Raw genomic sequence first — 55,093 nt, 5'->3', positions numbered from 1 at the left:
ACGTGGGGGGACTTAGAACTCGTCATCCGACGCCCGCCACCGGGTGAAACTGCAGAGTCAGCACACGACGTGCTCCGGGAGTACAAGGTGATGAACGCCCTGCAGGACACGCCCGTCCGCGTGCCACGCACCATCCTCGGCACGGACGACCACTCGATTCTCGGCTGTGACTTCTACGTGATGGAAAAAGAGGCGGGAGACGTACTGCGCCGAGACGAACCCGAGCGATTTGCCACCCCCGAAATGCGCGAGCAAATCGGTATCCAGCTCGTCGATGCGCTCGCAGAGATTCACGAGACGGACTACGAGGCCGTCGGTCTCGGTGAGTTCGGCTATCCGGAGGGCTACACCGAGCGGCAGGTCAGCCGCTGGAAAAAGCAGTTCGACTGGGCGAGCGAAGTCACGGAAGAAGAGCGCACTGTCGAAGGCGTCGAAGCAGTGTACGACTGGCTGGTCGAGAACACGCCCGAGAGCCACGAACACACGCTCGTCCACGGCGACTACAAACTCGACAACGTCATGTTTGGGCCGGGGACGCCTCCCGAAATCGTCGGTGTGTTCGACTGGGAACTCTCGACGCTCGGTGACCCGCTCTGTGACCTCGGCTGGATGCTCGCCTACTGGCGCGACGTAGACGACGAACCGCCTGCCGTCCCCGACCTGATGGCGCGGTTCATGGAGCGCGAGGGCTACCCGAGTCGCCAAGACCTCGTTGACCGCTACGAGGAACAGACAGGCCGTGAGTTCGTCCACGAGCGCTTCTACCGGACGCTCGCGGTGTTCAAACTCATCGGGCTTGGTGAGATGTTCTATCGGCGCTATCTCGAAGGCAACAGCGACGACGACCTCTACCCACAGATGGAGACGCAGGTGCAACAGTTAACCGACCGCGCCCAGCGCATCATCGACGGCAAAGAGTCGCTCTGAACACACCGCTTTTCCGGTGAAAACCGGCCACCGTCGGCGGTGGAGTTAACTAGTTTGCTGACAGCGGATTAGCCATGACCGTAGATGGGATACAGCGAGTGACAGTGCTTGGCGCAGGAAACATGGGCCACGGCATCGCGGAGGTGACGGCCATCGCGGGTTACGACGTGACGCTCCGCGACATCGAGCGCGAGTACGTAGAGAAGGGCCACGGCCAGATTCAGTGGAGCCTCGAAAAGCTCGAATCGAAGGGGAAACTCGACGAATCAGCCGCAGACATTCTCGACCGCATCGACCTCGCCGTCGATATCGAGAAAGCCGTCGCAGAGGCAGACCTCGTCATCGAAGCCGCACCGGAGCGGCTGTCGATAAAGGAAGATATCTTTACAGACCTCACCGAGTACGCGCCAGCCGACGCGATTCTGGCAACGAACACCTCGTCGCTGTCGATTACGCAGATTGCGAAGGTGGTCGACAATCCCTCACGAGTGGTCGGTTTACACTTTTTCAACCCACCGGTGAAAATGCCGCTCGTGGAGGTTATCTACGGCGAGGAGACGAGCGAGGACACCGCGACCGCGGCCGCCGACTTTGTCGAATCTATCGACAAGACGCCCATCTACGTTCGTAAGGACGTGAACGGCTTCGTCGTGAACTCCGTACTCGGGCCGTTTCTCGACGAACCTGCGTGGATGGTCTCAGAGGATGCGGGAACCGTCCGCGACATCGACGCGACGATGGTGTACGAGCGGGGCTACCCGATGGGACCGTTCGAACTCTCTGATATGACCGGCATCGACATTTCCCATAGCGTGCGAGAGGAAGCGGGGAAGCCAATCGCTCCGGCCATGCAAGAACGCGTGGACGCAGAGGAGTACGGCAGAAAATCAGGGAAGGGCTGGTACGACTACGAGAACGGCGGCGCAGACTACACCGAAGACGACGTGTCTGGCGACGTGGACACTCTGCGCATCGAAGCGCGGATGATAAACGAGGCGGCGAAACTCGTAGACCAAGCCGTCTCCATCCCAAACGAGATTGATACGGGGATGAAACTCGGTGCGGGCTTCCCCGAAGGACCGTGTGCCAGAGCCGACGAAATCGGCCTCGACGTGGTGCTCGATTCGCTTCGCGACCACTACGAGCGCACGGACGCAGATCGCTTTGAGCCAAGCCCGTATCTCGTCTCGCTCGTCGAAGACGGAAAGACCGGCAAAGCCGCCGGCGAAGGCTTCTACACCTACGACTGACTCGACCGGCTCAGAGCAGTCGGTCTGCGATGATGTTTTTCTGAATCTCCGAGGTGCCTTCGTAGATTTTCGTAATCCGTGCGTCGCGGTAGAAGCGCTCTGCAGGGTGGTCGGTGACGAAGCCAGCCCCGCCGTGGACCTGCAAGCCCTCGTCTGCGACGCGAACCGCCTGCTCGCTTGCGAACAGTTTCGCCATCGATGCGAACTTCGCGGCGAGGTCGTCGTCGCCCGATTCGACCGCAGTCGCCGCGCGATAGTTGAGCGACCGCGCGGCTTCGACGTTCGTCGCCATGTCTGCAATCTTGTGGCGAATCGCTTGGAACTCCGCGATTGGCTTGCCGAACTGTTCGCGCTCTCCGGCGTAGGAGATGGCTTCATCGACCGCGGCTTGTGCGACGCCAAGCGCCTGCGAAGCGACGCTGACGCGCCCGTGGGCGAAGAAGTTCATGAGCTGGTAGAAGCCCTTGTCCACCTCACCGACGACGTTCGCTTCCGGAATCCGCAGGTCGTCGAAGGTGAGTTCGGCGAGGTCTGAGGCGTGGATACCGAGTTTGTTGTCGATTTTGTGCGCCGTTAAACCCGGCGAATCGGTGGGGACGAGGAAGGCGGTGATGCCGCGATGGCCCGCGTCGGGGTCGGTTTTCGCCATCACGATTGCCACGTCCGCGACGTTCCCGTTCGTAATCCACATCTTGGTGCCATTGATAACCCACTCGTCGCCTTCTTGGACGGCTTGTGTCTCCATCCCGGCGACGTTCGAGCCGTGGGCTGGCTCGGAGATGGCGCTCGCAGAGACCGCCTCTCCGGCGGCGATTTTCGGGAGCCACTCCTCTTTCATCCACTCGTCGCCGTATTTGATGAGCATGGACGTGCCGAATCCGGCACTGGAGATGGCGCTCCCGATTCCGGCGTCGGCTCGCCAGAGTTCTTCGGTGATGACGGCGACAGCGAGTAAATCGAGGCCTGCACCGCCGTACGTTTCGGGGATGTTCGGCGCGACGAAATCGTACGCCGCGGCTTTCTTACGGATGGCCGCGGGATACTCGCGCGACTCGTCGTATTCGCGGGCGACGGGGCGGATTTCTGCCTCGCCAAACTCGCGTACCGCCTGTCGGATTGCCTCTTGCTCTGCGGTGAGACTGAAGGACATAGTAGACTCATGCTAGCACGAGTCAAATAGCTTCGTCCGACAGCCTTGCAGTTTAGTCGAGTGCGGTCAACGTCTCAACGTCCGGAATCTCGTGGTCGCCATCGACGATTTGAGTCATGCGCTCTGTGTGTTTGCGCGCGGCATATGCGGTGAGGTCTGCGCTGTCCGGTCCGGGAAGGCCTTCTCGACTCCGAAGCCCGTCGGTCGTGATGGCGTTTACGAGCGGCAAGAGGTCGCCGACCGTCTCGTGGAGGAACGATGGGGCGACCCCCTCTGTGACGAGGGCTTTCAGCTTCGCCATCCCGAACCCGACGTGGCGGCCTTCGTCGCCGCGGATTTTGGCAAGGCCAGTGGTGAGTCCCGGGAGAGTCGGCAGGGCAGCGTAGGTGTCCGGCCCGTAGGCTTGCTGGAGACCGTAGTAGGCGGTCTGTGCGAGGATACCCTCCACGACGAGATGGTAGTGACAGTAGGCGTTCGCCCGCGTCTCAAGCGTATCTTCTGAGAGGAGGCGTGTCATCGCCGCTTCGGTGCGGTCGAACAGTTCGATGTATTCGGGGACGTACCAGCGGTCTGCCTGTGGCGAGGTTTGCGGTTCACCGCGTTCTGCCTCTGCCTCGTTCACCACTTCGCGCCAGTAGCGGTCGAAAAAGTCGGTGTGCTTTGCTTCTTCGTAGAGCTGGGTCGTGATGAACGCCTGGTCTTCCGGTCGTTTGAGGACGACCGCGAGTGGGGCGAGGTCGGTCGTGACTGCCTGCTCGCCCGCGCCGAACTTGGCGAGCGCGCCACGAAGACTGTCGAACACCGGTGGCTCCATCTCACAGAGCGCTTCGCGGTCGGCAATCAGGTCGATGTCCGACGGGTCCCAATGACGCGACACTGCGTTGCGATAGTAGCGAAACGACCGCGCTTCACGGTCGAGAAGGGCGGGTTGGGTCGAATCAAGATGCATACTGCACTGTCTGTTGGGACGCAGAGAAAAGGTTGTGCAACGCTACCGAACGCCAATCGAGTTCATTCGCCGGTGAATTCGGGGGCGCGCTTTTCCATGAACGCGGTCGCGCCTTCGACGTGGTCGTCGGTGGCGAAACACATCACCTGTGCCGACGCTTCGTTCGTGACGGCTTGGTCGAGCGACTGCTCCATTCCTTGGCGGATGAGCCGTTTGGAGGCGCGCAGGGCGACCGTCGGCCCAGTGGCGATTTTCTCAACGAACTGCTCGACTGCCGCCTCGAATTCGTCTTCGCTGTAGACCTGGTTGAACAGGCCAAGTGACTCCGCGCGGGCTGCGTCGACGAGTTCGCCGGTGAACACGAGTTCTTTCGCCGTGTTTTCCCCGACGATGCGCGGCAGGAAATACGAGGTGCCAGAGTCCACGGTGAGGCCGACCTGCCGGAAGCCGAAGCTAATCTTCGAGTCCTCGGTGGCGAGTAAGATATCGCAGGCGATGGCGAGGTTCGCGCCCGCGCCGAACGCCACGCCATCGATTTTGGCGATTGTTGGCAAGTGGAACTCGGCCACGCGCACGACGGCGCGCGAGGTGCGCTGGACGATGAGTTGCTCGCGTTCGGGGAGCGAGTACTCGCCTTCGAGCCCCTTCATCATCGCGTTGATGTCGCCGCCCGCGGAGAACGCACCCTCCGCGCCTTCGATGATGACACAGCGCGCGTCGCTGTCTTCGATTTCAGAGAGCGCGTCGAGAAGCCCCGCAGAAACTTCGTGCGTGAGGGCGTTTCGCACGTTGGGGCGATTCAGCGTGATGGTCGCGATTCCCGCGTCGATGTCGAGCAAGACTGCATCCGCCATAATACCCGCACCGAGACGGGGTGCGCACTTGATTCTACCGCCGACTCCCGTCTATCGCGCCGTCCAACCCCCATCGACGGCGAGGCACTCGCCGGTCACGTAGGACGCGGCGCGACTGGCGAGGAACACGGCCGGCCCTGCCAGTTCTTCTGGGTCGGCAAATCGGTCAAGCGGTGTTCGGTCGCGGATGGATTGGGCGAGTTTGTCGTTGCCTGTGACGCCCTCTGTGAGGTCGGTATCGACGTAGCCGGGTGCGATGGCGTTCACCCGCACCGTCGGTGCCCAGTCTAAAGCCATGCTCTTCGTGATTCCCACGAGGCCGTGTTTGGAGGCGACGTAGGGGTGTTGGCGCGGGAGGCCCACTAAGCCGCCAACGCTCGCGACGTTGATGACGGACCCGCCGTCGCTCTCGTGGAGGTACTCGGCTGCGGCTTTCGTACAGAGAAACGCGCCGCGGAGGTTCACGTCAATGACGAAATCGAGGCCGTCCGCTTCGATGTGCTCGGGTTCACCGAGGGCGCTCCCCGGATTCACGCCCGCGTTGTTCACGACGCAGTCGATGCCGCCGAACTCGGCTGCGGCCGTCTCCATCAGCGCGCGGATGTCGGCTTCGTCGGTCACGTCGACCGTCGCCGCGAGCGCCTCGCCACCCCGGTCTCTGATTTCCTGGGCCACGTTTGCCACGTCGTCTTCGGTGCGCGCTGCGGGCACGACGGCCGCGCCCGCGTCTGCGAGGCCGAGGGCGATTGCGCGGCCAATTCCGCGGCTCCCGCCCGTTACGACTGCGACACGCCCGGTCAAATCGAATTGCTCCATAACGGCGTCCATGGGTGGTTCTGTCTGTCGCTCCCCTTAACTGCCCCGAACGCGGTATACTTTGGCCGCGGCGTCCGTTGGCTCTGCCATGCAGGTGTGCTGGCATCGACGTGACCTCAGAATCGCTGACAACCGCGCCCTCGCCGCCGCTGGTGAGGCCGGTCGCGTGCTCCCCGTGTTCGTCTTCGACCCGAACGTCCTCCAGCACGCCTCCGCGAATCGCGTGTCCTTCATGCTCGATGCGCTCTCGAAACTGCGTGAGGAGTACCGCGAATTGGGCGGTGACCTGTACGTTGCCCACGGCGACCCAGTCGAGATTCTTCCCGAACTCGCCGAGGAACACGGCGTCGAAAAGGTGTGGTGGAACATCGATTACTCGGGGCTTGCCCGCGAACGCGACGCGGCGGTGCGCATGGCACTCGCAGACGCAGACGTAGCCCGCGAATCGCTGCACGATGCCATCTGCCACGAACCGGGGAGCATTCTCACGAACGACGGCGACCCCTACTCCGTCTACACCTACTTCGGGCGCAAGTGGCACGACCGCGAGAAAGACGCGCCATTCGAGCCGCCTGAATCAGGCAGTATCGCGGCGGTCGAAGGTGCGGCGTTGCCATCGCTTTCTTCGCTTGGGTTCGAGGAATCGACCGCCGACATCGCTTCTGCGGGAACCGACGCGGCGCGCGAACGGCTGGCTGCGTTCTGTGACGACGCCATCTTTCGGTACGACGAGAGACGCGACTACCCCGCAGAATCGAGCACGTCTCGACTGTCAGAGCACCTGAAGTGGGGAACCATCGGTATCAGGGAGGTGTACGCGGCGACCGAGCGGGCGAAAGCGCGCGCAGAGAACGACGAAGCCGCAGAATCGGTCCACGAGTTCCAATCGCAACTCGCGTGGCGCGAGTTCTACGCGCACGTCCTCTGGTACAATCCGAACGTGACGTGGGCGAACTACAAGACCTACGAGAACCCGATTGCGTGGCGAAACGATCAATCGGAACTCGCCGCGTGGAAAGCCGGGGAAACGGGCTACCCCATTGTGGACGCGGGAATGCGCCAACTCCGGGCGGATGGGTTTATACACAATCGCGTGCGGATGATTGTCGCCTCGTTTCTGACCAAAGACCTGCTCATTGACTGGCGCGAGGGCTACGACTGGTTCCGCAAACACCTCGTTGACCACGACACCGCGAACGACACGGGTGGGTGGCAATGGGCGGCGTCGACGGGCACCGACGCCCAGCCGTACTTTCGCATCTTCAACCCGATGACTCAAGGCGAGCGTTACGACCCGAGCGCGGCGTACATCAAACGCTACGTCCCCGAACTGCGCGACGTAGACGCGGACACCATCCACGGGTGGCACGGGCTGACAGACCGCCTCCGCAAAAAAGTCGCGCCCGACTACCCACACCCCATTGTCAACCACAGCGAGCGCCGCGAGCAAGCCCTCTCGATGTTCGAAGCCGCCCGCGAAGAATAGTCGAAGAACGTGATATTTTTTATTTCAAACATAATATGTATGCTAAGATACAAATGAGCCGATGGAGTTTCTTAGGATGGAATGTCGATTCGAAACGACGCGGCGACCAAAGTTGGCACCGGATTGCACAACGTTGGCACCGCAATCAAGGCACCAGAATCGTACGGAGAAACCAAAACACAGCTCTACAATGTCGTGGTCCACGGGACCCTCTTTCTCGGCCTCGTCGGGGCGACGAAAATTTACGTGGTTGCAACCCTCCTTTCGCTCTCCTTGAACCCCGCCGTGCTCATCGCGTTTCTCGTTTCTTTTACCGTTTACTCACACAATAAATTGACAGATTTAAATGAAGATGCGATCAACAATCCCGACCGAGTCGCGTTCATCAAACCAAAAAAACGGCTGTTCATCGCGTTGTCTGCCGGGGCGTACCTCCTCGCACTTTTCCTCTCGTTTTTCGGTGGGATTGAGGCAGTCTTACTTACACTCTTTCCCGGTGTGAGTGGGATTCTGTACAGCGAGTCGTGGCTTCCCGTCTTCGAGGCTGATCGCCTCAAAGATATTTTCTTGGTGAATACGTCGTTCGTGGCCGCTTCGTGGGCCGTGCCCGTTGCCTATCTCCCCCTCGCATTCGCCGGGAAAGCAATGACGACCGCGAGCCTGCTCGTGTTCGGCTTTTTCTTCATCCGTACGTTCATCGCCGGAGAGGTGTTGAACGTGCGAGACGCAGAGGGCGACCGCCGTGAAGGCATCACGACGCTTCCGGTGCTCGTTGGCGTCAAACGCACGCAGCTGGTGCTCTACGGACTCGACACCCTTTCGCTGTGTCTCATCGCCGGTGCGAGCATGCTCGGCGTGTTTTCCCCGCTCCACTGCCTCGCGCTCATTCCAGCAATCGTCTACTCGCTTTGCATCACCACGTCGCTTGGCACAGACGTGACTCTCTCTCACTTAGAGATGGTGCGTGATTTCGAATATTTCATCATGGCGCTGTCACTCTCTGTTGTGGTTTTCTTCTTCTAAAACATGAATAGGTTTGCTAATTTCGCGCACATAATGTAATTACGTTTCGGCACGAAGGGGTGAATCAAGCACCGTGTCACTCCCACTCGATTTACTCGTCGTTATGCTCACTGCCACGATAATTGGTGGCATCGTCGCCATCCTGGCGTGGCGACAACGCCCAGAGCCGGGAGCGACGGCGCTCGCCATCTTGATGGCGGCGGCGTCGTGGTGGTCGTTGTTCTATATGCTCGAACTCAATGCGGCGACGCTCGCAGCCAAACTGCTCTTCGCGCGTCTCCAGTGGTTCGGGTCGGTGACCCTGTCGGTCGCGTGGGTCGTCTTCGCGCTTGAATACACCGGCAACGACGACTACGTTCGACCCCGAAATATCGCGCTGCTCGCGGTCATTCCCGCCATCACGCTCGTACTCGTCTGGACGAACGACTGGCATCACCTCATCCGCCACTCGGTCGGCATCGAACAAGTGGGCGACATGGTCGTCCTCACGCAGAGTTTCGGCCCGTGGTTCTGGGTCATGATTGGATACACCTACATCCTGGCGTTAGTGGGTGATTTGTTGTTCATCGACTTACTCGAAAACTCGCCGGTTATCCACCGCAAACAGTCGGTTGCCATCCTGCTCGCCGCGCTCGCCCCGTGGGTGGGGAACCTCATCTTTGTGGGTGAGTTACTTCCGTGGGTCGCCATCGACCCGACACCGGTTGCGTTCACTGTCTCCGGCGTCGCTAGCTTCGGCGCGATTTCGCAGTACAAACTGTTCAAGGCGAGTCCCGCCCCGGGTCAACTCGCCCGCACATTCGTCTTAGACGAGATGGCAGACGGCGTCATCGTCATCGACTCAATGGGCACTATTGTGGACATAAATTGGAGTGGGGCGACTATCGTCGGTGAACCCGCGCTCTCGCTCCTCGGCAGGCAGGTTCAAACCGTGTTTCCAGAATACGAAAAGCTGTCCAACGTCGTTGACGACGAGTCGGAACTCATCACGCTCGGGTCGAAAAACGACACGCGCCACTACGAGGTGAGCCGGTCGAATCTGTGCGACCACCACGAGCGTACCATCGGACAAGTGCTTGTATTCCGCGACGTAACCGAACGCTTCCGCTACCAACAGCGCCTCGACGTCCTCAACCGCGTCCTTCGTCACAACCTCAGAAACGAGATGAACGTCGTCTACGGCTTTGCAGACCGCCTCGAAGAGGCGGGCGCAGACGCAGAGCTCACGGGACGGCTCAAACAGAAGTCGCTGCAACTCGTCGATATGGGGAACAAAGCGCGCGCCGTCCAAGAGATAATCGAGACAGACAGCGACGACCTGCCACAGATTTCGGTGGCGAGCGTCATCGAAAGTACGGTCCGCGCGCTCGAAGGGCGATTTCCAGCGGTCGACGTGACCATAGAGACACTCCCTCCCGAAGGGGTGACCTGTGGCTGGGTCATCGAGCCGACCCTCGAAAATCTGCTCGAAAACGCCGCAGAGCACAACCCAGAAGACCATCCAACCGTCACCGTCTCCGCTACGGTTGACGCCGATTGGCTCACGATTTCCGTCGCCGATAACGGCCCTGGCATCCCCGAAAACGAGATCGCCGTGTTAAACGCGGGCCAAGAAACGTCGCTCATGCACAGTCGCGGGCTTGGCCTCTGGCTCGTGAATTGGGCGGTCAAAGCCCTCAATGGCGACCTCTCGTTTTGCGAGAACGACCCGCACGGGACGGTCGTGACGATTCGGATTCCGCGCTCAGAAGTCGAGTGACCGCCCCGAAATTGCTTTGCGCCATCCCGCCGAGGGAACTGTATGCCAATGCGAATCGATATTCTGTGCTACGACGGGTTCGACGAACTCGACGCCATCGGTCCATACGAGGTGTTCCAGTCAGCCGCCGCGTTCGACGCGCCCTTCGACGTGCGGTTGGTGACGCTCGATGCCCGCGAGACGGTGACAGCGAGCCACGGGCTCAGCGTCGGTATCGATGGTGTGCTCGACACCGAACAGCCAGCAGATATCGTGGTCGTGCCCGGTGGTGGCTGGAACACGCGCAGCGAGAAAGGCGCGTGGGCAGAGGCGGAAAAAGGAGCGGTACCAGCCGCGCTCGTCGCCGTCCACGACGCAGGCGCGACCGTCGCTGCAGTGTGTACCGGCGGGATGTTACTCGCGCGCGCCGGACTCACCGACGGGCGACCGGCGGTGACCCACGCCTCTGCGCTCGATGAGTTGCGAGAGACGGCCGCAACGGTTGTGGACGCGCGCATCGTCGACGATGGCGATATTCTCACCGCCGGTGGGGTCACATCGGGCCTCGACCTCGCGCTCCATCTGGTCGAGCGCGAGGCGAATGAAGAGATTGCAACGCGGGTGGCAACCGAACTGGAGTACGAGCGACGCGACGCTGTGCGTGAGTATTGAGACCGCTAGCAAGCAGCTGGGCAGTGTGGAATGCTAGCAATCGACTCCTTAAGGTTTAACAGGATTCCGACGCATGGATTACGTGGAGGACTATCTCATGAGCTACGAACTTTCACCACTTCCGTACGACTACGACGCACTCGAACCACACATCTCAGAACAGGTGCTCACGTGGCACCACGACACCCACCACCAGGGCTACGTAAACGGGTGGAACTCTGCAGAAGAAACCTTAGAGAGCAACCGTGAGTCAGGTGACTTCGGTTCCTCGGGCGGCGCACTGCGCTCTGTGACCCACAACGGCTGTGGCCACATCCTGCACGACCTCTTCTGGCAGAACATGTCCCCGGAAGGCGGCGACGCACCCGAGGGCGACCTCGCAGACCGCATCGAACAGGACTTCGGTTCCTACGAAGCCTGGAAGGGCGAGTTCGAAGCCGCTGCCTCCGCCGCCGGTGGCTGGGCGCTTCTGGTCTACGACTCGTTCAGCAACCAGCTGCGCAACGTCGTCGTTGACAAGCACGACCAGGGCGCACTCTGGGGCAGCCACCCAATCCTCGCCCTCGACGTCTGGGAGCACTCGTACTACTACGACTACGGCCCAGCCCGTGGCGACTTCGTCGAAGCGTTCTTCAACGTCGTCGACTGGGAAGAGCCAGCCGCACGCTACGACCAGGCCGTCGAACTGTTCGAGTAAGTCCACACCTTCACCATTTTATTGCTGCCCGTCTCGTGAGCGACGGCGCTCGCAAAACTGTGGGCGACGACAGCATTTATCTCAGTCTCGTCTGTAGGCCACGCTAATGGCCACGAAAAATCCTGAGGGTTCGGTGTCGTCTCCCGCCGACCACGACGCGCTGGCCGCGGCGCTCTCCGAGGCAGTCCGGGGCGACGTGCGTTTCGACGAATATTCGCAAGTGCTCTACGCCACCGACGGCAGCATCTACAAAGCCCGCCCTGCCGGGGTGGTGTTCCCCAAGGACACCGCGGACGTACAGGCCGCCGTGCGGACGGCCACAGCCCACGACACGCCCATCCTCCCGCGGGGAACCGGCTCCTCGCTCGCCGGACAGGCCGTCGGCCCCGGCTGTGTCGTCCTCGACCTCTCTCGGCACATGGCTGAAATTCTCGATGTAGACCCCGAGGCCAAACTTGCGACCGTCCAGCCGGGTGTCGTCCAAGACCACCTCGACACGCACCTGTCGCAGTGGGGACTCAAGTTCGCGCCTGACCCGGCCTCCTCGAATCGTGCGACAGTGGGCGGGTCCATTGGAAATAACTCGACGGGCGCACACTCGGTTCGCTACGGCATCACCGACGCCTACACCGAGGAGTGCAACGTTGTCCTCGCCGACGGCTCGCTCATCCACACCCGCGACGTCGTCGTCGATAGCCCCGAGTGGGACGCGATTGTCGAGCAAGATACGCTCGAAGCGCGCATCTACGAAACCGTCCGTGCGCTCGTCGCGGATAACGAAGCAGAAATCGAGGAACGATATCCGACGCTCAAGCGCTCGGTGAGCGGCTACAATCTACACAAGGTCATCCGCGAGGAAGACGGGGAACACGTCATCAACCTCTCGAAACTCCTCGTCGGCTCAGAGGGAACGCTCGGTGTCGTCGTTGAAGCCACGCTCTCGCTCGTGACGAAACCTGAGGAGACGGCGCTCGTGCTCTACAGCTTCGACTCGCTCGGTGACGCCATGCGCGCGGTGCCCGTGGCGCTCGAATACGACGCTGGCGCAGTCGAGTTGATGGACGCAGAGGTGTTTCGCCTCGCCCGTGAATCGGAAGAGTACGCTCAGTACGCAGAAGCAATTCCAGAACGCGCGCAGGCGGCGCTCATGCTGGAGTTCGACTCCGAATGTCACGACGACTTCGAGGCCGCAATCGGGGCAACCAACGAGCGATTTCTCAAAAACGGCACCGCGTTCGACGCGCTCGAAGCCTACACGAACGACGCACAAGCCGACATCTGGAAGCTTCGGAAGGCGGCGATTCCGCTCCTGATGAGTCTACAGGGCGACGCCAAACCCTACCCGTTTATCGAGGACGCGACGGTGCCGCCAGAAGAACTTGCAGCGTACGTCGAAGAGTTCGAGCAGGTACTCGACGACCACGGGACCTCTGCAGCGTACTTCGCCCACGCAGGCAGTGGGACGCTCCACATCCGCCCGATTCTCTCGCTCAAGGAGGAAGACGGCATCGAGACGATGCACTCGATAGCTGAAGCCGTGACCGACCTCGTGCTCGCGCGAAACGGGTCGTTCTCGGGCGAACACGGCGACGGCCTCGCGCGCACGGAGTTCAACCCGAAGATGTACGGCCCCCAGTTGTGGGACGCGTTCCAGGACCTGAAGACGGCGTTCGACCCCGAGTGGCTCATGAATCCGGGGAAGGTCGTCTTCCGCGACGAGGTGACCGACATGCGTCACAACCTGCGCTACGGGGCGTCGTACAGCTCGATAGAGCCACAAACCGCCCAAGACTTCTCCGACGAGGGTGGCTTTTCGCACCTCGTCGAACTCTGTAACGGCTGTGGGACGTGTCGCCAGACGGAAACGGCGACGATGTGCCCGACGTGGCGCGCCTCGAAAGAGGAGATTCAGACGACGCGCGGGCGGGCAAACATGCTCCGGGCCGCCATCAGCGGCGACCTCCCCGAGGACGAGATTCATTCAGAAAAATTCCACGAGGAGGTACTCGACCTCTGTGTGGGCTGTAAAGGCTGCATGCGCGACTGTCCGACCGGGGTGGACATGGCGAAACTGAAAGCCGAGGTGAAACACCAGACGCACCAAGAGAAAGGGACCTCGCCGCGCGAACGGCTGTTCGCGGATATCGACCGCTTCTCGAAGCTCGGGAGTGCGCTCGCGCCGCTTTCGAACTGGGCCACCGAGCTGCCGGGTGCGCGGACGGTGATGGAGAAAACCCTCGGCATCGCCAAAGACCGCGACCTGCCCCACTTCGAGCGCGAATCGTTCCGTGATTGGTACGCGAGTCGCGGGCCGATGGTGCCTGAAAAAGATGCCACTCACCGCGTGTTGCTGTTTCCGGACACGTACATGAACTACGCCTCACCGGAGATTGGCAAGGCCGCCGTGCGCGTTCTTGAAGCCGGTGGCTGTCACGTGAAACTGCCAACGGAGACGACTGCAACGGGACGTGCGGCCTACTCGAAGGGCTTTCTCGACAAGGCAAAGACGCAGGCGAAAACGAACGTCCGCGCGCTCGCGCCGCAAGTAACCGACGGCTGGTCGGTTGTCTTCGTCGAACCCTCTGACGCCGTCATGTTCCAAGACGAGTATCTGGACTTGCTCCCTGACGACGAGGCGTGTACCGCACTGTCGCGGGCGACCTACGGCGTCTGTGAGTTCGTAGACCGCTTGCGCGTAGACGAGCATATGTCGTTCAGTGACCCCGGAGAGACCATCTCGTATCACGGCCACTGCAACCAGAAAGCGCTCAAGCGCGACCACCATGCGGTGGGCGTCCTCCGCCGCGCAGGGTACGACGTTGACCCACTCGATTCGGGCTGTTGTGGGATGGCCGGGAGTTTTGGTTATGAGGCAGAGCACTACGACCTCTCGAAAGCAATCGGCCGCTTGCTGTTCGAGAAAGTGGACGCGAGCGAGGCGTCACAGGTGGTCGCGCCCGGCGCATCGTGTCGCACGCAACTGGGCGAACGCGAGGGTGAGTCCCGGCCGCCACACCCAGTCGAGAAACTCGCCGCCGCGCTCGCAGACTAGGAGCGGGACGTTTTATTCACTCGCGGGCCAAGCGCCGGGTATGCCACGCGACAAAGACGCATTCGACACGATTCGACCGCTCGATTTCCGCTCGCCAGACGAAGTGTTAGACGAGGACAAGATGTACACCGTCTTCGAGATTGCTCGCCTGCTGCAGGGGCTTGACGCCGAGGCAGACTTAGATTACGACACCGAAGACGTGCTGCTCTCGTGGGCAATCCCGTGGGTCATGGTGAACGCAGACGACCTCGCATTCGCAGACCCAATGGCCGACGACGACCCCGGCTTCTACGGCCTTCGATGAAGCTCCTCGTCGCCGGAAGCGACCAAGTCGATGCGGGCAAGACCACCTTCTCGGTCGGCCTGCTGCGCTACATCGACGGCGTGGGATACAAACCACGAGCGGGCAACGACCACTGGTTCGACCACGACGACTATCTCAAAGCGGTCAGTGATGGCCGACTCTACGGCAAAGACGCCCGCCGATTGGCAGAAGCCAGCGCGACCGACGTTGAACCAGAAGCTATCAACCCCGTCCACCGGCTGTGGCGACCCGCGCCGGGTGGCGGCGCGGGACTGCTCGGGCGTCACGACCGCGAGTTCGTCTGCGACCGTGCCGGAGACGCGATGGTAGTCAATACGACCGCCGACGTGCCACCAGAGGTTCGAGAACAACTCGCCCACGCCATCGAAATCTCAACCGTCGAAAAACTGAACGAAGCAATGAGTCGCCACCACCTGCCCGCGCTCGAAGCCTGTGCAGAGCAAGTGACCAAAACAGACCGCGTCGTGGTCGAGTCCTACGCCGACATTGCCCGGCCGCTTCGCGAATTTGAGCCGGACGCGGTGGCCGTCGTGGAGCCAGCACGAGCGCGTATCTACGAGGGCAGTCGCTACACGAAAGCCTGCGAAGTCGCCGGAAACAGCCCGCGCGAAGGCCAGCTAGAAGAAGTCGTGGATGCGGTTGTAGACCTCATCGAACCGCGGGCGAGCGCCGGGCTTCCGGCACTCGATGGTGCCACCCGAACCGACCCGGAGGCGGTCTGTGACGCCTACGAAGTCGCCTACGAGGCGCTCTGTGGCGTCGCGCTCGACTAACCCTATCCCGTCATCCGCGCCATGCGCGCGCTGAGTTCGATGTCGTCGTACGGGTTGCTCGTGATGCTCGGACCGTGGCCGACGTGCATCACGTCGAGGTCAGGGTCTACGGTTGCAATGAGCCGCTCGATGCTCCTGATGAGAATCTCGCGGTCGCCTTCTGGCAGGTCGGTGCGTCCGAAACTCCCATTTTGGAAGACGAGGTCGCCCGCGAAGAGGGTGCGCGCGCCTTTCGAGTAGAAACAGAGATGGTCGTTTTTGTGACCGGGTGTGTGGAGGGCGGTGTAGCTGTCGTCACCAATTTTCACGGACGCTTCGTCTCCGATGGCGTGGTCGACGAACGGTGAGTCCGGGTCGTAGCCCCACACCTCTACGTCAAAGGCGTTTTTCACGGCCGTGACGTTGCCGACGTGGTCTGGGTGCGTGTGCGTGAGCACGATTGCGTCGAGGTCGTCGGTTCGGGTTTCGATTTTTTCCACGACGTCGAAGCCACTTCCCGGGTCGACGACGACGGTGCGCTCGCCGGTCACCAGAAAGACGTTGCTCGTGAAGGCTTGGACGCCCTGTGCGAGATTTGATATCATGGCCAAATCATTGGGCGGGGAGGCTTTGGGTGTGTCGCTCTACGCGGGACGCCCCGCACCCGCGATGACGAGTCGAGCGCGTTCATCGCCGGTGTTTTCGATTTGGCGGTGCTCGCCCGGGTCGACGCGGAGTGCCTCGTTTTCACCGAGCGTGATTGCGTTCCCGCCGACGGTAATCGTCACTTCACCGTCTACGACGCAGTAGACCTCCTCTTCGCCGTCCGATTCGTGGTCGTGTGGCTTGTTCTTCCCACCCGGTTCGAGTTCCATCACCGAGAGTCCAACGACCTCGCTTTCGAGCGAGTTGCGGAACATCCACATGCCGCCCCACTCTTCGGGAATCAACGAATCTACGTCGTCAGGAGTCGATTTTTTGTAACCCATTGGTCGGGAATTGGGAGCGAGGCAATTAATACAGCATGGCCGAGGCAGTGGAGGGGTTATCAACGTTTATTGTACTTCCCGCGCGCTTTCAGGTATGCAAGTTCGGCTTCTCGAATCCACGGACGACCCTGAGGAACTCATCTGTAAGGCAGCGCGAAACGACTACATGGCCGATTTCGTCGGAGACACTGCCTTCGAGGACATTATGGCCACGGTTAAAGGCGACAGCTTAGAAGACAAACAGCGCACCCTCATCAGCCACCTTCTCAACCACGGCCATTTCGGTCCGTTCGAACACGTCCAAGCGACGTTCGCCGTCAAAGGCATCAGCCGCTCGTGTATGGCGCAACTCACGCGCCATCGACACGTCTCGTTCGACGTCCAATCCATGCGCTACGTCGCGTTCGACGACGTGGATATCGAGGACGTTGCCGCCGGCGAAATGGTCGTCTGGCCACCCTCTGCGACCGACAAAAACTGGGTCGGTCGGAACCAGAAAACCGGCGACGTGACCGACGAGATGATGGAAAAGCGCGAACAGTTGTTCCGCGACTCGGTCACGAACTCCGTCGAAACCTACCAAGAACTCCTCGACCTTGGGATGCCCCCCGAAGACGCACGCTTTGTCCTGCCCATCGGCACCGAAGTCAACCTCGTAATGTCGATGAACGTCCGGATGCTCATGCACGTCGCGGACATGCGCGCGGCCGCAGACAGCCAGTGGGAAATCCGCGAACTCACGAACAAAGTGTTAGACATCGCTGCAGAGTGGTGTCCGATTACCTTCGAGTACTACAACGAGAAGATGAAGGGACGAAAGAACCGCCTCGCGCCGTAACTAGCCGAGAAACAGGTCGAGCATATTGCCTTTTGACTGGCCGCGATACAACTCCGTGTAGCCGCAGTTCGTACACGTAATCGTTTGGAACGTCCGATTCTGAATATCGAACATCTTCGACATACCCGTCCCAGAGGTGGCGATTTTATCGGTCGAAACTTCGTCGTGACCGCACTTGAGACAGCCGCGGTCGCCATCGGTTGGAGGACTCATACAGCCGACAGTTCGTTTTTTGTCAATAAAGATCTCCGGGTGAGTGAGAAACAATTACAGTTGTGTGTCGTCAAAGTTACAGCATGGTTGCTGGTGTCGCATTCGCCTTCGTGTTCCTCCTCCTCGCACTCGCTGGTCCGCTTTTGCTCTATTTCATCATCCAGTCTGAGACCGACGACAACCCGGTGATGGGTCGGGACGAAGCAGAGCAAGCCGCACGCGAGGGATACGAAAAGTCGAAATAGTGGGGTCCACGCTCGCCCTCACGAACCCAACAAGATGACTATCGGTGACTATTGGCAAATCGGACGAAACAGTCGGGTACGATACGTGAACGCATGTACAAATGCGATACAACGCCTGTTGGCGGCGTCGTCGGCTGAGTGAGTATACACACAGAAATGACTATTTCCCGCCATATAAAGAGTCACAGCACTTTTATAGCGACCAAGTAAGGAATAGACTAGATGAATCGGCTGTCTGCTGTGTGTCTTGTCTTCCTTCTCGTTCTCACAGCGACAGCCCCTGCCGTCGCTTACACGCCCGACAGCCCCGGTGGCTCGACAGATTCGGTCGCCGCCGCCCAGGATTTCGACCGAACGGAGTTTACGATCGAAGTCTACGAAAACGGCTCTGCGAGGTGGACGTTTGCGTATAAACTGACGCTGGAGACCGACGAAGACCGCCAGCAGTTCGACCAGTACGCAGCGGAGTTCAACCAAAACGAGACTGAACTCTACACCCAGTTCCAAAATCAGTCGAAAGCACTCGCCGCATCCGGCGAGCAGGCGACCGGCCGCTCGATGAGCGCAAGCGGGTTCTCAAAACGCGCCTCGGTGAACGAACTCGGCAACCAAGGCATCGTCGAGATGCAGTTTACGTGGTCGAATTTCGCCGCGCCAGAAGGCGGCCAGCTCGTCGTTGGCGATGTGTTCGAAGGCGGACTCTATATTGGCCCGAATCAATCGCTCACCATCAAACACGACGGGCCGCTCCAGTTTACGGATACGAACCCAGAGCCGGATGCAATCTCCGGTGAGAATCTCTCGTCGAGCGATTCGGTGACGTGGTTTGGCGAACGGCAGTTTGCAGACCAACAGCCACGCATCGTCCTCGGAGAGCCCGGCAGCGGTTCTGGTGGCTCTTCCACGACAGACGGCGGGCCAGCAGAAGGCGGCGGGCTTCCCATCGTCCCACTGGCCGCAGTTGTGTTCCTCCTCGCACTGGCTGCCGGAGCGTTTGCCTACCGGTCTGGCGCACTCCCGACCTTGGGCCGTGACGACGATGACGACGGGACTGGCGCGACAGCGACACAGAGTACCTCGACAGCCGCCAGTGCGACAACCGGCGTCACCGACGAAGAACTCCTCACCGACGAAAACCGCGTGTTGCGCCTGCTCGAAGAAAGCGGCGGCCGGATGCGACAGGTCAACATCGTCGATGAAACTGGCTGGTCTAAGTCCAAAGTCAGCATGCTCCTCTCGGATATGGAAGACGATGGAACCATCAGCAAGCTCCGGATGGGTCGGGAAAACATCGTCAGCCTCTCAGGTCACGAGCCCGAGGCAACCCAGTCGTCACTTGACGACAAGTGACACGCCATATCGCCGTCCCGCACCCCGAAAACGGAGCTGATGAACTACCCTGTCTAACGCACTGCGTGCGTTAGGGACGGTTCATCTCCTTCAGTCGTTGAATGAGTATGAGAAACTCACCTAAATACGGAATATTCAGCAACCAAAAATCGATTAGCAATACCCCCTCATCAGGAAGACAACTCAACGATAATTGACAGAGTGAGTCTTGTTTACACAGCCAATATGATTCAAGGGATTTTTATACGACCCTGTCGTTGAATCGGGTGAGGACGCCCCGTCACGGGCAAACGAGCGCGTGATGAAAGTCCAGTGTGTTTGGCTCCGTTGGTGTAGTCCGGCCAATCATCTTGCCCTCTCACGGCAAGGACCAGGGTTCGAATCCCTGACGGAGCATTTCTCTTGATGCAAGTCGCGGAGCGAGAGCACGGAAGACGAGCGAAGCGAACGCTATCTCAACCCGGGAAATCTCGTGGTCGAGCTCGTGAGTCCAGAAGATATCTTTCTGTTGAAAGCGGTCGCCGGTCGGGTGGACGACATCGAGGATCTGTTCTGGTTGCTGCAGACAGGCCTCGAGTTCGACATCGTCGAAGCAGAACTCGAGACGCAGGTCGAACTCCTGGAGCAAGAGCTGTTCGTGACGTACGTGAACGAAGCGTTGACTGATCACCGAACAACACAACGTGACGACGCCGTTGCACGACCCCGTGGCGAAGATCACCGAGCGCGTCTACAAGGAACTGGAGGTGCTGCACGCGCTTGACGAACCGAAATCGGTGACTGGCCTGCAACAGGAACTCGACTGGTCTGCAGCGGACGTACAGGGGATTGTGCGACGGCTGGAAGCAATAGACGCCGTCGTGGTAATTGCTGGGCGTGTCAAACGTCGCTCAACGACAATCTGACCACGAGGGGGTAGAACGTGAGGCTGAGAACAGCCAATCAGGTGGACTACTCTTTCATTCGGCCCAAACGTGCTGGAACTTCTCCGCCCCGCTAGTTGTTTGGCCTCGGATGCCCTCGACCAGCAACGATTATTTGTCTGGTTGGTGATTCTGTGAACGATGCTGAAAGAACCACTCGAATCGGCGTTGAACGAGCAGATCAATGCGGAGCTACGCGCGGAGTATCTCTATCTCTCAATGGCCGCGTATTTCGAGGACGAGGGGCTCCCGGGATTCGCGAGCTGGATGCGCGCCCAGTCCGAGGAAGAGCATGCCCACGCGATGCGCATCTACGACTATGTCCTCGACCGGGATGGACGAGTTCGCCTCGAAGGCATCGACGCCCCGCAATCGTCCTGGGAGAGTCCGCAGGCCGCCTTCAAGGCGGCATACGACCACGAAGTGATGGTCACGGGGCTGATCGACGACCTCGTCGCGCTCGCCCGTGAGGAGAACGACAATGCAACCGAGAATATGCTCCAGTGGTTCGTCGCCGAACAGGTCGAAGAAGAGGCGACTGCACAGGGCATTATCGACAAGCTCAGGCACGTCGGCGATGACGGCCCTGGGCTCCTTATGATCGACCAAGAACTCGGTAACCGTGGCGCGGGAACCGGGAGCGATGAAAACGAAGCGACGGAGCAACCAGAGTAGCAGACTCACCGAACCTATTGAAATCCGATTCTGTAGGCATTTTCACTAGTAACATTCCGTGTGACTCTGCATGACAACGTCCGCAAGCTGACGCCCTTCAGCGAAAAGTCATCTATGAGTCTCACAGAGCTGCGATCCGGTCTTCAATTTCGTCGAGGATGAGCCGAAGCACGTCCCGATGGTCGGTGCCGAGCGACTCGGTGCGAACGGCGAAGCGTGACACGCAGGCAGGCCCTTATCTATCGTTCCATGTACGCAAACGTGTCTCGGTATACGAAGCAAGATATTAGGGACGGACAGGCAAGGCTGGGCAGTTCAGTACCGACGACCCAGACAATATTTATCATACAGATAACATGTGCGGAAAGTATTTATTTTGTACTGACAGTCAGGAATAAATGACATTCGATGAGCGACTGCGGGAGTTACATCAGCAGGGAAACCATGAACAAGCCCGCACGCTCGCGAAAGCCATACTCAGAAACGAAGCGGTCACTCGTGTCGAAGTGACCCCCGACATCGTGCGGGTCGAAACGCCCCACTTTCGAGGCACTCATCAGGTGACAGCCGATTCATTTGACGGCATCGACGTCCAACACCACGGCACTTACCAGTATAAGAGCCAAGATATCGACCTGTCGTTCGCCACGAAAACGATGAATCAGGCTGCCTACGACCTGGCACTCGTCCAGTTAACAGACTACGAAACGCCCGCAGACGACGAGCCCGAACCCAACGCTGAGACCACAGCAAGAACGGACGCTACCACACCGAATGATGAAAACCGCTCTGTGGACAACGCAGGCAACACGAGCCCCAATCCAGTTGCGTTTCTCAAACAACTATTCTGAGTGGATTCCGGTACCGCTTTTATGTCGTCTCTGAAGGTTCACCCCGTATCCAGTCCTACTATAACGATATTTTCAACGTCCTCGCTTTGACAGGCACCTTTGATGTCCGTCGATGGTTCGTGTTTGCCGTCGTCTTTCTTGGGTTCACAGGTGGGTTCGAGAAATTTAGCAGGTGGCAGACAGAATAAGGTGTATTGGACGTGGATTGTGCTATCTCTCCGCACAATAGTTATATATTTGATATTAACGTCTACTACAGTATGGTATCGAAGAGGCAACTGTTGATTCTCATTGTCGCGGTGGTTGTGGTTCTTTTTCCGTTGACTGCCCTCGGTATGTTACTTTTCCCGCCCGACTTCATGTACAGTCACTACTCTTCGTACGCCTACACAACATCGATCAGTACGAACACTACCATTGAGAACGCGACCGTGTTCTTGCCAGTCCCTGTCGGAACAGACGTAGAGTCAGATCTGGGTTCGAATCTGTGGATCTACGACGACACCGGAACCCAGGTCACAGACTGGGAGGCAGCCGTCGTCCAGACTCCCCACGGGCCGATGATGCGCTTGCACGCTGACCAGTTGGTCGGAGAAGATCGCTACGTTCTCTGGACATACGCCCCCAACGGCTCAGTGATCGATCGCCAAGAGATCGGCCCAGACGAGATTCCAGCCAATATGACGAATCGGAAACTCGTTCCCGATCCGACCACGTACTCGATTGCCTGGCAGATCACGGTCGATCACGATATCGAGACACGCTACCCGATCGGCAATGCGTCGTTCATCGCCCCAACCAACGACGTGTCAGCCATTCCGTGCCAGGATCCATGGTCGGAGACGGACACTTGTTTCACGTTCACGAGCGTGATCGGGATGACCTACGAGGCGGATCAGACGGCGACGGTTACCGTGGGGGAGATTCGGTTCGAAGGCTGGAATGAGTGGGGGTTCTGGCTATCAAACAGTTTCAACACGTTCGAGGCGACCACCACGCCAGCGGTCTTTACCGATGACCAGCAAGGCTGGGTTTCCGTCGATGGGCGGCTCCACGGAGGAATGGGCCGGTACGACGGGCCAGCAAGGTAGTAATCGCTGTCACACCTCCCAGACCATCGAGTCAGGGTGTCATATCTGATCATCGCAGTGATACGGAACACTTGACGCGACGGATTATTTTCTGAGGTTCAAGAGTCATCTTCAGTATGCGAGATCCCGAACACAGGAGCTCCTTCGCGTAGCGGTTCGGCGTGACACTTTTAGCCTGCATCCACGGCATCGTCGCCATCGTCGGTGAGTGACCACGCGAACACGTCGCAGTAGTCGAATTTGAACGGTATCGAGCGTCATGACCCCTCCTCAACGTCGCTCACACGCTCTGAGATACTACCCGCGTTCTCGTTCTACGATATCCACGTCCTGACGGAGCACTTTTCACGAAACAAATCACTGAGCGACTTCGATGAGAGACATGCAGTAGTGCAGAAGCATCCTTTCCGAGAGAAATGCCGTCACTGAGTCAGAAATTAGTACCCGATTGTTTGGCTATCAGGGACGCTCTGCCCTCGCTTGTGGGTGAATATTCCGGTTTACCCGGAACACGTTGTCCGGGTCGTATTTTTGCTTGAGTTCGAGGAGTCGGTCGTAGTTTGCGCCGTAGGTCGCCCGAACGCGTTCCTCGCCGTCTTCTGCGGTTTGGAAGTTGATGTAGTTCCCGCCGGTCGAAAACGGCTGGAGCCGGGTGCCTGCGTCTTTGACCCATTGTCGGAACTCGGCTGCGTGGGGGTTGTCCGGCTCCCACATCCCTGCTGCGCCGTAGACGAAGCGAACGTCCCGATTGCCGATTGCGCCGTCGTCGTCGGCTCGGTCGTTGATGGTTCCGCCGATGTGGGCGAGAACGAGTTGGCTGCCCGGAATCGGGCATTCTGCGGCCAGTTCGGCTACCGTTGCCTGGAACTCTGGGGTCAGTTCGGACGCGAACTCGGTTTTCCAGTAGTAGTGGTGCCCCGTTGGCTCGGTGTCGTCCAGAGAGGATTGGAGCTGGGCGTACGGGAGTGGTTGGAGCATATCTACGACGGGGTCGCCAAGTGCGCGAATCGGAGTGAGGGCTTCTTCGACCGTGTCGAGGTCGCCAGTGTAGCACACCGCGAATGCGCAGATTCGTTCGCCGTGTGCCTCTGGCGGGACGAAGGGCGCTGGCGGAGCGCGCATGAGTACCTGAAAGACGGTCAACTCAGGCGGTGCCGTGGCGGTTAGCTCTCTGTAGGTGGCGAGGACTTCTTCCGCCCGTGCGGCCGGCCAGGCGATGAGTCCACCGTAGACGATCGGGCCGACCTCGTGGAGCCGGTAGGTGAACGAGGTAACGATGCCGAAATTGTGTCCCGCGCCTCGAATCGCCCAGAACAGGTCCGCATTCTCCTCACTGTTAGCCCGACGAACCTGTCCATCGGCGGTGACGATTTCGACCTCGAGCAGGTTGTCGACGGCCCAGCCAAAGCGGCGGGTCAGGTAGCCAAAGCCACCCCCAAGCGTCAGGCCAGCAATCCCCGTCTTGGAGATGAATCCGAGCGGTGTGGCGAGGCCAAAGAGTTGCGTCTCTCTGTCGACATCGCCGAGCTTGCAGCCAGCCTGTGCCGTGACTTGCCGTCGGTCGGCGTCAACGATGACACCACGCAGGTTCGACATGTCAATGGTCAAGCCGCCGTCTGCGAGTGCCGTCCCGCCGATGTTGTGGCCGCCGCCTTTCACCGAGACGAGAAGGTCGTTCTCGCGGGCGAAATTCACGGCGGCAACGACGTCTGCGGTGCCCGTCGGCTGGACGACGAGTGCGGGCGTTTTCTCTACCATGCCGTTCCAGATACGGATTGCATCATCGAATCCCGGTTCTCCGGGTGCAAGTAGCGGGCCGCGTAGTTGCTGGCTGAACGATTCGACCGTCTCTGCTGGCAGGGTTATCGTCGACCCACTCCGTGTCACGAGCGTCGTTTGTGTCATGCAGACTCACCACACACTACGCTTGGAGGCGGCATCTAACTGCCTCGTGAAATATTTCACCTCGTGAAAGTTCGCGGGTAGCCGAGGTGACGAACAGTGTCGAAACGCAGTTTACCTCCACCAGGTTCCGACCGGCTAACTCGCTTCGATGAAGGTCTCGAACGCGGTTTCATCGATTGGTGTTGCGTCTGCACGGACGCGTTCGTAGACGGAGAGTGCCCACGCTCTGGCCGCCGGTGCGTCGGTGTCGATGATGGCGACGAGTGCCCCCGTGGCGATATCGTGACAGCAGATGCCCACGCGGTCGTCGACGATGCCGAGGCCACAGCGGTCGCCATCGGGAAGGTTGTCGTGGACGAGAACCGTACAGTTCTCGCTGGTTGCGACTTCTTGGACTCGTTCTGGATTCCACGCATACGTCCCTTCGAGCGCGGTTGGTGAGAAGACGTATTCGAGTTCCATACCGGAGAGGACGGCGTCACAGACCGCTTCGTTGTTTATCGACTTCTGGACAATCGTGTCGAAGCCGCGCATCCGACTCGTCCCCTGTATCAACTGCGTCAACCGTTCGACGGGTTCGTAGGGATAGCCGGGGCCGGGAACGGAGACCACCGCGTCGGCAAACAAGTCAACCGTAAAGCCCTCCATCTCGCGAGGGAGCCACTGCCAGATGTCGCGGAGTTTGTGCTCGGTCTCCATCGCCGCACAAAGGCGCAGAAATCGGTCTGCGACGAACTCACCCAGCGGCGTCAGTTCGTAGGTGCGTCCCTCGCGGACAATCCACCGTCTGTGCTCGAAATCCGAGAGGATTCTCCCCATCGTCGGAGACGACGCGCCGGTCACCGCTCGGAGGTCGGCGCGGTCGTGCGGACTCGTTTCCAATGCTTCGAGCACGCCGACTCGGTGCGCTGACCGAGCGAGAAACTCGATGTCGTCTATCGCAGAGTCCATAGTAACAATTGGTGAGGAACGCTAATAGAGATTCTCGGGCGGACGGTGAGAGTGGTTTTGTGAGGGGCCATCAGTTGGAGTTTTTGGTGTTCAGATCCACCACGTCACGCTCACAGCTCCTCGTGTGTGATTCGACACGTGAGCGCTTCCGCACACGAGGAGTCAGGAGAGGTGCTCTGTCTCATCCAACTCAGTCCGGACGTTCTCGTAGATTTCGAATCGCGCACCCCCGTCTGAACCCGCCGTGACTGCAATGACCCAGCCGTGTGCCTCGACAATCTGTTCGATGATGGCGAGTCCGAAGCCGGTTCCCGATTGGTTGGTCGTGAAGCCGGATTCGAAGACCCGGACGCGGTCAGCTTCCGGGATGCCTGGGCCGGTGTCTTCGACGTAGAATCCCTGCTCGTCTACAAGCGAGCCAACACGAACGGTCACGTCAGGGCCACCGTGTTCGATGGCGTTTCGAAACAGGTTCTCGAACAGTTGGATGAGACGACTTTCGTCCGCTTCGATAACCTGGTCTGTCTCGACGGTGAGCATCGCGGCGCGGGTATCGACCGTCTCCCACGCCTCCGTAGCGACAGTAGCCACCAAGAGGCGTTGGGTCTCCCCGACTGCGTCACCTTGCTTGGCCAACGTGAGGACATCGTTGATGATGCGTTCCATCCGCGTCGTCGCCCGGGCAATCGCCTCGAAATGCTCACTGTCGCCGGTTTCTTGGGCGATTTCGAGTCGTCCCTTGGCGACCGTCAGTGGATTTCGCAGGTCGTGGGAAACGACGTTGGCGAACTCGGCTAACCGGTCGTTCTGGCGTTTCAGTTCCTGTGCGTGTTGCTCTCGTTCGGTCACGTCGCGTGCGGTGATGACGACGCCACGGACGACCGGATGGTTGAGGAGGTTCTTCCCGTGGAGTTCGAGCGTTCGCCACGACCCATCTGCGTGGCGAAATCGCGCCTCGGTTTGTGTGAGTCGCCCGAAATCCTCGATGTCGTCGACGAACTCCTCGACAATGTGGTCGAGGTCGTCGGGGTGGACGAGGTGGAACACCGTGTCCCCAACGACGGTCTCGGGGTCGTACCCGAGGACGTGCTCGAACGCCTGACTCTGGAATCGGACGGTTCCGTCGGCTTCGATCACGGTGATGATGTCGGTCACGTTCTCGATGAGCAGCTCGAAGCGTTTTTCCGCCCGCATTCGATCGGTAACTTCTCTGAAAATCACGATTTTGCCGACTGGTTCCTGTGTGTCGTCGGCAATCGGCATGAGGCGAATGGTGAAGTAGCGATACTCACCGAGTTCGAAGGCAGTGTTGGAGTGCTGTTCGTCCTCACCGTCATATGCAGCGATGTGGGGATACACGTCCCCCAAGAGGTCGGAGCCGTGGCGGCCGGTGAACGCAGCGTCGATGGAGAACAGGTCTTTTGCCGCGTCGTTCATCTCAGCGACACGCCCGTCTGTGTCGAGAATCACGATTGGGTCGGTAATCTGTTGGACGACCAAGTCGTGGGCGATGGGGACGATGTCGAACAACTGGTAGCGATACATCGAGATCGAAAGGACGACCACCGTCACCCCGAACGCGAGCGGCGTGGGGTTGATGCGAACCAAGTGGGCGAAGTACGCCACGTTTGCGAACAGTGGGGTCAGCGAGGCGACGAGAAAAACGGCGACGATACCGCGAAAGTCGTCTGTTCCCTGAGAAAAGTGGTCGATGATAGCGAGGATTGCGATGAGCACTTGCGTGTACAGGTACGCGAGCAAGAACCAGTGCCACGTGCCCATCTGTTGGGTCAAGACGACGAACGACCCATTTGTATCGAGCGACTGGGAGGCGAACACGAGGTGGTGGCTCTCGTTCGTCCAGAGGAGTGCAAGTGTGAGGAGAGGGACGACCGTGAGCGCGGCGGTCGTTCGTCGTGTCACAAACCGCTGTCGCCCGGTGTAGAGGAGCGCGAACACCATCCATGCCCCCGGAACTATGACCGCACCAACGTACACCGCGAAGTTCCACAGGAGTTTCGCAGAGAGGGTGACCGCGGCCAGCTGGAGAATATACGCAAGTTGCCACTCGACGATGGCGGCCAAAAAGAGCACGAACGCGAATGCCGCTTTCTCAGACCTCTCACGTAGCGAAAATCCACCGATAATCGCGGTGAGAAGCGCGATAAGGAGCAGCGGAATCGTGTAGGGTGTGTATTGCCACGGCATTTTTTCCAAGCAGAACAAATATTCGCAACAGCCAGGTACACTAGTTGAATATTTTACTTAACCGACAGTCGTTGGCAGTATATTTAAAAATTGGTATTAACAATTATACTGACTATCTGACGTTGTTAAATTTCGACGGGGAGATGGGCAAGGGCGTTGCTCACCGCGTTTTTACATGCGTGCGGAGGTTCCTGTACTCCCGAGTGTGCGACGGTGGGTGATACAGTTTACTCACGAGCGTACAACCTGCAAGTATGGACGACGCAAACGACTCAGCACACACCATCCTCCCAGACAGCGTCTGGAAGCGCCACGCGAACCCGTGGAGCGGGTGGACGCGGGCGGCGACGACGCCCGCCCTCGTGTACGCGCTCTATCAGCGAAAATGGCGGCTCGTGGCGGGGCTGGTCGTGTGGCTCATCATCAATCCAGCCGCGTTTCGCCCGCCGGAAACGACCGATGCGTGGATGACGCGCGGCGTGCTCGCAGAGCGTGCGTGGCTGGCGCAGGGCAACGGAACGGTGGGGCTATCGTGGCCCAACGTCCTCAATCTCCTCAACGTGCCAGCGACGGCCTATTTGGGGTGGGCGACGCTCCGGCGGCGGCCAGTTCACGCCGTCCTCGCAACCGCGCTGGTGATGGCGTTCAAACTCGCGTGGATGGCACAAATCATCGACTTGACGGGCATTGCGCCCGGCGAACCGTTCCCCGACGAGTAACGCGGTTCAGTCGTCCGCCACCGCATCCGGGCGATACGTCCGGCTGATGGCCTTCCACTTCCCGGTCGTAAAGCGATAATAGTTGATGACGGCCGGAACCACCGTCTCCCCGAAGAAGGCGAGGTAGATGCCATAAATCCCGAGCGCCGTCGTCCCGCCAAGGTAGATGAGCGGGATGGAGAACCCAAACATCCCGATGACGAAGCTGTAAAACGGCCAGCGCGTGTCACCAGTCGAGTCGAGCGCGCCCGAGATACTGCTCGTGACACCTTGGAAGACGACGGCGATGGCGGAGACGTACACCATGTCCACCGCGATTTTTACGGCGGGGTCTGTCGGGGAGTCAACGAACAGCGTCACGATAGGGCGAGCAAAGGCGATGACGGCGGCGGCGGCGACGATGTACGTCGCAACCGAGAAGCGGACGATTTCTCTCCCATAGGCTTCCGCGCCGTCTTCGTCGTCTCGGCCGAGTTCCTGCCCGACGAGACTGCTCGCGGCGAGGCCAAAGCCCCAGCCGGGCGTGTTAATGAGGCCCCAAATCCGTCGGGTGATGATGTAGGCAGCGACGACCGTCGCGCCGAACAGATCGAGGAAGGCGAGGGTGGGAAAGCGCGCAACCGTCCAGACGGAGTTGCGGCCAACGACGGGAAGCCCGATGCTCACCACGTCGCGCATGGTCTCCCAATCGACGAACGAACCAGTTGGTGAGACGGTGACGGGCAAGTCGCCAACGCCGGGTAAGCGCCCCCGCGAGAGGCCAACGACGAACGCGAAGGTGACGAGGACGTTCGAGAGGACGGTGCCGAGCGCCGCGCCGACGACGCCCATCCCGAGGCCGAAGATGAGCACGGCGTTGAGCGCGATGTTCATGACCGCACCCGTCGCACGCAGCACCATCGGCGTCCACGCGTCGTCAGCACCGATGAGCGCGCGACTGGCGATGAGGTTGAGCGCGCCAAACGGCACGCCAAAGGCGAGGATTCGGAGGTAGTCTGCGCCGTAGCGAATCACCGTTTCGTCGGAACTCAGTAGCGAGATGAGTTCGACGGGGAACAGATAGAACACCGCAGCGACGGGGAGCGTGATGGCGACGACGAGCGCGGCGCTCGACCGGATGGCTTGGCCGAGTTGGTCGAAGCGCTCTGCGCCGTATCGCTGGGAGACGAGCGCGATGGTGCCAGCGGCGAGGCCGCCGCCGATGCTGAACACGAGCCCCCAGTAGGGACTGGCGAAGCCAACCCCGGCGATGCCGACGCGGCCGAGCGCGACGCCGACCATCGCCACGTCAGCGGCGCTTTTCGACATGCGGGCGAGACCGGTGACGATGCGCGGCCACGCGAGGTCGGCTGTGTGGCGCGCACGCTGTTCGGTGATGAGTCCGAGCCGAGAGAGGGCGAGACCAATACTGAGAAGGAGGGCACTCAGCGGATTCGGAACGCGGACCACTACGAGCGGGTTCGAGAGGCACGCAGAAAGGGGTTCTGAACGCAGACAGCGACGCCTTCTTTTTCTTGCCGCCACGCCTACGGCTGGTGTGCACACGATTTCGGCCACCCTGTTCGATTTAGATGGCACGCTCTGTCGGAACGACCAGGACACAGCCGCCATCTACGCGAGTGCGTTCGAGGTCGCTGGGGTCGCGCCCTTTGGCGAGCCAGCCGACCTCTGGGACGCGCTCTCCGGGCCGCCGGACCCGAACGACGAGGTTGGGTATCTCGCGGCAGGGTACGACGTGGTGGCAGCGAAATACGGGCGGCAAGAGGTCGATACCACGGCGCTTGCCCGTGGCTTCGCCGAGACGGTCGATTGGAGCGCCGTGTCGTTCCAGCCCGGCGCGAAACAGGCGCTCGCCGACGCCACCGCCCACGGACAGGTCGGCCTCGTGACGAACGGTCCGTCGCGGCGACAGGCGGTGAAAGTCGAGGCGCTCGGCCTCACAGACGCCTTCGACGTTATCGTGTACGCGGGCGATATGCCCCGCCGAAAGCCCCACCGCGACCCGTTCGACCGGGCGCTCGCTGCCCTCGACGTGCCCCCAGACGCGGCGCTCCACGTCGGTGATTCGCTCGAATACGACGTGGCTGGAGCACAGCGAGCGGGCTTGCTCGCCGCGTGGTATCCTCACACAGAATCGCCCGATGTGGCGGGGTACGACCCCGATTACATCCTTCATCGACTCGACAGCCTCGACACGATTCTTGCGGACGTGGGGCGGTAACGGCGGTGCACCTTTCGTTTCGCGGCAAGAACACCCAGTGATGGATGCCGTCCGAGCCATTGTCGCCCAAGAGTTCCCCGACCGCGAGGTCGCGTCGGTAACCCCCACAACGCGTGGGAATCAGAAGGAGACGGCAATCGTCAGGTTCACTGATGGCGCGACGGTCGTCGTCCAACACACCGACGACTCAGACGCGCTCGACACCGAGTCGGTGCTCGCACAGCGGATTCGGGCTGAAACGTCGGTTCCGGTGCCTCGACAACTGGCACAGGGAACCCTCGACGCACGTGCGTACGTCGTGGTCGAGCACACAGACGGCGCAGACCTCCACGAACGGTTCACCGGCTTTGCTGTTGCACGCCAACAGACGCTCGCCGCGACGTTCGGGCGGTATCTCGCAGAAGTCCACGAGGTGTGTTCGTTCGACGCGTTTGGCGACGTGGTGTGGGACAGTGAGACAGCCGACTTTCGCGTCACCGGACTCGACAACTGGGCGTCGTGGTTCCGTGTGTATGCGCTCGCGGGTGTTGATACCCTGCCCGCTGCGTTCGACGATTTCCGCGAGCGACTGCGAGACGTGTTTGTGCATGCAGCGATACCCGAGTCTCCAGCGTCGTGTCTCTATCCGTGGGACTTCCGCCCGGGAAACGCGCTGGTCCAAGACGGGACGGTCACCGCCCTCATCGACTGGGGCGACCCACTCGCTGGTGCGCCGGGACTCTCGGTTGCGAAGGCAGAACACCTCGTCTGTGACTGGTACGTCAAGTCGAGTGAGCCATTCCGGACGGCGTTCAGGCGGGGGTATGAAACGGTGCGGCCGTATCCCGCAGTGGACGCTGCGTACCGACTCGCGGCAATCGTCCACTCGGCGGTCGATTCGCGCGGAGACGTGACGCGCCCTGGCTTCCCGGAGCGAACCGGTGTGGACGCCGTTTCGTTTCATCGGGCGAGACTTGCGGCGGTGCTCTCCGAGTGAGGACCACCCCCTTTCCCCATGTGTTTCGAGAAACCCCGACCAGTTAGGGAATGTCCGTATGTGCTGGTTCTGAGTATAACTGAGTAGTGGGCGTTGGCGCTGGCTGGTTCCGGCCAAGCGCCATCTGCCCTCCAACACACCAATCCATACATCCATCTGACATAAATTCCGCGCCGTGACCCACTGGGATGCTCATTGGTGAGGGGCAAAAGGGCACAAATCAACAGACTGTGCCACGATGCACCCTCCAAAGCGACCGCCACGCCCCAATTGTTTAGGGGCAGGGAGTATCTGTTTGGTCGATGTAATACCACGAGTTGAGATGGATACGAAGGAACAATCCGAAGATACTCCATTGCAGGCGTTACTGGTGCGTCTGCGTGACGTTCTTGGGATTGGCGCAGACGACACTGACGGAAGTATAGCGGCGAGTGAGTTGGATGGGACCGAAGGGGGGGAATCCGGGGCCGAAAAATCCGCAACACAGGAGTTCATCGATTACACCTATGAACACTCGAAAGCGGATTTTGTCGTGAAAACCGGAATGACGCCAGAAGAGATGGTGCTCGAGATGGTCAACGAAAACGACGGGCGAATGCGACAGAAAGAACTCGCAAGTCTCGTTGGCTGGTCTGATGCGACCGTGAGTCGGTTGCTCCAAGACATGGAAGACGAAAAATCGCTCAACCGATTTCGTCTGGGCCGCGAGAAAATCATCTGCGAACCAACCCTTGCACCAACCGGCTTCGACGAGCCGATGACGGCTCAGTCGCCGGGAAAGCTGAGCGAAGAAGAGAACAAGATTCAGTCTGACTGACTGGTGTTAGTCAGCAGTGGGGCTGACTTCGAAGAGGGTCGTGAAGATTTTTCGTTGCGCTCTGCGCAGGTGTTCGTGGAACGTGGCCGGTGACACGTCGAGCGAGGCAGCGACGTCCGTCCCGGCGCTCTCGCGTGGCCAGTCGAAAAAGCCCGCGTAGTACGCGGACTTGAGCGCGGTGCGCTGGCGTTCTGTGAGCTGCCCAATCAAGCTCTCTGCGAGTTCTTCTGGCATCGCAACCTTGCGGTCGATGGTGTTTCTCGACACGAGTTCGAGGCCAGGGTAGCGCTCACAAAGCGCGTCGCTCACCTGCCGCAGGTCAACGGACGCAGGCAGTTCGGCTTCGATTTCGACGCTGTCGTGGGTGAATGTAATCGAGTGGAGGCGACCACCGTAGGTCGCAAGCGTCGAACTCGCCGTTGGCTCCTCGGTCACCACCTCAAAGCGCGTCACGTCGGGCGAGGCATTTATCTCCCGGATATCGGTGACCCACGGCACGTCTTCGAGTGCGTCTTTGTACACCGCTGGGGACATCTCACGGACCGAGTGGTACTTCAACACCGTCCCGTCGTTGAGCGGAACGACGCGGTCTACGGTCACCACACCCATTTCCCCATCGAGCGCTTGGAGCGCGTCCGGGAGGTCGTCCGTTCGGAAGGTGATTTCCGTGATGCGGTCTGCCATCAGCGCTTCCTTGCGTTCGATGGCGTTGATGGCGTGGCCAATTACGTCGCCAACCTGCGAGAGAATGCGTTGTTCGTTTTCGCCAAACGCATCGCTGCGCGCAGAGTAGATGGTAAGCACACCGTAGGAGATGTTCTGGTAGGTGAGCGGAATGGCGGCCACCGACCGGTAGCCACGCTCGCGCGCGTCGTCGTGCCACGGCTCGTACTCGTCGTTTCCGAGAACATTCGTGATGAACACGGGTTCTTGCTCGCGCAGGGCACGGCCGGTCGGGCCGCAACCGGTTTCGCTCTCGTCTGCAGTGATGGTGACGCCTTCTAAATAGTCAGTGACGCCTGCTTCCGCGATGGATTCGAGACTCGTTCCGTCGTCTGCGACCGACCCGAGCCATGCGAACTCATAGAGGTCTGCGGTGCCAAAGCGCTCACAGACGAGCCGCTCGATGTCCGTGCGGGCGTTCGATTCGACGAGGGCGTGGGTGATTTCGCGGACGACCTCGTTTAGGTCGTTCATCATCTCGACTTGTTGCTCCCACGCCCGGCGGTCGGTGATGTCTCTGACCACGCCCGCCCGACCGGCTGACCCGGTGTCGTACGGATACGGGCCAAACCGTGCCTCGGCCGGAACCGAGGTGCCGTCTTTTCTCTGGAAGTCAAGTTCGATGGTGGCCTGCTCTCGGTCGCCACCGCGCATCTCTGCGGCCATGTTTTGAACGCGCTCTTGAATTGTGTCGTTGTGGACGAGCGTGGCGTGGTTCCCGAGAAGTTCTTCGCGGTCGTAGCCCGTCATCTCACAGTAGGCGTCGTTGACCATCGCAAAGTTGTCGTCCGGGTCAAGCGCGTAGACGCCGTCCCAGATGGTTTCGACGATTGTCTCATAGCGCTCTAGCTCTCGTTCCCGTTCGGCGCGAGAGAGTGCGGCGGCGAGGATGTTCGCGATGCTCTGGACGAACGAAACGTCCTGTTCTGTGAATCCATGGGTGGTCGTAGTGTGTACGCCGAACACGCCCCACGGGTCGTCTGGTTCGCCGATGATGACGCTGATACCACTCCGGACATCGTGTTCTTTGAGGAGCTGTGAGGCCGAAAATTGCGTATTCGTTTCGAAATCTTCGACGATGACTGGCTCTGCAGAGAGAAGCGTGTATCCCGCTTGTGTACTGGTATCTGCTGCCACGGTTGCGTTTCCGATGCAGCCGTCGTCCCAGCCAACGCCCGCTCTGAGGCGGAATTGTCCGGTGGTTTCGTCGAGGTCTAAGACTTTGCTCAAGTCAACGTCAAGTCCGTCTGCGACGAGGTCGGTTGCGGCTTGAAGCAACGCATCTATATCGCGGTCGACGAGCGCTTGCTGCCCGAAATCAGCGATTGCCCGTTGTTGGCGCACCTGCCGTTCGAGGAAGCGAACTTGGTCGTTCCGGTCGCTTAAATCTCTGACGACGCCGACCGTTCCCTTGAACGACCCGTCGTCGGTTGGGAGCGGGGCAAAGCGCGTCTCTGCGGTGACTTTCTCGCCGTCTGCGTGTTCTAAGTCGACGACCACAGAGCCCGATTTGCGGTCGCCGTCGTGAAGCTCTCGGCGAAGCTCGGTGCCCGTTTCGACGACATCGTCGTTAACGACGGTCGAAATGTGTTTGCCGATGAGGTCGTCGCGGTTGGAGCCGACCATCGAGGCGTAGCCGTCGTTTACCATCTCGAACTCGTAGTCCTCGTTTGCGACGTAGACGCCGTCGTGGATGGTCTCAAGGACGGTCTTGTAGCGTTCGAGGTCTTCTCCCTGCGCGTCGTTTGCGGGCGATTTAGTCGGGTCAGCAGCGTTCGAGTCGGGCTGGTGGGTCGTCGGGTTGACGATGACCAAGACCGTCTCTGACATGGGGTCACCGGACAGCGATTGGAGGTGGAGGTTGCACTCGACAGCCCCGCCGGTTGCGTTCGAGAGGGTAGTCGAGACGCTTTGGGTCGACGGGTCACCGGCGTCGAGCTGGCTGTATATCGACTGGAACGATACTGCGGAGTCGTCGAGCAACTGCGTGAACGCAGTCCCGACGACAGCTTGCTCTTCGCGACCGACTAACTCACAGAACCGCTCGTTTGCGGTTGTGATGGTTCCGGCACCATCGAGCGTGATGGAACCAACATCCGTCACTTCGACAACTGTTTCAAAGGCGTGCAGCGCCTCATCGCAGTCGTCAGTCAACGGGGTGTGGAGGTCGTCCCCGCTGGAAGCACGAGTCATCTCAACGGCGCTTACGAGTCCCCTCAGATAAGTGCAATGGCTATAAGTTGAACATATGTGTTTCCGGAGATGAGTTATGTACGTCCAATTAGTTTGCTGATTTTGAAAGAGTAAGAGGATAAGATGGCAATAATCCGTTGTTTATTTCTGATTTTGAGATAGTTTTGTCCGTGGCAGGTGGGCGAAATGTGCCAGCAATTCACACTAACGAGCGTGTCACAGGCCGTCGGCGTCCCAAATCGAACGTGCTAGCATCTGAGTCGTCCGAGATAACATATTTTATTAATTTGTGGTGCAAATCTAATAACAGAATGAGTGGATTTACGCGCCGGTCGGTACTCCAGTGTGGGGGCGCGCTCGCAGTGAGTGCATTCGCGGGGTGTGTAGCGGACGGTCCGAGTGACACAGCCGGTGAGCAACTGGCGACGGCATCGTTTTTCGTGCTCGCTGATTTCGCCACCAACATCGTCGAAGATGGCGCTGCAATCGACAACCTCGTGCCGATTGGGCAACACGGCCACGGCTGGGAACCGGGGCCGAGTATCCAAACCTCGATTCTCGACGCTGCGGCGTTCATCTACATGGGCGAAGGGTTCCAGCCGTGGGCGGACAACGTCGTCACAAATCTCGAACGCGATGCGCCCGAACTCGTCGTCATCGAGGCCCGACACGGCATCTCGCTTCTCGATGCGGGTGGTCACGAATCCGACGAAGACGACCACGAAGCGACAGGGAAAGATCCCCACTTCTGGCTCGACCCACAACGCGCCGCGCAAGCGGTCGATACCATCGCTTCGGGGCTTTCCATTGCGGATTCAGCGCAGGCAGAAACCTACCGGCAGGGTGCGACTGCCTACGCAGCCACACTCGCGGAACTCGACACCGAAATCGAAGCGGCGCTCGCGATGCGCACGCGCGACACCGTCCTCGTCGCCGGCCACGACGCCTTTCAATATCTCGCAGCCCGCTACGATTTCGAGGTGCACGCGCTCTCGTCGCTCTCACCGGACACAGAACCAACGCCACAAGACGTGCGCGAAGCCCAAGCAGTCATCGCCGAACACGGTATCGAGCACGTCCTCGCGCCGGTGTTCGAATCAGACCGCGCTGCCCGACAACTGGTCGAAGAGACGGACGCAAAAGACGTGCTTCCCATCACCTCGATTCCGACGACGACCGCAGAGTGGGACGCACAGGGCTGGGGATATGTCGACATCATGCGCGAGGTGAACCTCCCGACGCTTCGTGAGGCGCTCGGCGCATGACGGCCATCATCGCTGTCGAGAACGTCTCGTTTGGCTATGGAGCGCGTCCCGTCGTCGAAGACGTGTCGCTCACGGTCGAAGCCGGGGAGTTTCTCGGACTCGTCGGGCCGAACGGTTCTGGCAAGAGCACGCTGTTGAAACTCATGTTGGGGCTGCTCGCTCCCGACTCGGGGCGCATCACGCTGTTCGGTGAACCCGCGACGGAATTCAGCCACGGTGAGCGCATCGGCTACGTCGCCCAAGACGTGACCAGCGCGGCAAAGGAGATGCCGATTACCGTCCGCGAGGTGGTCACGATGGGGCGCTACCCGCGGGTTGGCTTCGGCCGACTCACCGCGCGCGACCGCGGAATCGTAAACGAAGCCATGGAGACGGTAGACATCGCCCACCTCGAAGCGCGGCGACTCACCCACCTCTCTGGCGGGCAGCGCCAGCGCGTGTTCATCGCCCGCGCGCTCGCCGCGGAAGCCGACCTGCTCGCGCTCGACGAGCCTGCAGTCGGCGTGGACGCAGAATCCCGCGAGGCGTTCTACGACCTGCTCAAGCAGCTCAACGGCGACGGCCTCACGATTATCCTCATTGAACACGACATCGGCGTCGTCACCGAACACGCGACGAACATCGCCTGCATCAACCGCCGACTGTTCTTCCACGGTGAGCCTGCGGGCTTCACCGCGAGCGACGCGCTCGCAGAGGCGTACGGCGCGAACCAGCGCGTCCTCCACCACGACCACGCACATCCAGACCACGACCCCAACCACAACGAGACGGGTGACCAGCCATGACCCTCCGCACCCTCGTCGTACTCTCGGTTGCAACTGACCTGCTCAACTGGACGCTCGACGGCGTTGGCGAGGGGATGTGCGCGCTCACCGACCCGTTCGGCATCGAGATGCTCTGTCTTCCGTTCATGCAGCGGGCATTCATCGCGGGCGTCGCAATCGGCGTCGTCGCGCCGCTCATCGGGTCGTTTCTCGTCCATCGCCAACTCTCGCTCATCGGTGAAACCCTCGCACACACCGCGTTTGCGGGCGTCGCCATCGGCCTGTTTCTCAGTTCAACGCTCGCCATCGCCATCTCGCCGTATCTGACCGCGCTCGTTGTCGCGGTGATTGCGGCGTTGCTCATCCAAATCATCTCCGAGTACACCGACGCCTACGGCGACGTGTCCATGGCCATCGTGTTGGCCGGGGGATTCGCCCTCGGGACGGTCATCATCACCGCAACCGGCGGCATCGCGGTGAGCATCAATCAGTATCTGTTCGGGAGTCTCTCGACGGTCACCCGCGAGAGCACTGGGATACTCGTGGCGCTGAGTTTCGTCGTCTGCGCCGTCATCGCGCTCACCTACCGCCACCTGCTGTTCATCACGTTCGACGAGACGGCCGCGCGGGTAGCCAGTCTGAACGTGCGTGGCTACAATCGCCTGCTCGTGGTGCTCACCGCGGTCGTTGTCGTCGCGGCGATGCAACTCATGGGCGTGATTCTCGTCGCCGCGATGCTCGTCGTCCCGGTCGCAACCGCCGCACAAATCGCCCGCAGCTTCAAGCAGTCGGTCTGGTATTCGATTCTCGTAGCCGAGTTTGCGGTGGTCGTCGGCATCACCCTCTCGTACGTTTACGACCTCGCCACAGGCGGGGTCATCGTGCTCGTCGCAATCGCGGTGTACGCAGGCACGGTCGTCGTCGGAAAACTCAGTGCGACACGACGGCACGCGTAGCTTATTCGAGATTCGCAAACGCGCCGAACTCATCGACCGGAATCACGGAGTAATCGACGGTGAGGATGTCTTTGGTGGCGCGAATCTTCCCGACGAACGTCGAGATGGTTGCGAGCGAGCCTTCGAGGATGAACAGTTCCATGCAGTAGTGGTCGCCAACGTGGCTGTGGAAATTGGAGGCGACGAGTTCTTCGTGTTCGTGGCGCAGGCGCATCATCTTCTCTTCGACGCTCGTCGTCTGGAACTTGAACAACACCGTGACGACGCCCATCAAGTCGCGGTCTTCTAAGCGTTTGTCCTCGAACTCGCCGAGCAGGTTGCGACTCGCCTCGCGGATGACCTCACTGCGGCCGGTGTAGCCGTGCTCTTCGGAAAAAGAGTCGATTCGCTCTAACAGTTCGTCCGGCATGGAGACGCTGACAACAGTCATGTATTAATTCAAGGCCAGTTCAATATTAAAGATTGAGTAACACAGCGCAAAACTTCAGAGGAGAACATACGTTTTCCCATCGCCAGCGTCACTAGGAATTATGCGTCTCAGCGTCGAAACCACAGCCCGCGTCGAACTCGTTGACCTCACCGACCGCATTTCCGGTGAAATTTCGCCAGATGAGACCGGTGTGTGTACCGTCTTTCTCCAGCACACCTCCGCTGGCTTGCTCATCCAAGAGAACGAATCGCGGCTCAAAGGCGACCTCGTCGGACTGCTGGAATCGCTGGTTCCGACGGGCGGGGGGTACGGCCACGACGAACTAGACAATAATGCAGACTCCCACCTCCGGGCCGCCTTGCTCGACAGCAGCCTCTCGATTCCCGTGGTAGATGGAAAACTGCAACTTGGGACGTGGCAGTCTGTGTTCCTCGTTGAGTTGGATGGCCCGCGCACGCGAAGCGTTCTCGTCACCGTCACCTAAATTCTGAGCACCAACGCAGCTCCCTCGCGCTCAAACTCAGTACCAAAGGGCGCAGACCGATTTTTCATCGTCTCCCGACACCACGCTGCGGCTTCAGGGCGGGCGCGGTGGACCGCGAAGTCGTAGATTTCGGTCGGCGTCAGTCGTACTTCGTCCACGCCATCGGGACTGAGCGTCACCTCGAAGAGGAAGGAGTGGTCGTTGTGGAGGTGCGTATCCACCGCGTAGTCATCCACGAAATCGCCCGTGTCGTAGAGGATAAGACTACCTTCGTACACCTCGACGCCGTGGAACAGGTGGGCAGAGTGACCGTACACGATGTCCACACCTTCCTCGACGAGCCAGTGAGCGAACTCGATGAAGTGGGCCGGTGGCTCGGTCGTCATGTTCGGCCCCCAGTGGAGCGCGGCGACGACGACCTGTGGGTTGCGTTCTCGCGCACGCGAGAGAATGTCACGAACCCGCTCTCGGGTCGGGCCGTGGCGGTGATCTACGTCCACCCACGCCGTGCCGTACTTGTCGTGGTCTGCGGCGTACTCGGGCGTGTTGTCGGTGAGCGAGACCATGGCGACGCGAACGCCACGCATGGTGAAGATGGCTGGTTCGAGCGCCGTGTCGAGGTTGCGGCCCGCCCCGGCGTGGGCGATGCGAGCGCGGTCGAGGTGGTCTACGGTATCTCCAAGCGCAACGGGGCCGAAGTCGAGGATGTGGTTGTTCGCGAGGCTCACTGCAGAAACCTCGGCGGCGGTGAGTGCGGGAATCGCCCACGTTGGGTCTGCGCGGAAGTGGAACGGCCTGTAGGTTTTCGACCACGGCATCCCGTTCGTAGAGAGACAGCATTCGAGGTTGCAGACGAGGCCGTCTAGGTCGGTGAGCTGCGAGAAGAGGTCGCCCCACACGGCGGACGGCGACAGCCACCGCTGGCGCTCGTCTACGAGCCGTCCGAGCATGACGTCGCCCAAAAGCCCAAGCCGACGAGTCGATGCCATGGTAATAGCTACGCCCGGAACCGAGAAAACCTCGTCACACGCACACACTTTTGCTCGCGGCGGGCGAATCTCAGATGAGGCGAACTGCAATGCGTACCGCGGTTTCACGCAGATATTACTTAACAGTATTACTGGTAACACTGGCTGGATGTACGCAACAAAACGATGCAGCGCCACAGGGTGAGGGAACCGAGATGACGACGTTTACACTGACCAGTTCGGCGTTCGCAGATAGTGAACCGATTCCACGAAAGTACGGCTACAAAGCAGAAAATGTGAACCCGCCGCTCTCGATTGCGGGCGTGCCCGAGGGGACACAGTCGCTCGCGCTCGTTATGGACGACCCGGACGCGATGGAGCCTGCGAGAAAGGTGTGGGACCACTGGGTGGTCTGGAACGTAGCCCCGACGATGACCGAGATTTCGGAGGGGTGGAATCAGGCGGGCGCGACAGTAGGAAAGAACAGTTTTGGCGAGTCGGGCTATGGCGGGCCGAGTCCACCGGACAAAGCACACACCTACCGGTTTTTCGCCTACGCGCTCGACAAGACGCTCTCGCTCGAAGCGGGCGCGACGAAAGCCGACCTGCAATCCGCGATGGAGGGGCACGTCCTCGCAGAGTCGTTGCTGACTGGCACCTACGCGCCATGAGAGAAAGGGGAACTGATTACGCATGAGTGCGTACTCCCAGCCATGTACCTCTCGCGCCCCGTTCGAGCAATCATCGAGGAACCACACGCTGGCGAGACCGTCACGCTCATTCTTCGATTTCCCGATGGGCAAAGCGAGTCCGACGGCGACCGCGTGGCCGCAGCCGTCGAAGCCGCGGGCGGCGACGTGGTAAAGCGCCTCTCAACAGGTGGGCTCAAGGTCGTCGCAGACCACGAGAACGTGCAAGCAATCACCGGCGTAGACGGCCTCGAAGCGATCGAAACCGACGATACACTGCATATGGCGCTTGACGGAGCCGGCGAAGACGTGGAGTATCCCGGCGAAACGCGCTAACACGGCTACGAAAGAGATTCAGTCAAACGCAGACAAGCCGAGTTGCCGGTCGCCCCGAAGGTAATGCCTGATTCGGTCTCGATTCCAGCCGAGCGGTGAGACGACGCTCTCTGCTGCGCGGATGAGAAGCGTTTCGTAGTAGTCGGCGTCGTAATCGTCACATTCCTCAAAATGCAGGCGAACGCGCTCTGCTGAGCGCGCGCCGTCGTTCACCACGACGTAGCGTACGTCTTGGCCGGGATTTCGTGTCATCCCGTGCTGGGCGTACCGTTGAAGGGCAGAGACGGTGTGGGTGCGCTGGCTGTAGCCCGCGAGGGGCTTCGAGACGCGCTTTCTGATAACCAGTGAGTTCGGGTCTACGTCACCGCGGCGAAGCACGCGGAGGTGCTGACGGAGGCGGTCGCAGACGGTTGCTGCGTCGCGGTATCTGTCGAGCGTGTCGAGCAGGAGAGGCTATCAACGATACCGTGGACGATTTCCCACCCGACCTCTTCGAGGTGAACCTTCGACCGGAGGAGGATGTCGCGGGCGTAGGCTTTGATGGCTTCGTGGCACTCGATGCGCCCGAATTTGGCGTTTCGGTAGCCCTGATAGCCAAAGCACGTGACGAGAATCCACTTGAGCGCGCTGACACGCGCTTCAAGCGAGGCGCGTTCTGCCTCGGGCGGGTTTGCCGCGAGGCGGGCTTTGAACTGTGCCCGGTCGTCCAAAATCGGCTGGAGGGTCGCCGGGAGAAAGCCCGGGCGGTCACAGAGTTCGTAGCCGAGTTCAGGAACGACTGTGTGCTCACGGTCGCAAGAACAACACACCGTCTCCGGACTGATGTTGTGCCGACAGATGATGGTGGGATAGAGGGAGGCAAAGTCCACCTCGTAGACGTTCTCGTGGAGGCCGACCCGTGGTTCGAAGATGAACCCGCCGCGGTCTGCGGCGTGGAGGGTGCGCACGTCTTTGAACCCCTCTGGGTCCCACTTGTTCCACGGGATGAGAACGCCGCGAGCAAGCGCTTCCCGAATCTGGACGGACGTGAGAATGGTTCCAATGCTTCCCCAGCCAGTCTCCTGAAAGGGTCGCCACGACCGGGAGACGAGGTCGAGCAACCCATCGAGATTCGATTTCGACCAGAGAAAGCTGTTCGAGATGTCGAGGACGACCCGGCCGGGGACGTTGTCTCTGGCCGCAGAGAAGCCGACCTGCCCGTAGCTCTGATAGGTGTTTTCGCCCGCGAGCTGCGACCAGCCGGGCAAGCGGCCGAGCGAGAGCGACACGTCGAGGTCGTCTGCTTTCCGCCCGAGGAGGGGAATCACGTCGCCGTTACTCACGACGAGCACGTCCGGGTCGTCACCGTCGAGACGGTGGCGAAGTGCCTGTAACACCGCGGATTCCGCCCCTTTCACGTCCTCACCGTTGAGCGTGATGTGTGAGAGGTCACCGTCTGCGAGCGCCTTTTCAGAGAGACGAATCGAGAACGTCGAAAGTGGGTACTTGGGTGTCGGGTCGATTCCCCGCTCCAAACAGTAGCGAAACTGCGGGGCGAAATCGACGTTGAACAGCCGGAACGTCCCGGGGGCGAACCGCCCGCGTTCGTGGGTGTGGCGCAGTTCACGGGCGAGCGGTTGGACGTCGTCGATTCGTTCGACATCGACGCGGAGCACGGAGTCGGGAGCGTCCGCGAGTAAGTCGAGCCGCCACTGCTCGGTGGCGATGTGCGCAACTTTTGGGTCGGTGCGGAGGCGTGCTTCCAGCCACTCGCGGGCGTCTACCGGGCCAGCCACGTAGAGGCGTGGTCGATACTCAGTGACTCGCGTTGCCTCGACAGTGTCAGGAGTTTTTCGCCACTCGACTACCTCGTCTCCGAGGAAGTCGATGGTGAACGTCATCGCTCGCTATCTGAGTGGGTGTGGTGGTCGCGCAGCGCGGCGAGTTCGCGTTCTTGAAAGAGCAGCATCGAAAAAATGATTGCGCGCTCTGGGTCGGGGGCGTTCAGGTAGCTTGCGGCGTCTGCGTACTCCTCGGCGCGGGCGAGCAGGCGGTCGAACTGCGGCTGGGGGTCGGCTCTGAGCGCCCGGCGGAAGGGAGCCATGCGCGTCTCATAGCGCCGGAGGAACTGTCGATAGGTCGGATTCGTCCGGCCCACGGCTCAGGCCTCCGCGTCGAACCAGCCGTTGTCGGCGGCGGTGATGACGGGGTCGAACTCATCGACAGACCCGAACAGTTCGACCCAGTACGGAATCGTCGTCTGCCAGAAGCCCTCGCCCCAGTAGACGAGCGTCTCGAAGTCGGGGGCTTCGTAGCGATAACCGAGGGCGGTTTCAGTGCACGTAATCTCGGTGTCCGCGTGGGCAGCGACGAGGGGTGAAAGGCTGGTTCCTGCCGACGTGACGAGCACGCGAACGCCGAGCGACATGGCGAGTTCGCGCAGGATAGTCAACGACGCCCTGAGCAAGTCTTCGCCCTCGTAGTCGGGCACGTCGTCGTCAGCGTACAGCGCGTCGATTTCGGGGACGACGAGCAACTTCGTCTCGGGCGTGGTTTGCGCGACGAGTTCGCAGACAAGGGTGTGGTGCTGGTAGGCAGTAAAGGCCCGCGCGATGCGGACGCCGCACAGCGCGTGTTCGCTTGGGGCGAGGTCGTAAAGCGCGTAGGTCGAGGCTGTCTCGTGGGTATCAATCCAGAGCGTTTCGCCCTCGCCAGTGAGCAGGTCGTTGACGACGAGTTGTGGAAGCGCCAGCGACCGCCCTGCAGGACGGTGTAACTGCGTCACGCCGTCCCCGAGCGAAGGCAGGGCCGAGGAGTAGGAGCCAACAGTCATGCGTTATTCGTGGGTGAACAGTCGCAGAATAGTGGGATAACGGCGACCCATCCACCCACGGTGAAAGTGGGGATGGCGGTGGTCAATGTTGGCTCGCTGCCTGTGGGTTTTGGTGTGGTAGATGGAGAAAGTCACCTGCCGGAAGTGAATTTCCTGTGAACGTGTAGGATTTTACCGCTCGCCGGTGAACGCACCACCATGTCCGAGGACTCTCTGCTTTCGAACACGGGCGTGACGGTCACGGAGGACGACCCGACGGCCGAGGCGACGGTGTCGCCACAGGTGGCCGCGTTGCTCACGCCGAATCAAGACCGCGCGGACGCGATTGGTGCAGATCTCTTGCGGATGGACGACGAGCGCTTCGAAATCGTGTTCGGCCCGGCGCTTGCGGCGCTCCACGAGGCGGCGGGCGAACTCCCCGACGGCCCCGCCGTGTACGTCGTCGGCGTCGAACTCGATATGCGGAAGGTGGGAACCGAGACGAACCTCCACGAGGAGGCGTCGGAAATCATCCATAACGCGCGCTTGCTGTTCGCCTACGCGCCAAACGAAGCGGGAACCGGCGCGACGTTCGCCCACCTCACCGAAGAGCTGGACGGCGTTGACGACCTACTGCTTGTCCTCGGGGAGAGCGACCGCATTTCCGGCGCGGAGACGACCCTTGCCGACCTTCGCCGCGAACTGGCCGCCCGGCAGGCAGAATGCATCCAGCTACTCGCAGAGAACCCCGAACAGGCGACGGCACAGTTTCAGTCGGTGTTCGCCGCACCGCTGTTCGCCTACGAGCAGGTCGTCGGAGCGAGCGAATAAGTGAGAACCACAACCCGTCACGGCGATGCGTCGGTGAAATGGGAAATTAACGTCGGCGGAATTCCGCCAGTCAGCGAACCAGAACGGGCCGTTTCTGACCGAATTGGGCGGACGGACGGTGAACCGTGAGTCGTCCGAGACGCTCGTAGTCCCCCGTATGTAAACGATGCGGGGGCGTCTCCTGACGGTGGTGAAAGTGGTTCGTAACTAATGTGGTAAGTTGAGTATATCTTGGGTATGCACCGCATGGTGGAAGATGCCGGAATTATTCTGCTCATTCTCGCCGCCATCGTCGGCTACTGGCTGTTTTTAGCCCTGCTCTATCTCAAATTCGTGTGACCCGTGCCATACCTATTTGCACGGCCGGAACCGAGTCACTGCTATGGGTACTCAGGACGGTTCGCGGCTGTGCGTGCTCTACGTCGGGCGCGAGGAAACCGCGGACGCGGTGGCGACAGCCCTCAAACGGGACGTAGAAGCAGTGCGCGTCGTGACCTCCGAAACCGACGTTTTAGCGGCACTCTCTCCTGCGATAGATTGCGTGATTACGGAAGCACCGTTGGCAGACGACGACACGGAAACGGTCGTCCAGACGGTAAACGAATTCGACCAGCACCTCCCGCTCATCGTCTACTCACACGGCGCGAGTGAGGCGCTTGCGAGCCACGTCACCGCGATTGGCGTCACGAAGTATCGACTCGCGGCAGAGACGGACGTAGAAGAACTGGCAGCCGACGCACTCGCGGCGGTGCGGGCCTACCGAACGCGCTTCGAGACGCCCACGGACGAACTCAGCTTGAAAGAGCGGGCGATGAACGAAGCGCCGGTCGGTATCGCCATCTCGGATGCGACTCAGCCGGACAATCCGCTGAGCTACGTAAACGATTCGTTCGTCGAGATGACGGGCTACACCGAGTCGGAAATCCTCGGGCGAAACTGCCGATTTCTGCAAGGAGACGACTCAGATCAAGCAGCCGTGACGGCCATGCGCGAGGCCATCGCCGCAGAAGAGGAGGTCGTCGTCGAGGTGAAAAACTACCGCAAGAACGGCGAGCTGTTCTGGAATCGCGTAAACATCGCGCCGATTCGAGATTCGGACGGCGAGGTGCGCTACTTCGTGGGCTTCCAGAACGACGTGACCGCACGAAAGGAGGCCGAACTCGCGCTTGCGAGAGAACGCGAGCATTTGGCAGCCCTCCTCGACCGCGTCCAAGGTCTCGTCCAAGACGTGACCCAGACGCTCGTGCGGTCGGTGAACCGCGAGGAGATAGAGGAGACAGTCTGTAAGCAGTTGGCGAGCGCAGACCCCTACGTCTACGCGTGGGTGGGCGAGGTCGATGTGGGAACCGATGAAGTCGCCCCGACGCAGTGGTCGGGCGAAGCGCTCGTCTCGGTGGGCGACATCGGCGTCGATTTGAACGACCCTGCGGCGGCGAACAATCCGACCGCCCGCGCCGTCAAAACCGGAACCATGCAGACCGCCCGCGTGGGCGTTCGCGGCTTCGGGCGGGGCTACCCAACCCGCGTTACCGAAGTGGCGGCCATCCCACTCGTCTACGACGACGTGACCTACGGCGTGCTCACGGTGTGTACTGACCGTGATGGCGTGTTCAACAACCGAGAACGCGTCATCCTCGAATCCGTGGGTCGCGCCGTCGCAAGCGGCATCAACTCACTCGAAAGCAAGAAAATCATCACCGCGGACAACATCGTGGAAATCGAGTTGGAGTTCGAGAGTCAGGCACTCTTTTTCGTGGACATCGCGGCGAAAACCGGCGCGGAACTCGACTTCAAGCAAGCGATGTACCAGCCAGACGACTCGCTCGTGTTGTTCTTCACCGCGAGCGGGGCAGACCCGGAAGCGGTGGCCGAAGCCGCCACAGAATGTCGAGAGATTGCGGCGGTACAACTCGTCGCCTCAGACGACGACGAGAGCCTGTTCGAACTCACGCTCGCAGGCGAGTCAATCGTGACCGACCTCGCCAACTACGGCGCAAAAACGCAGGAGATCACCGCCTACGACGCGGGTGGGCGAATGAAAATCGAGTTACCACAGGAGGCAAACGTCCGCCAGCTCGTCGAGTTGATGAAACAGGAGTATCCCGGCACCGAACTCGTGAGCTACCACGAACACCACCGCAGACCAACGACGAAACAGGAGTTTGTGGGGTCGCTCAAAGAGCGGCTCACCGAACGCCAACTTTCGACGCTCCAGCGGGCGTACGTCGCGGGCTTTTTCGACTGGCCTCGGCCGGTAAACGGCGACGACCTCGCCACCGCGATGGGCGTCTCGCGGTCGACGTTCCACGAGCATCTGCGCGCCGCAGAGCGGAAACTGTGTGCCGAACTGTTCGAGCGTCCAACAGAACCCCGACTAGTGAGGGAGTGAGAATTAGTCGTCAATCGGCGTATGAGTAGTTGGGTGTGAGGCACACGTTGCAAACCCCACCTAGACCAATGCCAACCTGCACTAACTGCGATGCGCACATCTCGAAACGATTCGCACAGGTATTCGCCGACTCCCGTGGTCGGATACTCGCGTGTCCCCGTTGTTCAGCGAATGCCGGAATTGCAGAAGCTGCACGAATCCGTGGTCAACGGGCCTGAGTACCCCTACGACCACACATAACTTTCCAGCCCAGCGACGGCGAGAGCTATCCCCGCGAACGCTCGTCCGTGCCTCGTTGAACCCATTTTCCTCCTCAGTACATCATTCTCTGCGTTGTAGCCTACGTTCTGTAGGACGGCCGCTCTGCGTACTCGATTGGGTCGCGGACACCGACATCCTCGAACGCTCTGAGCCGGATGGCACACGAATCACAGACGCCACACGCAGGTGCGTCTTCCTTATAACAGCTCCATGTGTGCTCGAACGGCACGTCGAGTGAGACGCCGTGGGCCGCAATCTCCGTTTTCGTCCACTCGACGAACGGCGCTTCGAGCGAGATGTGGGTGTCCGGTTTGGTGCCCACGTCTGCGACGGCCTGAAACGCCTCAAAGAACTCGGGACGGCAGTCGGGGTAGCCCGCGAAGTCCTCGCTGTGTGCGCCGATGAACACGGCCGCACACTCGTTCGCTTCGGCGTAGGAGACGGCCATCGAGAGCAGGTTCGCATTCCGGAACGGAACGTACGTGTCCGGAATTTCCTCGCTGTCTAAGTCGGCGTCGGCCACGTCGATGCCCTCGTCGGTGAGCGCGGACGCGCCAATCTGGGCGAGGTGGCTTGTTTCGATATGGAGGAAGTCGGCCGCGTCGAACTCCTCGGCCAACTGCCGGGCGCACTCGTACTCCTTTCCTTCGGTGCGCTGGCCGTAGGAGGTGTGCAAGAAGTAAAGGTCGTAGCCTCGCGATTTCGCTTCTGCGGCGGCGGTGGCGCTGTCCATCCCGCCGGAGACGAGGACGACCGCCTTTGGCTGGCTCATCGTGACCCCTCCGCCCGGTCGATGGCGTTCTGGAACTGAGTGCGCTCTTGGTCGGTTGGCTCACCAACGGCAACGTTCGTGCGCGTCTCAGTCTCGGTTTCGACGCCGCGCATGGCCTCGCACATGTGGCTCGCCGAAATCTCGACCAGTACCGCCTCTGCGTCGAGTTCTGCCTGCAAGCCGTCTGCAATCTCGCGGGTGAGGCGCTCTTGCATCGAGAGCTTTCGCGACTGCCAGCGCACGTAGCGCGTGAGCTTCGAGAGGCCAACGACCTCCTCACCGGGACGGTAGGCGATGTGGGCCGTCCCGTAAAACGGCAGGAGGTGGTGTTCACAGAGGCTGTAGACCGGAATTGCCGTCTTGATGACGAGACCGGACCTCTCTGCGGGAAAGGTGCGCATCGTCGGCTTTTCTTCGGTTCGGAAGCCCTCGGTGAGCGTCTCGAAGGCGTCGGGAACGCGGCGTTCCCACGTATCGACCAGCCCGTCTCGGTCGGGGTCTGCGCCGACGGCTTCTAGCAGCATGCGAACCGCTCGCCGCGCCTTCTCGTGATCGTAGGTCGATTCCGTCTCGGGGATAAGGGTAGCGTCAGTCATCTCAAGTTCCGGGGGCGTCGTTCCAGAGGTCGACGTGGAGGCGGGGGGTATAGCGGAAACCGTACTCCATCGCCAGGTCAGCCGTTCGTTTGCGCGTCTCGTCTAAAGCCTCACGGGTTTGGCCTTCGGGCATCAACAACACGTCATCGTCCGCGAGCGACGCGCCAGTCGCGCGAACGGCCGCGACGATGTCCGTGATTTCGGCCATGTCGTCGGGGCCGGTAACGACGAATTTGAGCTGCGTGTCGTAGGTGGCGACGAACTGAGACAGTTCAGAGATGTCGATGCGGGCCTCCTCGTGGCGGGCTTCCCACTCGCCGTCGCCTTTCGGGTCGCGTTCCGGCGTTGGCGTACTGGAGGCGAGTTTTGGACTTACGCTCGCGAGGTCGATTGGTGCGTCGCGGAAAATCGTCCCGTTCGTCTCGACGGTGGTGTGATAGCCCGCTGTGGCAAGGCGTTCGAGCAGCGTAACAGCCGTCTCGTGAATCAGCGGTTCGCCGCCCGTGAGGACGACGTGGTCTGCTTCGGTGTGTTCTGAAACCGCCTCGACGATTTCATCGACGGACATCCACGCGTGGGTTGGCTCCCACGAGGTGTGATACGAATCACAGAACCAACACCGGAGGTTACAGCCACTCGTGCGGATGAACACGGAGGGGACACCGGCGAGTTTGCCTTCGCCTTGCAGTGAGTAGAACAGTTCGTTGATTGGCAGGCCATCGCCGTCTTCCGGGCCGTCGCGTGTTGGCGTTTCTGCGTTGACTGGCATCAGCAGGTCACGCCACAGAGTTCGCTCGTCTCACGAACCAGCACGGAGACGTCCGCGACGTTGTCGGGGAGTTCTGCGAGCAGGCGCTGTTCTAAGATGATGCCCATCACTTCGGCGGTCGGCGGGTGGTCGAAGACGACGAGCGCGTCGCCGTCACCCGAGGCTTTGAACGCCTCGATGAGCGGGTCGCCGTCTTGGAGCAGAAAGCGGTGATCCCAGTCGTCGATGACGCTGGTGACGTCACCTTTGTCCACCACCCAGCCGTCCTCGGTCAGGTTGCCGCGAACAGTAACGGAGATCTCGTAGTTGTGGCCGTGTGGACGGCTGCACTTGCCGTCGTGGTGCAGCAGTCGGTGTCCACTGCTGATACGAATCGGGCTGTCGTGGCCGATTCTGAGTTCGTGGACGCGCTCGGTAAGCGACAGGTCATCGCGCTCCGAGGTTCTTGAGAGCATACTGGGGGAATATCGGGAGAGGTATTAGTTGTTTCTCATTTTAGGACTGTCTGGACGGAAATCGTACCAACCTGAGAGATACTGACGCTACTGTGCCGGTTCGTCTGCCGGCATGAGGTGTTCTTTCCCCCAGTCTTGCATGGCGATGATGATGGGTTCGAGCGACTTGCCACGGGGAGTCAGCGAGTATTCGACGCGAAACGGTTTTTCGCTGATGACCGCCCGGTTGACCAAGCCGTACTCCTCTAAGTTTTCGAGGCTGTCCGAAAGCACTTTTGCGGAGATGCCATCGACGGCGTCTTTGAGCGCGTTGAACCCAGACGGGCCGTGTTTCAGCAAACGGTGGATGATGACCGGGTGCCACTTTTTCCCAAGAATCGTCGCCGTCGAGGTGATTGGACACCACTCCTCGCCTGCACACCAGACGGCGAGTGGGGCTGTTTCATCGTTCATGGAGGGTGATACACGGGCCAGCACTAAAAGGTTACTTCGAGGTACTTACTAACCAAGTGTAACTATAGTGCCGGATGTTCACTCGACGACACGCTTTACCGGGGTCTGAGCGTAGAGGAGAGCATGGACGAGGCTGAGAGACGCCACACCTGTCACGTGTGTGGCAGGGTGTTCGAGAGCGAGACCGCGCTCGATGAACACGTGCGAACGGTTGGGTTGGCAGACTGAGCGCGGAGTTGTTCACGATTGGTCAGACAATAGTATGACATATGGTAGCAAGGGTTATGACCTAGGGGTTGGTAGCAGTGGACGTAGCGTGAGACACCCCACTGCTACCATACCAAATGACCCCCACAACTGACCCGAAACGCCAGGACGAACCTCCAGCCGATGACTACCTTGAGTACGGACAGCTCAAACTCACAACGGGTGAAATCGTAATTTACGACCGAACCAACCCGGAGGCATGGATTCAAACAGACGAGGCGATCTCGATTACGGCGAGCGTCTGAGTGTAAGTCTGTATCCTGTGAAACCGAAGTGACTGTGTGCGGTTTTTCGCACACGGTCGCTACTGCGATGTTGTGTGTTTCAACCACTGGTGAGCGGTGAGATTCCCTAACCAACTGCCAACGATGCTGTCTGTTCTGTCAACACGATATGGTACGAACAACAATTATTTACCGGCTCTCGAAAGCCTTAGAGTATCTATGAGCGTGGAGGGAACTTGTGAGCGTGTACTTGTTCACACGGCAGGGGCGTCTCCCGGGGGTTTCATCGATGACCGTGGGGGGGTTGACCACTCAAACGGGAGCAACGGACACCGAATAAGAACGCGAGCCCAGCGATGATTTTCGTCGAAGTGCATCTGGATACTCCAGTGCTCCAAGAGGCGTTGACCAGCAACGCAGACGCCGTGGTTACCGTCGAAGAAAAACGGGCGCTCCCCTCCAGCGTCGTTCGCTTTCTGTTCTGGGCGTGTAGCGAGAACTTCGAAACATTCGAGGAGGCACTCGAGACAGACCCGACCATCACGTCACCGTCGGTGTTACATGAAGTCGACAACAAGCGACTCTATCGCGTCGAGCTGACCGAAGCCGGAAAAGCAACCACCGTCCATCAAGCGTACGTCGAACTCGACGCGGTGATGCTCGAAGGCAAAGGCACGGACGAGGGCTGGTTCCTGCAGATGCAGTTTCCAGACCGCGAGACGTTCAAGGAGTTCAGAACGCGGTGTGGGGAAGTCGGCGTCGACGTGAAACTCTACACCATCTACAACCAGATCGACTCCTCAACCGAAGAGGCCGCCTACAACCTCACGGAGTGCCAGCAAGATGCGCTCCTCGCCGCCCACGAGTCCGGCTACTTCGAGATTCCGCGGAAGGTCTCACTTGCAGACTTAGCAGCGCAACTCGGCGTGTCGAGTCAGGCCGCCTCAGAGCGGCTTCGGCGTGGAACCGAGCGGCTGGTCGGCCATTCGCTCGTCGAGCGGGCGAACAAGTAAGAATGGGCTCGGGAGCGACGAGCCGTACACAGCTCGTAGAACGAGCAGAACGCTACGCGAAAACGGTGGCGTTGCCAATCGACTACTCGACGGTGTCCTGGGAGGTTTCTGAGCGAGCGCGCCGTCGCGCGGGCCAGTGTCTCTACAACCCACAAACCGGTGCGGTGACAATCCGCCTGACGTGGGCCGCCTTTGAGGCGTACGGCTGGGAGCAGTTTTCGGGCGTCGTCCGCCACGAACTCGTCCACGCGTGGGAGTTCCAGCAGTTCGGTGCGTCGAATCATGGCCCGCGTTTTCGGCAGAAAGCCCGCGAGGTGAACGCGCCGCGTACCTGCGAACGGTTCACCGACGGCCGCCTCGCCCTGTCGTGTGCAGACGAGTCGTGTGACTGGCACGCAGAGCGCCACCGTGCCTCTTCGGTCGTGACGAATCCGGGGCGCTATCGGTGCGGTGCCTGTCGCAGTCCCCTTCGCGTTACGCACCGTGAGTCGGGGGAGTCGTGGCGGTCACACGATGGCTACGAACGCGCCCGCAGGCGAATTGGCGAGGAGTGGTAGTGGTCGCAAATTATAATGATTAAACACCTTATACAAATATTCAGATTCTACATGAACGACCATTACATTTATCTACGTCTTCCCCATTGACACAGACGCATCATGACACCAGCAGCCTACACCGACGGCGAAAACACCGGCGCACCACTCGTCCCCTTGGTCACAGACACGAACCTGACAGCCGACGGCGGGACAGACACGACACGAGAGTACCTCCAAGAGATGGTGTGGAGCCACCGCACGGACGACGCGTGATTCAGTACCAGTCCGGCCCACGAACCGATTCCGTATGAGCCAGTTTTCTGTAACGCAATCACCCTAGAACAGCGGTTCTATCGTCTCATCCGTATCCATGAGCGACGCGAGCGCATCGGGGGCGAACTCAGCGCGGTCTGCCATGTTCTGCTGAGCTTCGATGGCGACTTGCTGGAGTTCCTTGATGCGCGGGACGTCGTACACCCCCGAGAGGAGGACAACCGCACCGAGGTGGTCTGTGTCCTCAATCGGATAGTCGCCGCCGCGCACTTCCATGCTCCCGGTCTCTGCTTCGAGCCACTTGCGTCCGCGTTCGATTCCCTTTCGGTCGAGATGTCTTGGTCTTCCTGCGACGATGAGGAGCGCGCGCTCTGTGCTCTCAATGTTGCACGGCAGACTGAGTCGGCCGAGTGCCGCCCGGCGCACGACCGACAGCACGCGGTTGGTCGCGTTGTCGTCCGGCTTCTCGTCGCCTTTGAAGCGCGCGAGCAAGCCTTGTGGCCGACTCGCTTCCGCGACGGCGTACCCAATCGTGGAGACGCCGCCCGACCCGAGCGTGTTGATGAGCTCACTCGCATCGACGACGCTCTCGGGGACGAGGCCGTTCGTCGCCTCGCCAGAGCTGAACAGCAAACCGAGTCTGCGTGCAATCTCCGCGTTCATCTCTCCGTAGCTGTCTTGGACGCTCTCGCCGCTCTGTCGCCAGGCGTCGTTATCGAACACGAGGAGGTTGTCCACTTCGCGGACGAACGTCTGGAACGAGCGGGCGGCGTTCAGCGTGTAGATACCGCCTTCGTCTGGGCTTGGCAAGAGACCAAGGCCGTAGACGGGTTCGGTGTAAAGGCGTTTTAGCTCGCGGGCGATGACTGGCGAACCGCCGCTGCCCGTGCCGCCGCCGAGTCCGGCGACGATGAGAAACGCATCCACGTTGTGCAGCGGAATGTCATCGATGACAGAGAGCACCTCTCCAATATCTTCAGTAGTGACGATAGAGCCGAGCTCGTTGTCGGCTCCGACGCCGTGGCCCTTCACGCGATACTGGCCAATCAGAACGCGGTGGCGCTCGCTGATTCGTTTGAGCCCCAGCAAATCCGCCTTCGCCGTATTCACGGCAATCGCCGCGGCAACGAAGCCGCCGCGCGATTTCAGGTCGTATTCGATGAGTGCTTCGACCACTTTTCCCCCCGCCTGCCCAACCCCGATGAGTGCGACTTTCATTCGTATCCCCCAAAGAACGCAGTCTAGAACGTCGGGAAAGGAGAAAAAATCAACTGTGTGGACAGTCAGGTGCCCGACTCAGTTGAACACGTCGTCCGTGTCAATCGTCTCGGTGACGACGGCGGCCCGTCCCGACTGGGAGACGGAGATGTCGTCGTAGTCGTCGAACGCCTCGTCGCTCCCGTCGTTTTCGTCAACCCAGTCTTCGACGTCCCCAAGGTCTACGTCGTCTGCTTCTTCGAAGACGCGAACCCATTTTCTGGACGACGTTTCAGTATCGAATTGGATTCGCGCCCCACGCGCCACCTCGTGTTCGAACTGGCCGTTCTCGGGGTCGTCAATCTCGGTTTCCTCGTGTGTGATCGCGTACAGGAAATGGCCACCGCCGAGTTCGTCCACGAGCGTGGCGAAATCTTCACTTTCGGCCATGTACCGATCTTCCTCGCCGTTCGAGGTGTCGATGAGCGTTTCGAGTCCGTCTATCGGACCGTCTTCGGACGCAGAGCCGTAAAGGAGCGTACTATCTGACACCCCTGCTGCTGCACGACTGCCGAAGTTTTCTTCCGGTCCGAGAAAGAGGGTGTAGCCCTCGTACTCGTCATCCTCATCGAAGTCCGCGTCTTCGAGTTCGTCCACCACGTCTTCGACGGTGAACGAGCCCATGAACACCCGCATTGTTGGGGAAATAACCATGCCTTCGACTTCATCGAAGTCCACGTCAAGCGCGCCCGGTGGCGAAAAGAAGTCTTCGAATAAGTCGTATCCGTCGTC

Annotated in this window: 59 protein-coding genes, 1 tRNA gene and 1 pseudogene (2 of these 61 cut by a window edge); 36 read left to right on the top strand and 25 right to left on the bottom strand. The window is 60.3% G+C overall.

Annotation, left to right across the window (positions count from 1 at the left end; genetic code table 11):
• A protein-coding gene (locus V5N13_RS00840) for a phosphotransferase family protein (protein ID WP_336359215.1) crosses the window boundary here: on the top strand, nt 1-927 show its 3' portion. The gene continues 144 nt to the left of window position 1, outside the view; 927 of the gene's 1,071 nt are visible here — the last part of the coding sequence; its start codon lies off the left edge, out of view; the stop codon is at nt 925-927.
• Between the two features lie 74 nt (nt 928-1,001).
• A pseudogene (locus V5N13_RS00835) lies at nt 1,002-2,174 on the top strand (3-hydroxyacyl-CoA dehydrogenase); the annotation flags it as partial.
• 13 nt (nt 2,175-2,187) lie between these two features.
• On the opposite strand, the gene V5N13_RS00830 reads toward V5N13_RS00835, so the two are convergent.
• From V5N13_RS00830 to V5N13_RS00815, 4 genes are all read right to left on the bottom strand, one after another.
• A complete protein-coding gene (locus V5N13_RS00830; protein WP_336359213.1) occupies nt 2,188-3,327 on the bottom strand; it encodes an acyl-CoA dehydrogenase family protein in 1,140 nt (379 codons plus the stop codon).
• 52 nt (nt 3,328-3,379) lie between these two features.
• On the bottom strand, nt 3,380-4,276 hold the full coding sequence (locus V5N13_RS00825; RefSeq protein ID WP_336359212.1) for a ribonucleoside-diphosphate reductase: 897 nt from the start codon (nt 4,274-4,276) through the stop codon (nt 3,380-3,382).
• A 62-nt stretch (nt 4,277-4,338) separates the two neighbouring features.
• Nucleotides 4,339-5,130 (bottom strand): enoyl-CoA hydratase/isomerase family protein, encoded by a 792-nt coding sequence (locus V5N13_RS00820; protein ID WP_336359211.1) that lies wholly within the window; start codon nt 5,128-5,130, stop codon nt 4,339-4,341.
• A 51-nt stretch (nt 5,131-5,181) separates the two neighbouring features.
• Complete coding sequence (locus tag V5N13_RS00815; RefSeq protein ID WP_332898939.1) at nt 5,182-5,958, bottom strand: SDR family NAD(P)-dependent oxidoreductase; 777 nt, start codon at nt 5,956-5,958, stop codon at nt 5,182-5,184.
• Between the two features lie 76 nt (nt 5,959-6,034).
• Here V5N13_RS00815 and V5N13_RS00810 point away from each other — a divergent pair, with 76 nt between their 5' ends.
• The 8 genes from V5N13_RS00810 to V5N13_RS00775 all read left to right on the top strand — a co-directional run bounded on the left by V5N13_RS00810 (nt 6,035) and on the right by V5N13_RS00775 (nt 15,712).
• On the top strand, nt 6,035-7,432 hold the full coding sequence (locus tag V5N13_RS00810) for a cryptochrome/photolyase family protein (protein ID WP_336359210.1): 1,398 nt from the start codon (nt 6,035-6,037) through the stop codon (nt 7,430-7,432).
• Between the two features lie 81 nt (nt 7,433-7,513).
• On the top strand, nt 7,514-8,455 hold the full coding sequence (locus V5N13_RS00805; RefSeq protein ID WP_336359209.1) for a UbiA family prenyltransferase: 942 nt from the start codon (nt 7,514-7,516) through the stop codon (nt 8,453-8,455).
• 73 nt (nt 8,456-8,528) lie between these two features.
• Nucleotides 8,529-10,214 carry a histidine kinase N-terminal 7TM domain-containing protein gene (locus tag V5N13_RS00800; protein ID WP_336359208.1) on the top strand — a complete coding sequence of 562 codons (1,686 nt, stop codon included), beginning with the start codon at nt 8,529-8,531 and terminating at the stop codon, nt 10,212-10,214.
• Between the two features lie 48 nt (nt 10,215-10,262).
• Nucleotides 10,263-10,865 (top strand): DJ-1/PfpI family protein, encoded by a 603-nt coding sequence (locus tag V5N13_RS00795; protein WP_336361403.1) that lies wholly within the window; start codon nt 10,263-10,265, stop codon nt 10,863-10,865.
• A gap of 97 nt (nt 10,866-10,962) precedes the next feature.
• Entirely contained in the window at nt 10,963-11,562 is a 600-nt protein-coding gene (sod, locus tag V5N13_RS00790; protein ID WP_336359207.1) for a superoxide dismutase, read from the top strand.
• 106 nt (nt 11,563-11,668) lie between these two features.
• Nucleotides 11,669-14,614, top strand: coding sequence for an FAD-binding and (Fe-S)-binding domain-containing protein (locus V5N13_RS00785; protein ID WP_336359206.1), 2,946 nt, complete (start codon nt 11,669-11,671; stop codon nt 14,612-14,614).
• Between the two features lie 40 nt (nt 14,615-14,654).
• Nucleotides 14,655-14,918 (top strand): DUF5827 family protein, encoded by a 264-nt coding sequence (locus V5N13_RS00780; protein ID WP_332898931.1) that lies wholly within the window; start codon nt 14,655-14,657, stop codon nt 14,916-14,918.
• Nucleotides 14,915-15,712 carry an ATPase gene (locus V5N13_RS00775; RefSeq protein WP_336359205.1) on the top strand — a complete coding sequence of 266 codons (798 nt, stop codon included), beginning with the start codon at nt 14,915-14,917 and terminating at the stop codon, nt 15,710-15,712. Before V5N13_RS00780 ends, V5N13_RS00775 begins: the two co-directional genes overlap by 4 nt.
• A gap of 2 nt (nt 15,713-15,714) precedes the next feature.
• On the opposite strand, the gene V5N13_RS00770 is transcribed toward V5N13_RS00775, so the two are convergent.
• Both V5N13_RS00770 and V5N13_RS00765 read right to left on the bottom strand, forming a co-directional pair.
• A complete protein-coding gene (locus V5N13_RS00770; protein ID WP_336359204.1) occupies nt 15,715-16,296 on the bottom strand; it encodes an MBL fold metallo-hydrolase in 582 nt (193 codons plus the stop codon).
• A gap of 39 nt (nt 16,297-16,335) precedes the next feature.
• Nucleotides 16,336-16,680 (bottom strand): cupin domain-containing protein, encoded by a 345-nt coding sequence (locus V5N13_RS00765; protein ID WP_336359203.1) that lies wholly within the window; start codon nt 16,678-16,680, stop codon nt 16,336-16,338.
• A 94-nt stretch (nt 16,681-16,774) separates the two neighbouring features.
• Here V5N13_RS00765 and thyX point away from each other — a divergent pair, with 94 nt between their 5' ends.
• Nucleotides 16,775-17,518 (top strand): FAD-dependent thymidylate synthase, encoded by a 744-nt coding sequence (gene thyX / locus V5N13_RS00760; RefSeq protein WP_332898927.1) that lies wholly within the window; start codon nt 16,775-16,777, stop codon nt 17,516-17,518.
• Here thyX and V5N13_RS00755 read toward each other — a convergent pair whose 3' ends face one another.
• Entirely contained in the window at nt 17,519-17,731 is a 213-nt protein-coding gene (locus V5N13_RS00755) for a zinc ribbon domain-containing protein (RefSeq protein ID WP_332898926.1), read from the bottom strand. It abuts the gene before it with no gap.
• Nucleotides 17,732-17,814: 83 nt separating this feature from the next.
• Here V5N13_RS00755 and V5N13_RS00750 point away from each other — a divergent pair, with 83 nt between their 5' ends.
• The 7 genes from V5N13_RS00750 to V5N13_RS00720 all read left to right on the top strand — a co-directional run bounded on the left by V5N13_RS00750 (nt 17,815) and on the right by V5N13_RS00720 (nt 22,866).
• Complete coding sequence (locus tag V5N13_RS00750) at nt 17,815-17,976, top strand: hypothetical protein (RefSeq protein ID WP_336359202.1); 162 nt, start codon at nt 17,815-17,817, stop codon at nt 17,974-17,976.
• A gap of 222 nt (nt 17,977-18,198) precedes the next feature.
• The gene (locus V5N13_RS00745; RefSeq protein WP_336359201.1) at nt 18,199-19,326 is read left to right on the top strand and encodes a helix-turn-helix transcriptional regulator; all 1,128 of its coding nucleotides are present in this window, start codon (nt 18,199-18,201) and stop codon (nt 19,324-19,326) included.
• 321 nt (nt 19,327-19,647) lie between these two features.
• Nucleotides 19,648-19,722, top strand: a tRNA-Glu gene (locus tag V5N13_RS00740).
• A 287-nt stretch (nt 19,723-20,009) separates the two neighbouring features.
• Nucleotides 20,010-20,231, top strand: a complete 222-nt coding sequence (locus V5N13_RS00735; protein WP_336359200.1) for a hypothetical protein — start codon at nt 20,010-20,012, stop codon at nt 20,229-20,231.
• Nucleotides 20,232-20,390: 159 nt separating this feature from the next.
• Nucleotides 20,391-20,924 (top strand): ferritin, encoded by a 534-nt coding sequence (locus tag V5N13_RS00730; RefSeq protein WP_336359199.1) that lies wholly within the window; start codon nt 20,391-20,393, stop codon nt 20,922-20,924.
• A 398-nt stretch (nt 20,925-21,322) separates the two neighbouring features.
• The gene (locus tag V5N13_RS00725; RefSeq protein ID WP_336359198.1) at nt 21,323-21,775 is read left to right on the top strand and encodes a hypothetical protein; all 453 of its coding nucleotides are present in this window, start codon (nt 21,323-21,325) and stop codon (nt 21,773-21,775) included.
• A gap of 260 nt (nt 21,776-22,035) precedes the next feature.
• Nucleotides 22,036-22,866, top strand: a complete 831-nt coding sequence (locus V5N13_RS00720) for a hypothetical protein (protein ID WP_336359197.1) — start codon at nt 22,036-22,038, stop codon at nt 22,864-22,866.
• Between the two features lie 459 nt (nt 22,867-23,325).
• On the opposite strand, the gene V5N13_RS00715 is transcribed toward V5N13_RS00720, so the two are convergent.
• The 3 genes from V5N13_RS00715 to V5N13_RS00705 form a co-directional block, all read right to left on the bottom strand.
• Nucleotides 23,326-24,771: an FAD-binding oxidoreductase gene (locus V5N13_RS00715; RefSeq protein ID WP_336359196.1), complete on the bottom strand. Its 1,446-nt coding sequence runs from the start codon at nt 24,769-24,771 to the stop codon at nt 23,326-23,328.
• 135 nt (nt 24,772-24,906) lie between these two features.
• Complete coding sequence (locus V5N13_RS00710) at nt 24,907-25,722, bottom strand: helix-turn-helix transcriptional regulator (protein ID WP_336359195.1); 816 nt, start codon at nt 25,720-25,722, stop codon at nt 24,907-24,909.
• Between the two features lie 162 nt (nt 25,723-25,884).
• Nucleotides 25,885-27,930 carry a histidine kinase N-terminal 7TM domain-containing protein gene (locus V5N13_RS00705; protein WP_336359194.1) on the bottom strand — a complete coding sequence of 682 codons (2,046 nt, stop codon included), beginning with the start codon at nt 27,928-27,930 and terminating at the stop codon, nt 25,885-25,887.
• Between the two features lie 254 nt (nt 27,931-28,184).
• On the opposite strand from V5N13_RS00705, the gene V5N13_RS00700 reads away from it, so the two are divergent.
• Nucleotides 28,185-28,649, top strand: a complete 465-nt coding sequence (locus V5N13_RS00700; RefSeq protein ID WP_336359193.1) for a DUF6653 family protein — start codon at nt 28,185-28,187, stop codon at nt 28,647-28,649.
• Between the two features lie 6 nt (nt 28,650-28,655).
• Here the strand turns inward: V5N13_RS00700 and V5N13_RS00695 are convergent, their stop codons facing one another.
• Nucleotides 28,656-30,098 (bottom strand): MATE family efflux transporter, encoded by a 1,443-nt coding sequence (locus V5N13_RS00695; RefSeq protein ID WP_336359192.1) that lies wholly within the window; start codon nt 30,096-30,098, stop codon nt 28,656-28,658.
• 88 nt (nt 30,099-30,186) lie between these two features.
• On the opposite strand from V5N13_RS00695, the gene V5N13_RS00690 reads away from it, so the two are divergent.
• From V5N13_RS00690 to V5N13_RS00680, 3 genes are all read left to right on the top strand, one after another.
• Nucleotides 30,187-30,870, top strand: a complete 684-nt coding sequence (locus tag V5N13_RS00690; RefSeq protein WP_336359191.1) for an HAD family hydrolase — start codon at nt 30,187-30,189, stop codon at nt 30,868-30,870.
• 40 nt (nt 30,871-30,910) lie between these two features.
• On the top strand, nt 30,911-31,846 hold the full coding sequence (locus V5N13_RS00685) for a phosphotransferase family protein (RefSeq protein WP_336359190.1): 936 nt from the start codon (nt 30,911-30,913) through the stop codon (nt 31,844-31,846).
• 322 nt (nt 31,847-32,168) lie between these two features.
• On the top strand, nt 32,169-32,663 hold the full coding sequence (locus V5N13_RS00680; protein ID WP_332898894.1) for a helix-turn-helix transcriptional regulator: 495 nt from the start codon (nt 32,169-32,171) through the stop codon (nt 32,661-32,663).
• Between the two features lie 6 nt (nt 32,664-32,669).
• Here the strand turns inward: V5N13_RS00680 and V5N13_RS00675 are convergent, their stop codons facing one another.
• The gene (locus tag V5N13_RS00675) at nt 32,670-35,579 is read right to left on the bottom strand and encodes a PAS domain S-box protein (RefSeq protein WP_336359189.1); all 2,910 of its coding nucleotides are present in this window, start codon (nt 35,577-35,579) and stop codon (nt 32,670-32,672) included.
• Nucleotides 35,580-35,890: 311 nt separating this feature from the next.
• Here V5N13_RS00675 and V5N13_RS00670 point away from each other — a divergent pair, with 311 nt between their 5' ends.
• The 3 genes from V5N13_RS00670 to V5N13_RS00660 are packed head-to-tail and all read left to right on the top strand — an operon-like array spanning nt 35,891 to nt 38,564.
• Nucleotides 35,891-36,844 carry a metal ABC transporter substrate-binding protein gene (locus V5N13_RS00670; RefSeq protein ID WP_336359188.1) on the top strand — a complete coding sequence of 318 codons (954 nt, stop codon included), beginning with the start codon at nt 35,891-35,893 and terminating at the stop codon, nt 36,842-36,844.
• Nucleotides 36,841-37,629, top strand: a complete 789-nt coding sequence (locus tag V5N13_RS00665) for a metal ABC transporter ATP-binding protein (protein WP_336359187.1) — start codon at nt 36,841-36,843, stop codon at nt 37,627-37,629. Before V5N13_RS00670 ends, V5N13_RS00665 begins: the two co-directional genes overlap by 4 nt.
• On the top strand, nt 37,626-38,564 hold the full coding sequence (locus V5N13_RS00660) for a metal ABC transporter permease (protein ID WP_442905054.1): 939 nt from the start codon (nt 37,626-37,628) through the stop codon (nt 38,562-38,564). The genes V5N13_RS00665 and V5N13_RS00660 overlap by 4 nt, the downstream gene beginning before the upstream one ends.
• 1 nt (nt 38,565) lies before the next feature.
• Here V5N13_RS00660 and V5N13_RS00655 read toward each other — a convergent pair whose 3' ends face one another.
• A complete protein-coding gene (locus V5N13_RS00655) occupies nt 38,566-38,994 on the bottom strand; it encodes a CopG family ribbon-helix-helix protein (RefSeq protein ID WP_332898890.1) in 429 nt (142 codons plus the stop codon).
• Between the two features lie 100 nt (nt 38,995-39,094).
• On the opposite strand from V5N13_RS00655, the gene V5N13_RS00650 reads away from it, so the two are divergent.
• Nucleotides 39,095-39,478, top strand: a complete 384-nt coding sequence (locus tag V5N13_RS00650; protein ID WP_336359186.1) for a secondary thiamine-phosphate synthase enzyme YjbQ — start codon at nt 39,095-39,097, stop codon at nt 39,476-39,478.
• Here the strand turns inward: V5N13_RS00650 and V5N13_RS00645 are convergent.
• The gene (locus V5N13_RS00645; protein ID WP_336359185.1) at nt 39,475-40,467 is read right to left on the bottom strand and encodes a CapA family protein; all 993 of its coding nucleotides are present in this window, start codon (nt 40,465-40,467) and stop codon (nt 39,475-39,477) included. The two genes, V5N13_RS00650 and V5N13_RS00645, sit on opposite strands and share 4 nt — an antisense overlap.
• Before the next feature lie 194 nt (nt 40,468-40,661).
• On the opposite strand from V5N13_RS00645, the gene V5N13_RS00640 reads away from it, so the two are divergent.
• Together V5N13_RS00640 and V5N13_RS00635 are read left to right on the top strand one after the other, a co-directional pair.
• Nucleotides 40,662-41,117, top strand: a complete 456-nt coding sequence (locus tag V5N13_RS00640; RefSeq protein ID WP_336359184.1) for a YbhB/YbcL family Raf kinase inhibitor-like protein — start codon at nt 40,662-40,664, stop codon at nt 41,115-41,117.
• Nucleotides 41,118-41,159: 42 nt separating this feature from the next.
• On the top strand, nt 41,160-41,471 hold the full coding sequence (locus tag V5N13_RS00635; protein ID WP_336359183.1) for a hypothetical protein: 312 nt from the start codon (nt 41,160-41,162) through the stop codon (nt 41,469-41,471).
• Nucleotides 41,472-41,489: 18 nt separating this feature from the next.
• On the opposite strand, the gene V5N13_RS00630 is transcribed toward V5N13_RS00635, so the two are convergent.
• Genes V5N13_RS00630 through V5N13_RS00615 form a run of 4 tightly spaced genes read right to left on the bottom strand, consistent with a single transcriptional unit; the run spans nt 41,490 to nt 44,283 of the window.
• Complete coding sequence (locus V5N13_RS00630) at nt 41,490-41,849, bottom strand: hypothetical protein (RefSeq protein ID WP_336359182.1); 360 nt, start codon at nt 41,847-41,849, stop codon at nt 41,490-41,492.
• Entirely contained in the window at nt 41,828-43,351 is a 1,524-nt protein-coding gene (locus V5N13_RS00625) for a DNA polymerase domain-containing protein (protein WP_336359181.1), read from the bottom strand. The genes V5N13_RS00630 and V5N13_RS00625 overlap by 22 nt, the downstream gene beginning before the upstream one ends.
• Complete coding sequence (locus V5N13_RS00620) at nt 43,348-43,608, bottom strand: hypothetical protein (RefSeq protein WP_336359180.1); 261 nt, start codon at nt 43,606-43,608, stop codon at nt 43,348-43,350. Before V5N13_RS00620 ends, V5N13_RS00625 begins: the two co-directional genes overlap by 4 nt.
• Before the next feature lie 3 nt (nt 43,609-43,611).
• Entirely contained in the window at nt 43,612-44,283 is a 672-nt protein-coding gene (locus V5N13_RS00615; protein WP_336359179.1) for a hypothetical protein, read from the bottom strand.
• 198 nt (nt 44,284-44,481) lie between these two features.
• On the opposite strand from V5N13_RS00615, the gene V5N13_RS00610 reads away from it, so the two are divergent.
• The 3 genes from V5N13_RS00610 to V5N13_RS17140 all read left to right on the top strand — a co-directional run bounded on the left by V5N13_RS00610 (nt 44,482) and on the right by V5N13_RS17140 (nt 47,700).
• Nucleotides 44,482-45,093: a hypothetical protein gene (locus V5N13_RS00610; protein WP_336359178.1), complete on the top strand. Its 612-nt coding sequence runs from the start codon at nt 44,482-44,484 to the stop codon at nt 45,091-45,093.
• A 382-nt stretch (nt 45,094-45,475) separates the two neighbouring features.
• The gene (locus V5N13_RS00605) at nt 45,476-47,482 is read left to right on the top strand and encodes a bacterio-opsin activator domain-containing protein (protein WP_336359177.1); all 2,007 of its coding nucleotides are present in this window, start codon (nt 45,476-45,478) and stop codon (nt 47,480-47,482) included.
• A 68-nt stretch (nt 47,483-47,550) separates the two neighbouring features.
• Nucleotides 47,551-47,700, top strand: coding sequence for a DUF7563 family protein (locus V5N13_RS17140; protein WP_442904935.1), 150 nt, complete (start codon nt 47,551-47,553; stop codon nt 47,698-47,700).
• A 122-nt stretch (nt 47,701-47,822) separates the two neighbouring features.
• Here the strand turns inward: V5N13_RS17140 and queC are convergent, their stop codons facing one another.
• The 5 genes from queC to V5N13_RS00580 form a co-directional block, all read right to left on the bottom strand.
• The gene (queC, locus tag V5N13_RS00600) at nt 47,823-48,515 is read right to left on the bottom strand and encodes a 7-cyano-7-deazaguanine synthase QueC (RefSeq protein ID WP_336359176.1); all 693 of its coding nucleotides are present in this window, start codon (nt 48,513-48,515) and stop codon (nt 47,823-47,825) included.
• Nucleotides 48,512-49,111 (bottom strand): GTP cyclohydrolase I, encoded by a 600-nt coding sequence (gene folE, locus V5N13_RS00595; protein WP_336359175.1) that lies wholly within the window; start codon nt 49,109-49,111, stop codon nt 48,512-48,514. The genes queC and folE overlap by 4 nt, the downstream gene beginning before the upstream one ends.
• A gap of 1 nt (nt 49,112) precedes the next feature.
• A complete protein-coding gene (locus V5N13_RS00590) occupies nt 49,113-49,880 on the bottom strand; it encodes a 7-carboxy-7-deazaguanine synthase QueE (protein ID WP_336359174.1) in 768 nt (255 codons plus the stop codon).
• Entirely contained in the window at nt 49,880-50,335 is a 456-nt protein-coding gene (locus tag V5N13_RS00585; protein WP_336359173.1) for a 6-pyruvoyl trahydropterin synthase family protein, read from the bottom strand. The genes V5N13_RS00590 and V5N13_RS00585 overlap by 1 nt, the downstream gene beginning before the upstream one ends.
• Nucleotides 50,336-50,422: 87 nt before the next feature.
• Nucleotides 50,423-50,788 carry a winged helix-turn-helix transcriptional regulator gene (locus V5N13_RS00580; protein ID WP_336359172.1) on the bottom strand — a complete coding sequence of 122 codons (366 nt, stop codon included), beginning with the start codon at nt 50,786-50,788 and terminating at the stop codon, nt 50,423-50,425.
• Between the two features lie 123 nt (nt 50,789-50,911).
• On the opposite strand from V5N13_RS00580, the gene V5N13_RS00575 reads away from it, so the two are divergent.
• The 5 genes from V5N13_RS00575 (at nt 50,912) to V5N13_RS00555 (ending at nt 53,104) form a co-directional block, all read left to right on the top strand.
• Nucleotides 50,912-51,016, top strand: a complete 105-nt coding sequence (locus tag V5N13_RS00575; RefSeq protein ID WP_336359171.1) for a C2H2-type zinc finger protein — start codon at nt 50,912-50,914, stop codon at nt 51,014-51,016.
• Nucleotides 51,017-51,132: 116 nt separating this feature from the next.
• The gene (locus tag V5N13_RS00570; RefSeq protein ID WP_332898875.1) at nt 51,133-51,300 is read left to right on the top strand and encodes a DUF7331 family protein; all 168 of its coding nucleotides are present in this window, start codon (nt 51,133-51,135) and stop codon (nt 51,298-51,300) included.
• 335 nt (nt 51,301-51,635) lie between these two features.
• Nucleotides 51,636-52,292: a helix-turn-helix domain-containing protein gene (locus tag V5N13_RS00565; RefSeq protein WP_336359170.1), complete on the top strand. Its 657-nt coding sequence runs from the start codon at nt 51,636-51,638 to the stop codon at nt 52,290-52,292.
• A gap of 2 nt (nt 52,293-52,294) precedes the next feature.
• Nucleotides 52,295-52,849 carry a SprT family zinc-dependent metalloprotease gene (locus V5N13_RS00560; protein ID WP_336359169.1) on the top strand — a complete coding sequence of 185 codons (555 nt, stop codon included), beginning with the start codon at nt 52,295-52,297 and terminating at the stop codon, nt 52,847-52,849.
• A 102-nt stretch (nt 52,850-52,951) separates the two neighbouring features.
• Complete coding sequence (locus V5N13_RS00555) at nt 52,952-53,104, top strand: hypothetical protein (protein ID WP_332898872.1); 153 nt, start codon at nt 52,952-52,954, stop codon at nt 53,102-53,104.
• A 63-nt stretch (nt 53,105-53,167) separates the two neighbouring features.
• Here the strand turns inward: V5N13_RS00555 and V5N13_RS00550 are convergent, their stop codons facing one another.
• Both V5N13_RS00550 and V5N13_RS00545 read right to left on the bottom strand, forming a co-directional pair.
• Nucleotides 53,168-54,322 (bottom strand): tubulin/FtsZ family protein, encoded by a 1,155-nt coding sequence (locus tag V5N13_RS00550; protein WP_336359168.1) that lies wholly within the window; start codon nt 54,320-54,322, stop codon nt 53,168-53,170.
• A gap of 78 nt (nt 54,323-54,400) precedes the next feature.
• A protein-coding gene (locus tag V5N13_RS00545; protein ID WP_336359167.1) for a hypothetical protein crosses the window boundary here: on the bottom strand, nt 54,401-55,093 show its 3' portion. It continues 102 nt past the right edge of the window; 693 of the gene's 795 nt are visible here — the last part of the coding sequence; its start codon lies off the right edge, out of view; its stop codon occupies nt 54,401-54,403.

It is taken from the genome of Haladaptatus sp. ZSTT2 (assembly GCF_037081775.1).
GTDB lineage: Archaea > Halobacteriota > Halobacteria > Halobacteriales > Halococcaceae > QDMS2.
Note: the sequence above shows the minus strand (reverse complement) of the source record. Positions and strands in the feature narration are given on the sequence as shown.

Coding starts and splice junctions, on each gene's coding strand:
- V5N13_RS00820 (WP_336359211.1), bottom strand. CDS start 5,130: ATGGCGGATGCAGTCTTGCTCGACATCGACGCGGGAATCGCGACCATC.
- thyX (WP_332898927.1), top strand. CDS start 16,775: ATGCAAGTTCGGCTTCTCGAATCCACGGACGACCCTGAGGAACTCATC.
- V5N13_RS00710 (WP_336359195.1), bottom strand. CDS start 25,722: ATGGACTCTGCGATAGACGACATCGAGTTTCTCGCTCGGTCAGCGCAC.
- V5N13_RS00815 (WP_332898939.1), bottom strand. CDS start 5,958: ATGGACGCCGTTATGGAGCAATTCGATTTGACCGGGCGTGTCGCAGTC.
- V5N13_RS00590 (WP_336359174.1), bottom strand. CDS start 49,880: ATGCCAGTCAACGCAGAAACGCCAACACGCGACGGCCCGGAAGACGGC.
- folE (WP_336359175.1), bottom strand. CDS start 49,111: ATGACTGACGCTACCCTTATCCCCGAGACGGAATCGACCTACGATCAC.
- V5N13_RS00560 (WP_336359169.1), top strand. CDS start 52,295: ATGGGCTCGGGAGCGACGAGCCGTACACAGCTCGTAGAACGAGCAGAA.
- V5N13_RS00585 (WP_336359173.1), bottom strand. CDS start 50,335: ATGCTCTCAAGAACCTCGGAGCGCGATGACCTGTCGCTTACCGAGCGC.
- V5N13_RS00625 (WP_336359181.1), bottom strand. CDS start 43,351: ATGACGTTCACCATCGACTTCCTCGGAGACGAGGTAGTCGAGTGGCGA.
- V5N13_RS00810 (WP_336359210.1), top strand. CDS start 6,035: ATGCAGGTGTGCTGGCATCGACGTGACCTCAGAATCGCTGACAACCGC.
- V5N13_RS00725 (WP_336359198.1), top strand. CDS start 21,323: ATGACATTCGATGAGCGACTGCGGGAGTTACATCAGCAGGGAAACCAT.
- V5N13_RS00685 (WP_336359190.1), top strand. CDS start 30,911: ATGGATGCCGTCCGAGCCATTGTCGCCCAAGAGTTCCCCGACCGCGAG.
- V5N13_RS00730 (WP_336359199.1), top strand. CDS start 20,391: ATGCTGAAAGAACCACTCGAATCGGCGTTGAACGAGCAGATCAATGCG.
- V5N13_RS00750 (WP_336359202.1), top strand. CDS start 17,815: ATGGTTGCTGGTGTCGCATTCGCCTTCGTGTTCCTCCTCCTCGCACTC.
- V5N13_RS00615 (WP_336359179.1), bottom strand. CDS start 44,283: ATGACTGTTGGCTCCTACTCCTCGGCCCTGCCTTCGCTCGGGGACGGC.
- V5N13_RS00570 (WP_332898875.1), top strand. CDS start 51,133: ATGACCCCCACAACTGACCCGAAACGCCAGGACGAACCTCCAGCCGAT.
- V5N13_RS00745 (WP_336359201.1), top strand. CDS start 18,199: ATGAATCGGCTGTCTGCTGTGTGTCTTGTCTTCCTTCTCGTTCTCACA.
- V5N13_RS00795 (WP_336361403.1), top strand. CDS start 10,263: ATGCGAATCGATATTCTGTGCTACGACGGGTTCGACGAACTCGACGCC.
- V5N13_RS00680 (WP_332898894.1), top strand. CDS start 32,169: ATGGATACGAAGGAACAATCCGAAGATACTCCATTGCAGGCGTTACTG.
- V5N13_RS00605 (WP_336359177.1), top strand. CDS start 45,476: ATGGGTACTCAGGACGGTTCGCGGCTGTGCGTGCTCTACGTCGGGCGC.
- V5N13_RS00720 (WP_336359197.1), top strand. CDS start 22,036: ATGGTATCGAAGAGGCAACTGTTGATTCTCATTGTCGCGGTGGTTGTG.
- V5N13_RS00825 (WP_336359212.1), bottom strand. CDS start 4,276: ATGCATCTTGATTCGACCCAACCCGCCCTTCTCGACCGTGAAGCGCGG.
- V5N13_RS00640 (WP_336359184.1), top strand. CDS start 40,662: ATGACGACGTTTACACTGACCAGTTCGGCGTTCGCAGATAGTGAACCG.
- V5N13_RS00715 (WP_336359196.1), bottom strand. CDS start 24,771: ATGACACAAACGACGCTCGTGACACGGAGTGGGTCGACGATAACCCTG.
- V5N13_RS00755 (WP_332898926.1), bottom strand. CDS start 17,731: ATGAGTCCTCCAACCGATGGCGACCGCGGCTGTCTCAAGTGCGGTCAC.
- V5N13_RS00775 (WP_336359205.1), top strand. CDS start 14,915: ATGAAGCTCCTCGTCGCCGGAAGCGACCAAGTCGATGCGGGCAAGACC.
- V5N13_RS00645 (WP_336359185.1), bottom strand. CDS start 40,467: ATGGCATCGACTCGTCGGCTTGGGCTTTTGGGCGACGTCATGCTCGGA.
- V5N13_RS00705 (WP_336359194.1), bottom strand. CDS start 27,930: ATGCCGTGGCAATACACACCCTACACGATTCCGCTGCTCCTTATCGCG.
- V5N13_RS00770 (WP_336359204.1), bottom strand. CDS start 16,296: ATGATATCAAATCTCGCACAGGGCGTCCAAGCCTTCACGAGCAACGTC.
- V5N13_RS00550 (WP_336359168.1), bottom strand. CDS start 54,322: ATGAAAGTCGCACTCATCGGGGTTGGGCAGGCGGGGGGAAAAGTGGTC.
- V5N13_RS00785 (WP_336359206.1), top strand. CDS start 11,669: ATGGCCACGAAAAATCCTGAGGGTTCGGTGTCGTCTCCCGCCGACCAC.
- V5N13_RS00805 (WP_336359209.1), top strand. CDS start 7,514: ATGTCGATTCGAAACGACGCGGCGACCAAAGTTGGCACCGGATTGCAC.
- V5N13_RS00660 (WP_442905054.1), top strand. CDS start 37,626: ATGACCCTCCGCACCCTCGTCGTACTCTCGGTTGCAACTGACCTGCTC.
- V5N13_RS00830 (WP_336359213.1), bottom strand. CDS start 3,327: ATGTCCTTCAGTCTCACCGCAGAGCAAGAGGCAATCCGACAGGCGGTA.
- V5N13_RS00780 (WP_332898931.1), top strand. CDS start 14,655: ATGCCACGCGACAAAGACGCATTCGACACGATTCGACCGCTCGATTTC.
- V5N13_RS00610 (WP_336359178.1), top strand. CDS start 44,482: ATGTCCGAGGACTCTCTGCTTTCGAACACGGGCGTGACGGTCACGGAG.
- V5N13_RS00675 (WP_336359189.1), bottom strand. CDS start 35,579: ATGACTCGTGCTTCCAGCGGGGACGACCTCCACACCCCGTTGACTGAC.
- V5N13_RS00575 (WP_336359171.1), top strand. CDS start 50,912: ATGGACGAGGCTGAGAGACGCCACACCTGTCACGTGTGTGGCAGGGTG.
- queC (WP_336359176.1), bottom strand. CDS start 48,515: ATGAGCCAGCCAAAGGCGGTCGTCCTCGTCTCCGGCGGGATGGACAGC.
- V5N13_RS00670 (WP_336359188.1), top strand. CDS start 35,891: ATGAGTGGATTTACGCGCCGGTCGGTACTCCAGTGTGGGGGCGCGCTC.
- V5N13_RS00555 (WP_332898872.1), top strand. CDS start 52,952: ATGACACCAGCAGCCTACACCGACGGCGAAAACACCGGCGCACCACTC.
- V5N13_RS00580 (WP_336359172.1), bottom strand. CDS start 50,788: ATGAACGATGAAACAGCCCCACTCGCCGTCTGGTGTGCAGGCGAGGAG.
- V5N13_RS00635 (WP_336359183.1), top strand. CDS start 41,160: ATGTACCTCTCGCGCCCCGTTCGAGCAATCATCGAGGAACCACACGCT.
- V5N13_RS00765 (WP_336359203.1), bottom strand. CDS start 16,680: ATGGGTTACAAAAAATCGACTCCTGACGACGTAGATTCGTTGATTCCC.
- V5N13_RS00665 (WP_336359187.1), top strand. CDS start 36,841: ATGACGGCCATCATCGCTGTCGAGAACGTCTCGTTTGGCTATGGAGCG.
- V5N13_RS17140 (WP_442904935.1), top strand. CDS start 47,551: ATGCCAACCTGCACTAACTGCGATGCGCACATCTCGAAACGATTCGCA.
- V5N13_RS00650 (WP_336359186.1), top strand. CDS start 39,095: ATGCGTCTCAGCGTCGAAACCACAGCCCGCGTCGAACTCGTTGACCTC.
- V5N13_RS00565 (WP_336359170.1), top strand. CDS start 51,636: ATGATTTTCGTCGAAGTGCATCTGGATACTCCAGTGCTCCAAGAGGCG.
- V5N13_RS00700 (WP_336359193.1), top strand. CDS start 28,185: ATGGACGACGCAAACGACTCAGCACACACCATCCTCCCAGACAGCGTC.
- sod (WP_336359207.1), top strand. CDS start 10,963: ATGAGCTACGAACTTTCACCACTTCCGTACGACTACGACGCACTCGAA.
- V5N13_RS00655 (WP_332898890.1), bottom strand. CDS start 38,994: ATGACTGTTGTCAGCGTCTCCATGCCGGACGAACTGTTAGAGCGAATC.